This is a genomic window from Ruegeria sp. R13_0 (assembly GCF_017743995.1).
Lineage (GTDB): Bacteria > Pseudomonadota > Alphaproteobacteria > Rhodobacterales > Rhodobacteraceae > Ruegeria.
In genome coordinates this window covers 57253-114923 of record NZ_JAGHRB010000001.1, presented here as the reverse complement: position 1 = coordinate 114923, position 57671 = coordinate 57253, and the positions used below count along the sequence as shown (strand labels likewise).

The following is a 57671-nucleotide window of genomic DNA, read 5'->3' as shown; positions in this document are numbered from 1 at the left end:
TCCTGCGCCCAACGATGCACCATCTCGCGCAGCGCATTCACGTCTTCGCCCAGATCGAATTGCATACTCGCCATGAACATTGACGCTCTCCTCTCAGCATTAATGAACAAGTGTTCAATAACTGGATACCAGCGAATCTGCGGCGGGTCAATCATTCCGGGCACGCCGGTTCCAACACGCAAAACGCCGCCCGAACCAGGGCGGCGTTTTTCAAATAATCAAGCGTGCGCTGCAGGCGCACTCAATTGGATCACGATTGGTAGACGGCTCCGACTTCGGCCCTGATGATACGGGCGATCAGCTGGCAGTCTTCCAGCGAAAAGGTCAGGGGCACGCGCATATCCATGATCCCCGCCAGAACCCGGTCCGAGGCAGGCATCCGCTCACTCTCAGCATAGCGCCAACTGTCATAACGTGAGGTAAACCCGGTGGGTTCGGCACCGCCGAACCATTTCAACTCCACCCCGCGACTAGCGCAGCGGCTGATCACCTCGGCGATCCGTTCCGGCAGCCAGTCGAGCAGTAGGAACTGGATCGAGGATCCCACATAGGTCTCTGCCTCGGGACGCTCGACCATCGTCAGGCCAGGCGTTCCCCGCAGGCCGTCTTCAATGGCCTGATACCGTTCGTTCCAGCGGCCAACCTGCCGATCCAGATCCCGTAGCTGAGGGCGCAAGATCGCCGCACGCAAGTTGTCCATACGGCCCGACACGTTCGGCGTGGTGTATTTGATCCGCTCAAACACCTCTGGCCCCGGTGCAGCCAGATGCCGCTCGTAGAGCATGTAGGACCCCGACAGCATCGTGGCTTTAGCCGCAAGTTCCTCATCATCGGTAACCAGCAGACCGCCCTCGCCCGAGTTCACATGTTTGTAGGTCTGGCACGAATAACACCCGATGGCCCCTTGCCGACCCGAGAGCTGCCCGCGCCACGCGGCCCCCATCGTATGGGCGCAATCCTCGATCACGACAACACCTGCCGCATCGCAAAGCTGCATCAACCGGTCCATGTCGCACAGATGACCACGCATATGACTGAGCATCAGAACTCGCGCCTTACCCAGCTTGGCCTCCAGATCCTCCAGATCAATGGTCAGGTTTTCGGTCACACCGACAAAAACCGGCCTGGCCCCGACCGAAGCAATCGCCCCCGGTACAGGGGCCAGTGTGAACGCGTTGGTCAAAACCGGCTCGCCGGGCTGCACACCCACGGCCCGCAAGGCAGTCGCCAAAGCATAGCCACCCGACGATACGGCAAGACAATATTTTGCCCCCATCTGGGCCGCGAATTCCTGCTCCAGCAGCGCGGTCTCGCCCAATTCGCCAGGCACGACGTTATAGCGATGAAGACGCCCGTGCCGGAGAACGGCCAGAGCGGCCTCGACCGCCTCGTCCGGGATAGGTTCTTGCTGGGTGAAACTACCAGTGAATGTCTCAGTCATAGGCTAGTTCTGGGGCTCCATCCGGTCCGGGTCAAGGGATCAAGCCGCCGCACCGATCAACTCAGTAACAAGATCGGGCAGATCGTCGAAATGATGCAGCAAGGCCTCAGGTTCCAAAGCGGCCATATCGTCGCCAAAGGGCCCGAAAGTAACCAGAACCGAAGGCACCCCGGCCGCTTTCGCGGTGTTGCGGTCGGTATCGGAATCCCCGATCAGAACGCACAGATCCGGATGCCCACCCGCACGCCGCGCTGCCTCGCGCAGAGGCTCGGGGTCAGGTTTCCGCACCGGTAGAGTGTCTGCGCCGACCAAGGAGGCGAAGTGATCCAGCACACCCATCTGGCTGAGCAATTGATGTGCCAGACGCTCAGGCTTGTTGGTGCAGATGCCAACGCCATAGCCTGCGGTTTTCAGGGCCTCGACCGCCTCCAAAGCACCGGGGTAGAACTGCGTGTGGGTGTCGATGTCCTGCGCGTAGGCTTCAAGCAAAACCGGATAAAACGCATCGACCGTGCCTTCATCATAGGCCCCGACACGCTTCAATCCGTGCGTCAACATCATACGCCCGCCACGTACGGCGATGCCCGCATCCTGCCCGTGAACCAGAACATCTCCATGCCCCATCTCGCGAAAACAATGGTTTGCAGCGGCCAGCAAATCGCCCGACGTATCCGCCAAAGTGCCGTCCAGATCGAAGATGACCGTGCGCATTGCGCCTCCTTGCTCGGCAGGTTTCCGCCATGTCCTGTTGCAATCGGCAATCTTGTTTGATGGCCGAACGGCTTGCGCCTTTGCCCTCAGCGGATAAAACGGACGGCAACAAAACACAAAGAGAAATCGATTTCATGACCACTGCCCTTGTCATCCTTGCCGCCGGGAAAGGCACCAGGATGAATTCGGACATCCCCAAAGTCCTGCACCCGATCGCTCAGGTTCCGATGCTGGTTCACGCCATGCGCACCGGTTCGGTGCTGTCGCCTGAGCGAACCGTGATTGTCACAGGCCACGGGGCCGAAGCCGTCGCCAAGGTCGCGCAGGCCGAGGATGAGACCGCGCAAATCGCCGTGCAAGAGGAACAACTGGGCACCGCCCATGCCGTCGCGCAGGCCCGCGATGCGCTGGAGGGGTTCGATGGCGATGTCGTGGTCCTTTACGGCGACACGCCCTTCCTTCAACCCGACACACTCGAGCGGATGATCGAAGCGCGCGCGCAGAATGATCTGGTCATTCTGGGTTTTGAAGCCGCCGACCCCGCCCGCTATGGCCGCCTGGTGATGAACGGCAACACGTTGGAGCGGATCGTCGAGTTCAAAGATGCCTCGGACAAAGAACGCGCGATCACCTTCTGCAATTCGGGCCTGCTGGCCTGCAACGCGGCAACGCTGATGTCCCTGATTGACGCGGTCGGCAACGACAATGCTTCGGGCGAATACTACCTGACGGATGTGGTCGAAATCGCCCGCTCCCGCGATCTGAGCGTGACCGCGGTTGCCTGTGACGAGGCGCAGACTTTGGGCGTGAACTCGCGCGCAGATCTGGCAGCGGCGGATGCGGTGTTTCAGACCCAAGCACGGGCAGAGTTGCTGGATTTGGGCGTCACACTGATGGCCCCGGAAACGGTCTATCTTGCCGCCGATACGGTGATCGGGCGCGATACGGTGATCGAGCCGAATGTGGTCTTCGGCCCCGGCGTGACCGTCGAAAGCGGCGCAACGATCCGGGCGTTTTCGCATCTGGAAGGCTGCCATGTCAGCCGAGGGGCCATCATAGGCCCCTACGCCCGCTTGCGCCCCGGCGCGGAATTGGCGGAAAACGCGCGCATCGGCAATTTCGTCGAGATCAAGAATGCCGAGATCGCCGAAGGCGCGAAGGTCAATCACCTCAGCTATATCGGAGATGCCGCGGTCGGGGCGGGTTCGAATATCGGGGCAGGCACGATCACCTGCAACTATGACGGCGTGATGAAGCACAGAACCACGATTGGTGAGGGTGTCTTCATCGGCTCCAACACCATGCTGGTGGCCCCGGTGACCGTGGGCGATGGCGCAATGACGGCAACCGGTACAGTCGTGACGAAAAACGTGGAATCCGAGGCGCTGGCTGTCGCGCGCGCCAAGCAGGAGAACAAGCCCGGCTATGCGCGCAAATTGTTTGATATGTTGAAGGCGAAGAAGGCTCGCCGCGATAAAGAGGCCTGAGTTTATGTGTGGAATTGTAGGTGTATTGGGACAGCATGAGGCTGCCCCCATTCTGGTCGAAGCTCTGAAACGGTTGGAATATCGCGGCTATGACAGCGCCGGGATTGCGACCGTCAACGATGGCGCTTTGGGGCGCCGTCGGGCCGTGGGCAAGCTGGTGAACTTGAGCGACCTTCTGGTTCACGATCCCCTGCCCGGCAAATCTGGGATTGGGCACACCCGCTGGGCGACGCATGGCGCGCCCTCGGTCACCAATGCGCACCCGCACAAAGCCGGGCCTGTCGCCGTCGTCCACAACGGCATCGTCGAGAACTACCGCGAGTTGCGCGCCGAACTGGCCGAACACGGCTTGGATTTCGTGACTGAGACCGACACCGAAACCGTTGCCCTGATGGCCGCACATTACCTGGATACCGGCCTGTCCCCAGTCGAGGCGGCTTTCAAGACCATCGACCGGCTAGAGGGCGCATTTGCGCTGGCCTTCCTGTTCGACGGTCAGGACGACCTGATCGTGGCCGCGCGCAAGGGTTCTCCGCTGGCGATCGGTCATGGAGAGGGTGAGATGTATGTGGGTTCGGACGCGATTGCCCTGGCTCCGCTGACCAACAAGATCACCTATCTTGAAGAAGGCGACCGCGCCGTTCTGACCCGCACCTCGCTGGAAATCCGCACCGAAGCCGGTGAACTGGCCAATCGCGAGATGCGCAAGATCAAGCTGGACACGGCCCGAGCCGACAAGGGCGAACACAAGCACTTCATGGCCAAGGAAATCGCCGAGCAACCGGTGGTCGTGGCCGAGGCGATCCGCTCCTACCTGCCCACCGGCGGAGACCGCGTGGTTCTGCCCGAGACCGATCTAGATTTCACCAAGCTTGACCGCCTGACCATGGTCGCCTGTGGCACGGCCTTCTATGCCTGCCTGACAGCGAAGTATTGGTTCGAGCAGCTGGCGAAAATGCCGGTCGAGGTCGATATCGCCAGTGAATTCCGCTATCGCGAACCTCCGATCACTGACCGCACGCTGGCCTTGTTCGTCAGCCAGTCGGGCGAAACCGCCGATACGCTGGCTGCGCTGCGCTATTGCGAGGGTAAGGCGGACAAGATCGTGTCGGTCGTCAATGTTCCCGAAAGCTCGATTGCGCGGGAAAGCGATATCGCTCTGCCCATCCATGCAGGGGTTGAGATCGGTGTTGCCTCGACCAAGGCCTTTACTTGCCAGCTGAGCGTGTTGCTGATGCTGGCGCTGAAAGCTGCGGCAGATCGTGGAACCATGAGTGATGAGGAACTGGCCGATCACGCCGCCGCTCTGCGCGGCTTGCCCTCGGTTCTGAACGCCGCTTTGGATCAGAACCGCGCCATCCGCAAGTCCGCCCAGCGCCTGTCCGAAGCGCGCGACGTGCTGTTCCTGGGCCGTGGTCTGATGTATCCGCTGGCGATGGAAGGCGCGCTAAAATTGAAGGAAATCAGCTATATACACGCCGAAGGTTATGCGTCGGGTGAGTTGAAACACGGCCCCATCGCGCTGATCGACAAGCATATGCCCGTGGTGGTCATGGCCCCGCGCGACGCTGTTTTCGACAAGACCGTCTCGAACATGCAAGAGGTCATGGCGCGCAAGGGCAAGGTGATCCTTGTGTCGGACGATGACGGCATCGTTGAGGCTGGCGATGACGTCTGGAGCACAATCCGCATGCCCCATGTTCACACGAACCTGACCCCAATCCTCTACTCGGTTCCGGCGCAGTTGCTGGCCTATCACACGGCCGTCGCCAAAGGGACGGATGTGGACCAGCCGCGCAACCTCGCGAAATCTGTGACTGTGGAGTAAGACATGGCCAAGCAATTCCCTCATCTGGACGATGCGCATCAGAAATTCATCAATGAGCAGCACATGTTCTTCGTGGGCAGCGCAGGGGTTGAAGGGAGGGTCAATATCTCACCCAAGGGTATGGATTCACTGCGTATTCTGGGGCCAAACCGGATTGTTTGGATGAACCTGACCGGCAGCGGGAATGAGACCGCCGGGCATCTGCTTGAGGTCAACCGCATGACCCTGATGTGGTGTTCCTTCACCACCCGCCCGCTGATCCTGCGCACCTTTGGCGCCGCAAAGACGCTACATGCAGGGGATGACGGATGGGACGAACTGGCAGGTCACTTCCCCAACCACCGCAGCGCGCGGCAGATCTACGACCTCAGCATTGATCTGGTGCAGACCTCATGCGGTTATGCGGTCCCGTTCATGGAGTTCCAGTCAGACCGCGACACAATGCAAAAATGGGTCGACGGCAAATCGGACGGTGATATCCGCGCCTATTGGGTCGAGAAGAACCAGCAGACGATTGACGGCAAACCCACCGGCGTTCCGGTCTAGACCATGCTTGCCCCCTATCTGGATCAGATCAAGGCGCATGCCGATGCCGAGCGCGCGGAACAAGTCGCAGCCTATCACAAGGCCGAGCGCCCCTATCTGGGCGTCGCGGTCCCGGTTCTCAACGATCTGACCAAATCCTGGCGCAAGGAATTGTCGGTTGCTGAGCGCGTCACCCTCGCGGATGCGCTCTGGCAGACCAACATCCATGAGGCGCGCGTCGCGGCCTCCAAACTGCTGACACAAGCGCGGATTCGCCCGGATGAAGATGTCTGGGCCTTGTTGCAAAGCTGGGTGCCCGATTTCGACGCATGGGCCATCGCCGACCACGCCTGCACCGCCATCCAGAAACGCCTGAGCGCCGATCCAGCGCGTCTGGATCAGGTCGAAACATGGACCGGGTCAGACCACATGTGGACCCGCCGCGCCGCTCTGGTCTCGACCCTGCCCTGGACCAAACAGAACCACCCCAAACCTGAAGATCTGGCACGCCGAGATTGCATCCTCGGATGGGCTGCAGGCTATGTGCCCGATCGGAACTGGTTCATTCAGAAATCCATTGCGTGGTGGCTACGGGAACTCTCCAAACATGATCCCAACCGGGTCGTGGCTTTTCTGGAAACGCATGGCGACGCGATGAAACCCTTTGCCCGGCGCGAGGCCGGAAAATACCTGAAGGGTTAGAGCGTTTCGGGTTAGCCTTGTGACACGAATACCCTGCCACGCTTTCAGCGTTCTCGGGACATTCGTGTCACTTGATCATTCAGGTAAAACCCGAAAACGCCTTAGTTCGCGTAGACCTCGACCTCGACCAACTGATCAAACGGCACCAGCAACGCCCGCATGGCATCTAGTGACAAACGGCTGCCACCCGTCTCGGGCCCCGAGGCCGGAACCAGAGTGATGTAAGCCTGCGCCCCGGTTTTCGGCACAACCACCCGCGCGGTCACCTCGGAATCGACCAAGGGTGTCTGCATCCAGCGGCCCGGAGTCGACGGATCGCCCAACCCGGCAATGGTGGTCTTGGCGCCGGTCCAATTCGCCGTCGCAGTTGCAGGCTGGATATAGGCTGAGCTTTCCGCCTCCGCAGGTGCGGTCTCTACAGCAGCAGGCGCTGCCTCGGCCACTTCATCGCGCCCCAACAAACGATCCGTTGTCGAACGTACGGTATCGCACCCGACCAGCAAAACGCAGGATATCACAAGCAGTTCTCTCATACCCCGAACCTACTACCCCTCAGGCAGCTGCACCAGACCAAAGCACAGTTCACCCTTGTCGTGGGCCTGTTCCAGCTTTACCTATACCGCATGACTGCTCCGCTGATTGATCCTTTCGCCCGTGCCATCACGTATCTTCGCGTCTCGGTAACCGACCGCTGCGACTTTCGCTGCGTCTATTGCATGTCCGAGAACATGACCTTTCTGCCCAAGAAAGAGCTGCTGACGCTGGAAGAGCTAGACCGCATGTGTTCCACCTTCGTGAATATGGGCGTTGAGAAACTGCGCATCACCGGTGGTGAGCCGCTCGTGCGTCGCAATATCATGACGTTCTTCAACTCGATGACCCGTCATCTGGAAAGCGGCGCGCTGAAAGAACTGACGCTTACAACCAATGGCTCGCAGCTTGCGCGATTTGCCGATGACCTCTACGCGGCGGGTGTGCGACGGGTGAATATCTCGCTGGACACGCTGGATGAGGATAAATTCGCAGCCGTTACGCGATGGGGACGTCTGAAACAGGTTCTGAACGGGATTGATGCGGCACAAAAGGCGGGCCTGCGGGTCAAGATCAACGCTGTGGCTCTGAAGGGCTTCAACGAACCCGAATTACCCCAGATCACAGAATGGTGCGCCGAGCGCGACATGGACCTGACCTGGATCGAGGTCATGCCAATGGGCGATATCGGCAATGAGGACCGGTTGGACCAGTACTGGTCGCTTAAGGATGTGCGCAAGGAATACGAAAACCACTACAGCGTGACCGATCTGGCCGAACGCTCTGGCGGACCCGCGCGCTATGTAAGGCTTGAGGAAACGGGCCAGAAGATCGGCTTTATCACCCCGCTGTCCCATAATTTCTGCGAAAGCTGCAACCGCGTGCGCCTGACTTGCACCGGTGAGCTTTACATGTGCCTCGGTCAGGAGGACATGGCCGACCTGCGCGCGCCGCTGCGCGATCATCCGGACACGGAAAAACCGCTGGAAGAGGCGATCCGCGCCGCGATCAACCTCAAGCCCAAAGGCCATGACTTCGACTATTCCCGTCAGGCCGTCGATGGCCAGATGAGCCGCCACATGAGCCACACAGGCGGCTGACATGCCCGGCTCTGACGTTCGTCCGACGCTGCTGTACAAGCTGTACTGCGGCGTCACCTCTCTCGCGCAGCCCTTGGCTTGGCGCACCGTGCGCAAAAAGCTGCAGACGGCCGAGGTCCCAAACCAGCGCCAGCAGGAGCGACTGGGCTATGCCAGCCTCGACCGCCCCGCGGGACAATTGATCTGGTTTCACGCCGCCAGCGTCGGCGAAAGCCTTTCGGTTCTCAGCCTGATCCACCGGCTTGGCGAGCGCCTGCCGCAAACCGAGTTCCTGATCACCTCCGGCACGCCCACCTCAGCCGCGCTGATTGCCAAGCGACTGCCCCCTCGCACCCGACATCAGTTTCCTCCCCTGGACAGCGCCGGGCCTGTGCGACGGTTTCTCGACCGTTGGGCCCCAGATGCCGCCATATTCGTAGAAAGCGAGATCTGGCCCCGACTGATCGTTGAAACGGCAAATCGCGGCGCACCTTTGTGCCTTCTGAACGCGCGTTTGTCTGACAAGTCCGTGGCAGGTTGGCAAAAGCGCCCCGATACGGCGCGCTTCATCCTGGACCACTTCGCGCTGTTTCTGACGCAGAACGACAAAACGGCCAAGAACCTGATCGCCATCGGAGCGGACCCACAGCGCGTCCAACCCGGCACCAACCTCAAGGCGATGTCCGACCCGCTGCCGGTGGATCACACCACACTGGCGGATGTACAAGGCCAGATCGGCCGTCGACCCGTCTGGATCGCCAGCTCGACCCATGCAGGCGAAGAGGAAACGGTTCTGGCCGCCCATACCGCATTGCTAAAGCACTACCCAGACTTGCTGTTGCTACTTATACCGCGACACCCCGAACGGCGCGAGGAGGTGGCGGCCCTCCTGACCAAAGCCAAACTCACATCGGTCTTCCGAACCAAAAGCGACCCGATCACCCATGAGACTCAGGTCTACGTGGCCGATACCCTCGGCGAAACCGGCACATGGTACGCGCTTTGCCCGATTGTCTTTCTCGGCGGGTCTCTGAAAGAGATCGGCGGCCACAACCCGTTCGAACCCGCGCAAGCCGGTGCTGCCGTCATAACCGGTCCGGGCTACTTCAATTTTGCCGAAACTTTCGCACCCCTGATCGAAACCGGCGGGGCCGTTCAGGTTGAAACGGCCGAAGATCTGGAGAAAGCCGTCAACACCTGGCTATCCAACGACGCGGCCCTGACCCAAGCCCGCAACTCCACCCGCGCCTGCGTCACAACCCAAAAAGACGCGCTGCAAAACGTGATCGAAACGCTCTGCACCACACTCGGCCTAGAGCCGAAGGATCCTTCTTCATCTGGCTGAAAACATCCCGGGGGTGTGGGGGCAGAGCCCCCACCCTCTCCATCAGGCCGCAGGCATCCGCTGTTCGACAATCTCGGCCCACCAGCTGCACCCGGCTGGAATGGCCTCATCGTTGAAATTGTACTCGGGGTGATGGACCATGGCCGTGTCGCCATTGCCCACCAGTATATAGGCCCCAGGACGTTCCTCCAACATAAAGGCAAAATCCTCTCCGCCCATGACCAGAGGGGCCTCTTCGCAACCACCCGACACCGATCGCGCGACGTCGGCCGCAAACTCGGTCTGCTCGTCGCTGTTCACCATCACCGGATAGCCTCGAATGTAGGTCACGTCAGCAGTGCCGCCAAAGGTCGCCGCTACGCCGCTGCAGATCTCGTTGATCCGCTTCTCGGCCAGATCACGCATGTCCTTGCTCATGGTGCGCACGGTGCCTTTGATCTGAACTGATTGCGGGATCACGTTGAAGGCCTTCGACGAGGTCTCGAACGAGGTAACCGACACAACCACCTGATCAACCGGGTCCGCATTGCGGGACGCTATCGTTTGCAGCGCCAGCACCGCCTGCGCCGTCATCACGGTGGTATCGACCGTCTCCTGCGGTTTGGCGGCATGACCGCCGCGCCCCTCAAACGTGATGTCAAACTGGTCGGTCGCCGCAAAGAACGACCCCGGACGGATCGAGAAACTCCCGACCGGTTTACCCGGCCAGTTGTGCATCCCGTAGACCTCCTGAATATTCCAGCGGTCCATCATGCCGTCTTCACACATTTCGCGACCGCCGCCGCCACCTTCTTCGGCGGGCTGGAAGATCACTACGACCGTGCCGTCGAAATTGCGGGTTTCCGACAGGTACTTTGCCGCCCCAAGCAGCATCGCGGTATGACCATCATGGCCGCAAGCGTGCATCGCGCCCGGCGTTTTCGAGGCATAGTCCAGCCCCGTCGCCTCAAGGATCGGCAGAGCGTCCATGTCCGCACGCAGACCGATCACCTTGCCTTTGCTGTCCGACTTGCCCTTGATCACACCGACAACGCCTGTGCGGCCAATACCGGTGACGACCTCATCGCAGCCGAACTCTTTCAGCTTTTCGGCCACCAGAGCGCTGGTGCGGTGGGTTTCAAACAGGATTTCGGGGTTCTCGTGCAGGTCGCGTCGCCAAGTTGTGATCTCGTCCTGCAGTTCCGCAAAGCGGTTTTTGACTGGCATATCTTGTCTCTCCTAAATCATTCGGCCGGCATCCGGCGTTCGACCATCTCAGCGAACCAGCTGCAGCCGGCAGGTATGGCGTCATCATCGAAATTGTATTCCGGGTGGTGACACATGGCGGTGTCTCCGTTCCCTAGAAAGATGTAGGCTCCGGGCCGTTCTTCAAGCATGTAGGCGAAATCTTCCGACGGCATGATCGGATCGGTGCCATCGTTCACCTTTCCGGCCACGGCTGCGGCGGCCTCCGCGGCATAGCTGGTCTCGGCTTCTGAGTTTACCGTCACCGGATAGCCCGGCGTCCATTCTACCTTCGCGGACGCGTCAAAGGCCGAGGCCGTATCTTCGGCAATCCGGCGAACACGCTGTTCCGCGATCGCGCGGTACTCGGGGTCAAGCGTTCGAACTGTTCCTTTCAGACGGACCGTATGCGCAATCACGTTTGAGGCCACGCTGTCCGTCTCGAACGTACCCACGGTCAGAACAACCCGTTTGATCGGATCGACGGTGCGGGCCACAACGGATTGCAAGGACACAACAATATGCGAGGCTACAAGCGTTGTATCCACGGCCTCATGCGGGGCTGCCGCGTGGCCACCCTTGCCGGTGACGGTAATCTCGAACTCATCCGACGAGGCTAGCAGGGCTCCGGGCCGGATCGCAAATTCACCAACCGGCAGGCCGGGCATGTTGTGCATGCCGTAGACTTCCTGAATGCCCCAGCGCTCCATCAACCCGTCCTGACACATGGCGAGACCTCCGGCGCCGCCCTCCTCGGCCGGTTGAAAGATCAGCACGGCGGTGCCATCGAAATTCCGCGTCTCGGCCAGATACTGCGCAGCCCCAAGCAGCATCGAGGTATGCCCGTCATGCCCACAAGCATGCATCTTACCCGGAACGGTCGAGGCATAGTCCAGCCCCGTCGCCTCTTCGATCGGCAGGGCGTCCATATCTGCCCGCAATCCAATCACCCGACCCTTGGTATCCGAGCGGCCCTTGATTACGGCCACAACGCCTGTCTTGCCGACACCCTCGGTGATTTCATCGACACCGAAGGCCTTCAAACGCTCCACAACAAAACCGGCGGTCTCGTGAACGTCATACATCAGCTCAGGATGCGCATGCAGATGGCGGCGCCACTTTGTGATCTCTGCCTGCATTTCGGCAAGTCTGTTTTTCACCGGCATTTTGGACCTCCTCGGGATCAGGTAGACAGTTTCTCGACCAGCCGCTGCATGAATGCATGGCCCGCTTCGAACTGCGCGACCGAGATGAACTCGTTCGGTTGATGTGCCTGCGCAATGTTACCGGGGCCGCAAATGACTGCGGAATAACCTGCTTCCTGAAACTGCCCCGCCTCGGTGCCATAGCTGACCACGTGGCTAGCATTGTCGCCGGTCAGGGCGCGTACCAGAGCTTCGGCCTCACCATCCTTTTCGGGAACCAAACCGGGGATCGAGAAATTCTCGGAGATTTCGATCCGCGCTTCGGGGTGGACGGCCTGCATCCGCGCCTCGACCGCGCGCACCTGTTCGAAATAGGCATCGCGCCATGCGGCTTTGCTTTCATCCGGAACGGTGCGGAAATCCAGCATGAAGTGGCAATCCTTGGCCGTGATGTTATGCGCAGTGCCGCCTTCGATCATGCCTACATGGACAGTAGTCCAAGGCGGATCGAACACCGCAGCGGTTCCGCTGGGCGTGGCCGCCTGATTGCGGGTGTTCTGTTCATTCGCCCAATTGATCAGCGGCGCGGCCTCCATGATGGCATTCACGCCTGTGTGCATGATCGAGCTATGAACCTCGAACCCGACCATATGCGTGTCATAGCCGAAACCGCCCTTGTGGCCGGTGACGGCCTGCATTGTCGAAGGCTCGCCCACGATTACGGCCGAGCCTTTTGGCAGCACTTTGTTCATCGCCTCGATCATTGGCGGAGCGCCCGTGCATCCAACCTCTTCATCGAAGCTCAGCGCCAGTTGCAAGGGGCGCTTGAGGCCTGCATCGCGCGCCTCGACCAGTGCCCAGATCGCGAGCGCGTCAAAACCCTTCATGTCGCAGGTGCCGCGTCCGTAATACTTGCCGTCCTTCTCAGTGACATTGAACGGATCCGTGTCCCAAGGCTGACCGTCAACCGGAACGACATCGGTGTGACCCGAGAGGACAACGCCCCCCTCTTCCCACGGGCCGACATGAGCAAAGATCGCCGCCTTGTGCGGCTGATCCGGGTCCGGCCAGCGATGGGCCTCGATACCGTGTTCGTTCAGGTAACCTTCGACCCAGTCCACCAACGGCAAGTTTGTGTCACGGCTTACAGTCGGGAATGAGATCAACTTGGTCATGATCTCAAGCGGCGTCAGACGCTGTGGCATATGTGTTAGTACCCGCTATCCGTAGTCAGGATGAAATGGCCCGGCTCAACCTCTTTGTAGTTAGACGGTTCTGGCGCGTATCCAATTGGATGAATGGGCGACGGTATCGGCTTGAAATTCAAATCTTTTTCCGATTTCCGCTTGTTCGGGTCCGCGATTGGAACGGCCTTCATCAGCGCCTGCGTATACGGGTGCTGCGGGTTCTCGAACACCCGCGCGCGCGGTCCAAGTTCGACAATCCGGCCCAGATACATCACGCCCACATGGTGGCTGACCCGCTCCACAACGGCCATATCGTGACTGATGAACAGGTAAGACAGGCTCAGTTCGGATTGCAGCTCCATCATTAGGTTCAGAACCTGCGCCTGCACCGACACGTCCAGCGCCGAGACGGCCTCATCCGCGATGATCAGTTTCGGGTTCAAGGCCAAGGCGCGGGCGATTGCGATACGCTGGCGCTGACCGCCGGACATCTCATGTGGGAAACGGCGCATGAAGCTGCGCGGCAGTTGCACCTTGTCGAACAGCTGCGCAACGCGATCTTGCAGTTCCGACCCCGAGGCCACGCCATAGTTGCGCATCGGTTCGGCCACTTGGTCGATCAACTGCATCTGCGGATTTAGCGAAGCGAACGGGTCCTGAAAGATCATCTGCATATCCAGCCGCGCTTTGCGCAGACCGGATTGGTCCAGCTTCATGATATCGACGCCGTCCAGATTGACCTCACCCGCCATCGGCTCGACCAATCTAAGGATCGAGCGCCCGGCCGAGGACTTGCCGCACCCCGATTCGCCCACGAGGCTGAGCGTCTGCCCTTTGTTCAGCGTGAACGAGACATCCTCAACAGCATGAACATTCGAGATCGTCCGGCGCAGCAAGCCGCCTTTGACCGGGAAGCGCGTGGTCAGGTTCTTGACCGTCAGTAGTGTTTCTTCCGTGCCGGGAATCGGAGCGATATTTTGCCCTTCAACACCCAATAGCTTCATCGGTTCCGGCGCGGCCTTTCCCTGCATCTCACCCAGTTTCGGCACCGCGGCCAGCAGCGCCTTGGTGTAATCATGCTGCGGGTTCTCGAAAATTTCAGTGACCGGGCCTTCTTCGACCTTATTGCCGCGGAACATGACCACAACGCGGTCGGCCATCTGTGCCACCACAGCCATGTCATGGGTGATGAACATCACCGCAGTACCCGTTTCGCGTTTCAAACGGTCCATCAGGGCCAGAATCTCAGCCTGAATGGTCACATCCAATGCTGTCGTCGGCTCGTCCGCGATCAACAGACGCGGCTCGCACGCCATAGCCATGGCGATCACCACGCGCTGTCGCATCCCCCCTGACAACTCGTGCGGGTATTGCTTGAGACGGCGCTCGGGTTCGGGGATTCGCACCTGCCGCAGCAGCTCCAAAGCGCGCTCTTCGGCCTGCGTCTTGGACATGTCCTTGTGAATGCGCAGCCCTTCGGTCAGTTGCCGACCAACGGTGAAAACCGGGTTCAGGGCGGTCATTGGCTCCTGAAAGATCATCCCGATCTCATTGCCGCGAATCTGTTTCATCAGATCCTGATCGGCATCGGCCAGGTCAATCTCGGCCCCGTCGCGGCGATCAAACAGCAGCTCGCCACCGGCGATTTCGCCTCCGCCGAACTCGACAAGACGCATCAGAGACAGCGACGAAACCGATTTGCCCGAGCCCGATTCGCCAACAATACAAACCGTTTCGCCCGGGTTTACCTCGAACGAGACATCCTCAACGCCCACGACCGGGCCGTCTTTCGTCTGAAACTCCACCCTCAGTTTTTTGATCTGGGCAATTGGTTGATCCAGCACGCGCGCGCTCCCTTTTGGGTCGTTTTGTTTTTATGGATGCCGAACGCTAAGGCGGTGAGCCAGGAAAAGTCAAACGCAATGCACGATTTCGTGACGGCAAGGCTTGCAATTTTCCCAAGTTCTGTTTCGATACCGGCGTAACCGACAATCAGCGAAGGCAAAAATCGCGTTGCGCGAAATGCAATTGATATTTTTATCAAAGTCTTAGCCACAAGTCGGCAACGCCAAATCCGCAGGCATTGCGGAGATAATCGAGACACGCAAGTGTCCAATTCGGGAGTGACTTATGAAGATCAAAACCCTTTTGCTTGGTGCGATTGCAAGCACGGCGATGGCCCCTGCGGCCTTTGCTGAGCGCGGATCGGACGGCAATGTCAGCATCATTTATTGGCAGGCTCCGTCAATTATGAACCCGTTTCTGTCGGGTGGCACAAAAGATGTTGAGGCAGCCTCGCTGGTTATCGAACCACTTGCACGCTACGACCAAGACGGGAACATGGTGCCGTATCTGGCCGCTGAAATCCCGACCGTTGAAAATGGCGGCGTCAGCGAAGACCTGACCACCATTACCTGGAAGATTGCGCCGGGCCTGACATGGTCGGACGGTACACCGTTCACCTCGGCCGACGTGGTGTTTACCGCAAACTACTGCATGGACCCCGAAGGCGGTTGTGCACAGGTGACCAAGTTTGAAGGCGTCACCGATGTCGAAGCTGTCGATGACCTAACCGTTAAGGTAACGTTCGACGCTCCGACCCCCTTCCCCTACGGACCGTTTGTGGGTGGTGAAAGCCCGATCATTCAGGCCGCTCAGTTCGCTGACTGCATGGGCGCAAAAGCCCCTGAATGCACCGACCAGAACTTCAACCCGATCGGCACCGGCCCGTTTGTCGTCACCGAGTTCAAGCCGAACGACGTGATCACATTTGCCGCCAACGAAAACTATCGTGACCCGGCCAAGCCGGCATTTGCCAGCGTAACCTTCAAAGGTGGCGGCGACGCAACTGCTGCTGGCCGTGCGGTTATGGAAACCGGCGAGTTTGACTATGCCTGGAACCTGCAGTTGGCCCCTGAAGTCATCGCGCAGATGCAGGAAGGTGGCAAAGGTACTCCGGTCGCAGGCTTTGGCCCGCTGGTCGAGCGTATCATGCTGAACCAGACCAACCCGTCGCCCGACCTGCCGGAAGGTGAGCGCTCGACGGCGGCGCATCCGCACCCATTCCTGCAGGATCCCGCCGTTTACAAAGCCATGTCCATGGCCATCGACCGCCCGCTGCTGGTTGAGATCGGCTACGGTCAGGCTGGCAAAGTGACCTGTAACTGGGTTCCGGCCCCGGCTGCGTTCAACTCGACTTCGATGAGCTGTGACACGCAGGATATCGAAGGTGCCAAGAAACTGCTCGACGACGCAGGCATCGTTGATACCGATGGCGACGGCATTCGTGAAAAAGACGGTGTGCCGCTGAAAATCGTCTACCAGACCTCGACCAACGCTGTGCGTCAGGACTTCCAGGCGCTGATCAAGGAATGGTGGAGCCAGATCGGCATCGAATCCGAACTGCGCAATATCAACGCATCGGTCTTCTTCGGTGGTGACCCGGGTTCGCCTGACACCTTCCAGAAGTTCTATGCAGACGTTGAGATGTACGCCAACACCTTCAACGGCACCGACCCGCAGTCCTATCTGGGCAACGGTCTGTGCGACAAGGCACCGAAGCCTGAGTCGCAGTGGCAGGGTGAGAACATCAGCCGCTTCTGCAACGAAGAGTTTGACGCCTTGCACGCCAAACTGGCGGAAACTGCAGGTCTGGAGGCTCGTGCGGAGATCGCCAAGCAGCTGAACGACATCATGGTTCAAAATGGCGGCATGATCCCGCTGGTGCACCGTGGCCGTCTGTCGGCGCATGCAAACACCCTGGGTGGTGTTGTCCTGAACGTTTGGGACAGCGAGCTGTGGAACATTGCGGACTGGTACCGCAAAACCGGTTCCTAAGCGTTAGTCTTGCAATATCGCGCCCCGATCTTTATCGGGGCGCGGTCATTTGCAGACCACTCCAACAAAAAGACGCATCAACAAAGGCGCCTTTGAATGCTCAACTTTACCATCAGACGACTGGTGCTGGCCGTACCCACGCTGCTGTTCATCAGCCTCGTCATCTTCCTGCTGCTCGAGCTTGCCCCAGGCGACCCGATGGCACAGGTTCCCCTCACCGTCCCCCCCGAAGTCAAAGAGAAGATGCGCGAGGCGCTTGGCCTTGGCCAGCCGATGCATATCCGGTTCTGGAAATGGATCGTGCAGTTCTTCTGGATCGAGCCGCAGGTTCTGATCGACCATATGTTTGGCACCACTTTCTCCGAAGGTGACCTGCGTGTGATTTCGTGGCAGACCCGCTCGCCCGTTATGGACATCGTCGTTCAGCGTATCCCGCAGACCCTGTGGGTGGTTGGCACCGCCTATGTGGTCGCCATCCTGATCGCGCTGCCCATCGGCATCTATTCCGCATACCGCCAGTATTCCTGGTTCGACCAGATGGGTACCTTCGTGTCGATGGTCGGCTTCTCAGTCCCGCCCTTCTTCTCGGGCGTGCTGGTGATCGTGATCTTCTCGGTCCAGCTGGGCTGGTTCCCATCGATCTATGACACGACTCACGTGGTGAATAGCTGGGATAGCTTCGTCGTACAGCTGAAACAGATGATCATGCCGGTCATGGTGCTGGCGCTGCAGATCACGGCGCAGTTGAGCCGCTTCATGCGCGCTTCAATGCTGGACAACCTCAACCAAGATTACGTTCGTACCGCCCGCGCCAAAGGGCTGAGCGAATACACGGTTGTGATGGTCCATGTCCTACGCAACTCGATGATCCCGGTGGTTACCGTTATTGCGCTGGGTATTCCGGCCATCTTCGGCGGCGCAATCATCACCGAGCAGGTTTTCAAGGTGAACGGTATCGGCCAGTTGCTGATCGGCGCGATTCAAGCCAACGACCTGCCGATGGTGCAGACGCTGACCTTCATCTTTGCCGTGTTGATCGTTCTGTTCAACCTGATCGCTGACGTTCTGTACGGCATTCTGGACCCGAGGATTCGCTATGACTGATACAGACAAATCAGACACGCTGGTCCCCGACGAAGGACTGGCCCCCGCCTCAACCGCGCTGCCAACTGCAGGCGTGATGGACGACCTGGCCACCCCGCCCCGCAGCCAGTGGCGCGATGTGTGGGATCAGTTCAAAACGCACAAAGGCGCGATGATCGGAGCGATCCTGTTCATCTTCATCGTCGCCGGTGTGTATCTGGGGCCCTACCTCTGGAGCATCGATCCAACCCAGATCGACATCCGGTCGCGCAATCAGGGCCCCAGCTGGGCGCATCCGTTCGGCACCGATCAGCTGGGCCGGGATATTCTGGCGCGGATGATGTCGGGTGGTCAGACCTCGGTCTCGGTTGGCATCACCGCTATGTTGCTGGCGCTGTTTCTGGGATCGTTCATTGGTGTGATCGCAGGCTTCTTCAAACGCCTCGACGGGCCGTTGATGCGACTGACCGACCTGTTCCTCGCACTCCCCCTGCTACCGCTGCTGCTGGTCATGATGCTGCTGTTCCGCGAGCCTCTGTCCGCCGCATTCGGGCTGGAGCGTGGGATTTTCATCCTGATTGTCTGCGCCATTGGCATCACCTCATGGATGCCCACGGCGAGGATCGTACGCGGCGACGTGCTGGCCATCAAAGAGCGTGAGTTCGTTCTGGCTGCACGCTCCATCGGCACCAGCAACCGGCAGATCATCACGCGGCACATCCTGCCGAACGTACTGTCTCCGATCATGGTGTCGGCAACGCTGGGGATTGCGACGGCGATCATCACCGAAAGTGCGCTGTCCTTCCTCGGGCTCGGCTTCCCGCCGGACTTCCCGACCTGGGGCCGCCTGCTGTTTGATGGTGTCGACTATTTGCAGCAATACCCCGAGCGTGTGTTCTGGCCCGGCCTAGCGATCTCGCTGACTGTTCTCAGCGTGAACTATCTGGGCGATGGCTTGCGTGATGCGCTGGATCCGCGCATTCGCGGCCGGTAATAAACCTCAGTCGGCGCGCTTTAGCGCGCCGGCACAGACCACGATCAGCACCGCCAGCGGCAGCAAGACACCAAACGCCATCCGTAGCGACAGCAATTCGGCCAGAAACCCAATCAGCGGCGGTCCGATCAATAGCCCCCCATATCCGAGCGTTGCGACACTGGCGATGGCCTGCCCCGGTGGGGTGTTTGGATCGTTGGCTGCGCGGCTGAACGCCAAGGGCATGATCACCGCATAACCGACCCCCATCAGCGTGAACCCGACCAATGCCAATGGCGCAGCACCAGCGGACACCACGCAGAACACCCCTATCGCAGCAAAGACACCGCCGCCCCTCGCTGCTGCGACCGGGCCGACGCGCGCGATGAGGAAGCCGCCAGCCAAACGACACACCACCATCGCGACCGAAAAAACCGCATAGCCCAAGGCTGCCACGCTCTCGGCGGCCCCAGTGACGTCGCGCAGGAATAGCGCGCTCCAATCTGCGACGGCACCTTCTCCTAACGCACCGCATAGCGCCGTGAAGCCAACGAGGATCAACACCCCGGACGGGAATGCAAACACGGCGCCTTGAGACTGCTCCGCGCGGCGGGACGTCCACTGCACCCAGGACATCGCCAAGGCCAGTGCCACCACAACGCCTCCCGCAACCAGGAAATGCTGCAGAACGGTCGCATCCCACTGAACCGCTGCAAATCCACTTATCGCCCCGAGGCCGGCACCCAGGCTCCACATCGCATGAAACGAGGACATGAGCGGTTTGTCGTAAGCCTGCTCGACCTCGGCGGCCCATGCGTTCATCGCCACATCCATCGAGCCATGAAAGGCACCGAACAGAAACAGGAAGGCCGCAAGCAGGGTGAAGCTGTCGGCCAGCGCCAGCAAAACCAGCGAAAAGGTGTACAGAACCGCGATGATCCGCGTGATCGACACGGCCCCGAACCGGTCGGTCAATCGCCCGGTCACCGGAAAGGAACAGACAGCACCCGCTGCCATGAATAGCAGGCCATAGCCAAGCTCTTCATGGCTGAGGGTCAGGTGATCGCGCACCGCCGGAATGCGGGAGGCCCAGATACCGAACAGGGCACCGTTCAGCGCGAACATCGCGGTGACGGCGCGCCATGCAGCAGCGACACTGATCATACTAAAGCTCCGCTTGTTTGATGCGCTTCGCCGGCTACTAGTACAAAGCTACCAAACAGAGGCAAGCGCCGCTCACTCCAGCCGACGCCGAATTCTGCGGACGCCCACCCAAACGGCCAGAATGACCGGAACCGTGACCAAAGCCGTCAACATTCCCTTACTGATCCCCGTCGACGTCAGAGGATACAGCAGATAGCTAACCAGCGAGACGGCATAGTAGCTGATGGCAACCACCGACAGCCCCTCGACAGTGTGCTGCAGGCGCAGGGCCTGATCGGCGCGGCGGTCCATGCTCTCCAGCAAGGCCTGATTCTGCGCGCTGCGTTCCACGTCCACACGTGTTCGCAGCAGATCTCCGGCGCGGATGGCCCGGTCTGACAGGGCCTGTAGGCGCAATTCAGTCGACTTAACAGTCCGCATCGCAGGGTCATAGCGGCGCATCATGAAATCGGCAAAGCTCTGCCCCCCCATGAACCGCTCTTCCCGCAAGACTTTGACGCGCTGGTTAACGATGGCCTCATAGGCGCCCGTGGCCCCAAACCGAAAGGAACAGCGTGCCGAGATCGTCTCCAACTCGGTCGAGGTTTTCAGCAGTTGCGGTAGCATATCATCGGGATGTTTGCCGCCATCGGTCATCTCGCCCATCAGCGCGGTCAGCTTCTGATCCAATTCGCCGATGCGCGGGGTCAGCGATTTGACCCGTGCAAACCCCAGCATGGACATGGCCTTGTAGGTCTCGATCTCGCATAGACGCTGGATGATCCGTCCAACCCGGCGCTCTCCGGTTCCATCCGAAACGAACAGCGCGAACCGCATATGCCCTGCCGGGTCGATACGAAAATCGCTGGCGCAGATCGCGGCATCGTCCAAAACGCGGGACACAGCAAGGCTTTCGGGTTCGAACCAATCCGGTAGCAGGTTCCGGACGACATCATCCTCTGGACGCGGAACGACCCGCAGCAACGCCGACGTGATCCTTTGGCCGGGACTGGCCATCATCCAATCCGGCGGGAAGACTTCGAAATCGGCGGGGTTGAACGCCCGCTCACTCACGTTCTGAGAGATCGCAGTAAAGGTTACGAACTCAGTGTGTTGCTCCCACTTGAGCCAATGGCGTCCGATCTGCCCCGCATAGTGGGTCGCGTCGGGCTGAGGGTGCGGCGCGCCGTGGCGATCCAGCAGATTGATCAAATGCGCAATGTCGTCCTGCCGGTCCCCACCTTGCGACGTGCCGGGCTTCTTGATCGCCAGAAAGGCAACCGTGCATGGAACCTGCGCCACCGGAAAAGGTCGGGCGTGCAGTTCATTGGCAAGCCGATAGCGTAAAGGGTGGTCATCGATTGGCGTCATGCGGGGCTCCGATTCATCCGACACACTATACGGCACACCCAAAATACATCAATTCCCATTTTATTTCAGATACTTACAAGAATGCGACGGTATACATTCCAGCCAATTCATTGATTTGGTTGCCATAGCTCGATGGGATTGCCCTCGGGATCGTGAATACGGGCGAATTTGCCTACCTCGCTGTCCCAATCCGGATTGGTTTCGACGGTTATCCCTGCGTCCTGCAACTGAAGTGTCAAAGCGGCCAGATCATCAACCCTGAAATTGACCATCCACTGCTGCTCGCTTCGGCCAAAATACGCGGTATCCTGCGCGAAGGGTGCGAAAACGGTATAGCCCTCAGCCTGCTTCCAAGGGACCGGATCGTAGTGATTTACCCCCAGGTGTCTTTCATACCATTCACTCAGGGCCTTGGGGTTCTTGGCGCGAAAAAAGACCCCGCCGATTCCGTTTACTTTCTCCATGACCTTGCTCCCACATAGTGCCCGTCAGACGTAAAGTAACACATCACGCCTGCTACATCTGGCTGCAATACTCTGGAGGCGAGAAGGCCAAGCCCTCTTCAAAGTAGGAAAGAAAAGGGCGCCCGCAGGCGCCCTTTGCAATTGAATTGTGCGTTTTGATCACTCGATCATCGGCAACAGCTTGTCCAGCGACTGCTTGGCATCGCCATAGAACATGCGCGTGTTCTCTTTGAAGAACAGCGGGTTCTCGATGCCCGAATAGCCAGTGCCCTGACCGCGTTTTGAGACAAAGACCTGCTTGGCCTTCCAGCACTCCAGAACCGGCATACCGGCGATGGGACTGTTGGGATCTTCCTGCGCCGCAGGGTTCACGATGTCGTTCGAGCCGATGACGATGGCCACATCGGTGTCCGCGAAATCGTCGTTGATCTCATCCATCTCCAGCACGATGTCATATGGCACTTTCGCCTCGGCCAGCAGAACATTCATGTGGCCCGGCAGACGTCCGGCAACGGGGTGGATCGCAAAGCGCACCTCTTTGCCCTTGGCGCGCAGCTTGCGGACCAACTCGGACACCGACTGCTGTGCCTGAGCAACAGCCATGCCGTAACCCGGGATGATGACAATGCTGTCCGCATCGTTCAGCGCGGCGGCCACGCCGTCCGCCTCAATCGCGATCTGTTCGCCTTCGACAGCCATCTGCTCGCCCTGCGGGCCACCGAAGCCGCCTAGGATCACACTGACAAAGTGACGGTTCATCGCCTTGCACATGATATAAGACAGGATCGCACCCGACGATCCGACCAGAGCGCCGACCACAATCAGCAGGTCGTTGCCAAGGCTGAAGCCAATCGCCGCAGCCGCCCAACCCGAATACGAGTTCAGCATCGACACAACCACCGGCATGTCGGCACCGCCGATGCCCATGATCAGGTGATAACCAATGAACAGCGCCGCCAGCGTCATCAGGATCAACGGGAACAGACCGCCCGAGCTGGTGTACCAGATCAGACAGATCAGCGAGAGACCCGCAGCCGCCGCGTTCAGCATGTGACCACCGGGCAGTTTGGTCGCGGCGCTCGTCACTTTGCCCGCCAGTTTGCCATAGGCCACGACCGAGCCAGTAAAGGTGATCGCACCGATGAAGATGCCCAGGAACAGCTCAACATGCAGGATCGCCAGTTCCGCAGGGGTCTTCTTGGCGATCAGCTTTGCGAATGCACCAAGGTCGGACAGGTCCGCCTGACCCGCGCTATCTTTGATCGCCATGACCTGAGCCACGTTTCCGATCTCGAAATGCGCGTTGAAGCCGACGAACACAGCCGCCAGACCAACCAGCGAGTGCATTGCGGCCACCAGCTGCGGCATCTCGGTCATCTGGACGCGCTGCGCCACGTATTGACCGATCAGACCACCCCCGATGATCAGCAGAATGGACAGCAGCCACAGGCCCGAACCCGGGCCGACCAGCGTGGCAAAGACCGCCAGCGCCATACCGACGATACCGTACCAGACTGCACGTTTGGCGCTTTCCTGGTTCGACAACCCGCCGAGCGACAGGATGAAAAGGACAGCCGCAACAACATAAGCGGCAGAAGTGAAGCCAATCATATGCCCGACCTCCTTAGGATTTCTGGAACATGGCGAGCATGCGCCGGGTGACGAGGAAGCCGCCGAAGATATTGATCCCGGCCATGAACACGGACAGCGCCGCCAGCAGAATAACCAGGAACGACCCGGACCCGATCTGCATCAAAGCCCCGACGATAATGATCGACGAGATCGCGTTGGTGATCGCCATAAGCGGTGTGTGCAAGCTGTGCGCGACGCCCCAGATCACCTGGAAGCCCACAAAGATCGCCAACACAAATACGATGAAGTGCTGCATGAAGCTGGCCGGAGCGATCAGCCCCACCAGCAGCATCAACGCACCACCAACACCCAGCAAGGTGAACTGCTGCTTGGTCTGCGCCTTGAAGGCTGCGATTTCCTGCGCCTTTTTTTCTTCCGGGGTCAGTTCCTTGACCTCGGGTTTCTTCTGCGCCGCAATCGCCTGTACCTTGGGCGGAGGCGGCGGGAAGGTGATCTCGCCCTCATGGGTCACGGTTGCACCGCGGATCACGTCATCTTCCATGTCGTGATTGATCTGACCGTCCTTGTCGGGCGTCAGGTCAGACATCATGTGACGGATGTTGGTCGCGTAGAGAGACGATGCCTGCGCCGCCATTCGGCTGGGGAAGTCGGTATAACCGATGATGGTCACGCCATTGTCGGTCACGATCTTCTCATCCGCGACGGTCAGCTTGCAGTTGCCGCCTTTTTCCGCCGCAAGGTCCACAATGACCGAGCCCGGCTTCATCGCCTCGACCATATCCTTGGTCCAAAGCTCAGGAGCTTCGCGGTTCGGGATCAGCGCGGTGGTGATCACGATGTCCATCTCGGGCGCCAGCTCACGGAACTTGGCCAGCTGCGCATTGCGGAACTCTTCGGACTGGACCGACGCATAGCCGCCGGTGGCCGCGCCATCCTGCTGCTGCTCTTCAAAGTCCAGATAGACGAACTCGGCACCCATCGACTCAACCTGCTCGGCCACTTCGGGGCGCACGTCGAACGCATAAGTGATCGCACCCAGCGATGTGGACGTACCAATCGCCGCCAGACCGGCAACACCAGCACCCACGATAAGCACCTTCGCAGGCGGTACCTTTCCGGCCGCGGTCACCTGACCGGTGAAGAAACGGCCAAAATTGTTGCCCGCCTCAATTACCGCACGATAACCGGCGATGTTAGCCATCGAGGACAGCGCGTCCATTTTCTGCGCACGGGAAATACGCGGAACCATCTCCATCGCAATTACATTCGCGCCTTTGGACTTGGCTACCTTCATCCCCTCTTCGTTCCCCGCCGGGTTGAAGAATGAGATCAGCGTCTTGCCTTTGGTCAGACGCTTCAGCTCGGTCTCATTCGGCTGGCGCACCTTGGCGACGATATCCGCAGCTTTCCAAAGCGACGCCGCGGTTTTCATAACCTCGACACCGGCCTCTTCGTAAGCCGCATCAGAAAAGCCCGCCGCAGCACCGGCACCCTTTTCGATCAGGCAGTCATAGCCCAGTTTTTGCAGTTGGCGCGCCGAGTCCGGCGTCATCGCCACCCGGTTCTCACCGTCAAAAACTTCTTTTGGCGTTCCTATCTTCAACGGAGAGCCTCCTTTACTTTCGATATGTTCGCGCGAGTTCTTTGCATCTTTCGTTCAATCCCCACCTACATTGCGAAAGATTATTTCGCAACTGCAGCATTCGTTACGTTGTGTCATTGGCAGCACACCTTCAAATCCAGCGTCGCGTCTTTTGCGCATAACGGGCGAAGTCAGCGCGAAATTTGCGTCGCAAGCGATCCTCTTCCGGCTCGATAAAGCGGCGCTCCAGAATCCAGACGAAAATCGGCACCAGAACCAGCGACAGCACCGCATCGAAACGCAGGATCAAACCGGTCAGGATAAGGACGTCTCCCAGATAGATTGGGTTCCGGCTGCGTTTGAAAATTCCGCTTTGCACCATGCTGGATGGGGTCTGGTGTGGCATTACCGTCGTCTGATGGCGGCGGAATTCGACAACTGCCAGAACCACCAGAACAATACCGCCCCCGATGAGCACGCCGCTGGCAAGATCAGTCAACCACCCTTGAAGGGACAGCCCAAAGGACAGGTGTTGCGCTTGAAACCACACGAGGCAAGCCGCCCCCAGCAACCAGATCGGAGGGATGTCGATTTTCTGCATTCGCGCTGATTACCTGTCGATATCTCTCAAAGAAAGTGTCGTTTTCGACAGTTTGTCTACCGCTTTCCGACCTTAAGATCAAAACATCAAAAGGTCGCGGCGATTTATTTCGAAGATATGCATCGGTGGACAGCGCTTAGTGCATCCGATAGCCAACGGATGTAACCAAAATAATCAACAGGGCCCAGCCGGAATGACCGACTTCAAAGCAACCAAAGCCATGTTCGAACTGCCCGAAGGCATTCTCTATCTTGACGGCAACTCTCTGGGTCCGTTGCCAAAGGCGGTTGATGCGCGTCTGCACCAGACGGCGACGCAGGAATGGGGGCAGATGCTGATTACCGGTTGGAACAAGGCCGGATGGATGGGATTGCCCACGGGCTTGGGGGATCGGATCGGACGTCTGATCGGGGCCGAGGCAGGCAGCGTTGTGGTCGGCGACACTCTGTCGATCAAGGTTTATCAGGCCGTGGCATCGGCCTTGGAGTTGAACCCGAACCGCAAGGTTGTGCTGTCGGACAACGGCAATTTCCCATCCGATTTGTATATGGCTGACGGGTTGCTGCGCTCGCTAGGCGCGGAATACGAATTGCGGGTCGTCGCCCCGGAAGAGGTCGCCGAAAACATCACCGAAGACATCGCCGTTCTGATGCTGACCGAGGTCGACTATCGCACCGGTCGTATGCACGACATGAAAGCTCTGACCGAGTTGGCCCATTCCAACGGTGTGGTAACGGTCTGGGATCTGGCCCATTCCGCAGGCGCAATTCCGGTCGATCTGGCCGGGTGCAACGCCGATTTTGCGGTCGGTTGTACCTACAAATACCTCAATGGCGGCCCCGGCGCGCCTGCGTTCATCTACGTCGCTCCACGCCTGTCCGACCGTGTGCGCCCGGCGCTTTCAGGATGGTTGGGGCACGAAGCCCCCTTTGCCTTCGATCTCGACTATCGCCCCGGTTCGGGGATTGAGAGGATGCGGGTCGGCACCCCTCCGGTCCTGCAAATGGCCGCGCTGTCTGCGGCGATGGATGTCTGGGACATGGCCGAGATGGCCGATGTCCGGGCGAAGTCCATCGAACTGACCGAGTTGTTCATTGCAAAGGTCGAGGCCACCTGCCCCGGCCTGACCCTCGCCAGCCCACGCGATCCGGCGCTGCGCGGCAGTCAGGTCTCATTCCACTTTGCCGAAGGCTACGCCGCCATGCAGGCGCTGATTGCCCGCGGCGTGATCGGAGATTTCCGCGCACCGGACATCATGCGCTTTGGCTTCACGCCTCTCTATGTTGATGAGAACGACGTGGAAGAGGCCGCAGAGATTTTGGCGGACATCATAACCAATAGCCTGTGGGACCAGCCGGAATACAAAATCCGCCAGCGGGTTACCTGACCTCAAGCCCGGCACCCAGCAATTCAGCCAATTGCGCGATGCGTTTCTCGAACTCATCAGCGCTGGTTGCGGTCATCTTGACGCCCATCAGGGTCGCGGTGATGGTCTTCGCCGTCTCGTCCGGGCCGTTGGGCAGGCGGACGCGTCCGGCGCTGTCTTCGCGGCGCAACCAATCGGCATAAAGCGCGATCATCTCCTCCTCGCCCTCGGTCAGAATGTCCGAGGCGGTGGACGTGCTGGTATCCAGCATCTCTCGCCCGTGCGGAGAGGTGAGCATCGCGGCAACCCCCTTGATCTGCCCGTCAATCGCACGCGCCAACCGCTGGGACACACTGCCATCGCTGGACAAGGCCTGCGATACGGTTGCGGTTTTCTCGGCGTAATGCGCACGCACAAGGCTGCGCACGATCGCCTCTTTGTTCTTGTAATGCAGATACACAGCAGGGCGCGACATGCCCGCCCCTTTGGCGATGTCGTCCATCGAGGTTTTGCGAAAGCCATAGGCCGCGAACGCCTCAAGCGCCGACGCAAGAATGGCCTGTTGCCGCGGATCGTCTTGCGTTTCAATCATGAAACCGATCTGACAGTTTTCGTTTTATTTGTCAATTGACACCCTGACACTTTCCGGCAATTATGTCAGCAATAGCCACAGCTACGAGAGGTGTGCCATGGCAACCGCGCTGAAGATCAACGGGAAGCAACATCAGGTTGACCTGCCGGACGACGTCCCCCTGCTTTGGGTCCTGCGGGATGAGGTCGGCCTGACCGGAACCAAATTCGGCTGCGGCGTGGCCGCCTGCGGCGCCTGCACAGTGCATATCGACGGAGAGGCGGTGCGTTCGTGCCAGGTGTCGCTGTCCGATGTCTGGGGCGATGTAACTACAATCGAAGGCATCGGCTCGCCCGAGGCGATGGCCGTGATCCAGCAGGCTTGGGTGGATCATCAGGTGGCGCAATGCGGCTACTGCCAGTCTGGTCAGATCATGCAGGCGGCGGCTTTGCTCGCTGAAAACTCCATCCCAACGGACGCGGACATAGATGACGCGATGCAGGGCAATCTGTGCCGCTGTGGCACCTACCCCCGCATCCGCGCTGCAATCCAAGACGCCGCTGGCAAGTTGCAGGAGGCTTAAGGCATGGGCAAAGTTGGAAAAATTCTGCGCCGCACCTTTCTGATCGGATCGGCCGCCATCGTCGGCGGTGTGGCTTTTGGCGGTTATTACGTCACCCGCCCCGCCCCGAACCCGCTGAAACCTGGCGAGGGTGAGGCCGCGCTGAACCCATTCATTCTGATCGACCAGAATGGCGTCACCCTGTTCGCCCCGCGTGCCGAAATGGGACAGGGCGTAAAGACGACCTGGGCTGCTTTGATCGCGGAAGAACTGGATGTCGATCTTGACCAGATCAACGTGCTGCATGGCCCTGCTGCGGCGGCGTATTACAACTCCGCGCTAGTGGGCGAAGGGCTGCCGAACAAAGGGTACGACATCTCGAACTTCCAGCACAATCTGGGTGAGGCGCTGGGTGTCCTCGGCAAAGCGCTGAGCCTTCAGGTCACCGGTGGCTCGACCTCGATGAAGGACGGGTTCGAGCGGATGCGGCAGGCCGGCGCGTCGGCCCGCGAGACACTGAAACGGGCAGCTGCCAACCGTCTGGGGGTTGACCCGTCGCAACTACAGACGGCCTCGGGGCGTGTCATCGCGCCCAATGGCGACAAGATCGCCTATACCGACCTCGCGATGGATGCGGCCGGTCTTGAGCCGGTCGAGGTGCCTCTGCGTGACCCGTCCGAATGGCGGTATCTGGGCCAGAACCAACCGCGTCTGGACATGGTTGGCAAAGCCACAGGCACCGCTGAATTCGGCGTCGATGTCCGGCTGCCCGGTATGAAATTTGCAGCCGTGCGCATGAACCCCAAGCTGGGCGGTGCGATGAACGGCTATGACGACAGCGCCGCAAAAGACATGCCGGGGGTCGAACAGATCGTCGATCTGGGCACTGGCGTTGCGGTCATCGCAAACAACACATGGCTTGCCAACCAAGCGGTGGAGGTGATCGACGTGGATTGGGGGGATGCCCCCTACCCGCCGGAAACCGACGGCATCTTCGCCAAAATCGCCGAAGCGTTTGACGATGCACCGAACTCGACCATGCGCGACGACGGCGACGTCAGCGTCACACCCGAGGGCGCAACCGAAATCACCGCCGAATACCGCCTGCCCTATCTGGCCCACGCCACGATGGAGCCGATGAACGCCACCGCGCTTTTCACCGGCGACGCGCTGGAACTGTGGTGCGGCAATCAGGCCCCCACTCTGATCCAATTCCGCGTGGCCAATACCGCTCGTCTGGATACGGATGCGGTGCAGATCCACACCACCTATCTGGGCGGTGGGTTTGGTCGCCGTGGGGAACTGGATTTCGGCGAGATCGCCACCAAGGTCGCCATGGCGATGCCCGGCACTCCGGTCCAAACGACGTGGAGCCGAGAAGAAGACATGCGTCACGACTACTACCGCCCTGGCGCGATCGCTCGGTTGCGCGGCGCTGTGAAGGATGGCAAAGCGGTGCTGATCGACGGCGCGGTTGCCGCACAATCCTGCACGCAGCAAGCGGTTGAACGCTATACCGGCATGCCCGGTGCAGGCCCCGACAAGGTTCTGGTCGAGGGCTTCTTCAACCAACCCTATGCGGTTCCGAACTACCGGATGAGCGGCCATATCGCGAAGCTCGACGTGCCCGTTGGCTTCTGGCGCTCGGTCGGCAACAGCCATAACGGCTTTTTCCACGAAACCTTCATGGATGAGATGGCCCATGCCGCAGGCCGTGACCCGCTGGAATTCCGGCTGGAGTTGACTAAGACCGAACACGCCCCTTCAGCAGGTTGCCTTGAGGCCGTGAAAGAGATGTCAGGCTGGACCGGCCAAACCCCGGCTGGCGTCGGTCGGGGGGTCGCCTTCACCTACAGCTTTGGCACTCCGGTCGCGCAGGTGATCGAGGTTGTCGACGAAGACGGCACCATCCGCATCAACAAGGCGTGGATCGCCTGTGACATGGGTCTCGCGTTGGACCCTGAAAACGTCAAGGCGCAGATGTTCGGTGGGATGATGTACGGCCTGAGTGCCGCTTGCTACGGCGAGATCACCTTTGCCGAGGGCGAAGTCGAGCAGTTCAACTTCCCCGACTATGACGCACTTCGCATGCACACGGCTCCGCAGGTCGAAGTGCGCGTTCTCGAGACCAACCGCCATATGGGCGGCGCAGGTGAGCCCGGTACACCCCCCTCAATGCCGGCCTTAGGTAATGCGCTGTTTGATCTGACCGGAGAACGCGCGCGAACCCTGCCGCTGATCAATCAGTTCGACCTACTGATTTGATCGCGACGCACCGGTCCGGCATCCCCTCCCGGCCGGACCGGTGCCAAAACTTATGCTGTTTGCTGCAGGAACCGCGTGCTTGATCCTGCAGACCAGGCTTTGACGGCCGCGCCAAACGCCTCAAACAACGGGCGCGAGACCGGGTCATTTGCAGCATCCCATTCCGGGTGCCATTGGACCGAGAGGGTAAAGCCCGGCGCATCTTTGACATAAATCGCCTCGGGCGTGCCATCTGGTGCGTGGCCGTCGATCACGACATTCTGGCCTACGGCCTTGATCCCCTGACCGTGCAGCGTATTGGTCATCACTTCGCGCGCACCGAACAGCCGGTGGAACACGCCGCCTTCGTTCAGAGTCACGACATGGCGCAGGGCGAACTTCTCCTCTAGCGTTCCATCAGGAGGCATCCGGTGGTTCTGCCGCCCCGGAAGGTCGCGAATCTCGGGATAGAGCGTCCCGCCCATCGCAACGTTAACTTCTTGAAAACCTCTGCAAATTCCAAAGAACGGCTGGCCCCGCTCAACACAGGCGCGCACCAGCGGCAAGGTGATCGCATCGCGCGCCCGGTCGAAATCGCCATGCGCTTCAGTCGGCGGCTCACCGTATTCCTCGGGGTGAACATTGGGGCGACCGCCCGTCAGAAGAAACCCGTCGCACGCGTCCAGCAATTCCTCGACCGAGACGTAACGCGGATCAGCCGGGATCAGCAGCGGCAAACACCCTGAAACATTCGCAACGGCATCCGAGTTCATCGTGCCACCGGCATGCGTCGGGTAGTTGTCATTCATCAAGTAAGAGTTGCCGATGATACCGACGACGGGTCGAGACATTCTGCTTTCCCAATTTATTTCCTAAACGTGTGGAAAAGCTATCGGCAGGGGCAACAGCGCGCAATAGCACAGGCCCTGTGTGTCAGCGCAAGTACATGTTCAATGCCGCACATCTATGCATCCGACGGGGGCATTGTCACAATCGGGCTCCCATTGCCCGCTAAACGTGCAATGCAAAAAGTCCAATTTGGGCGAGAGAGCCAGCGCAGGCTCTCTCCATCTTCAAGGAAATCAGCTTTCGCCAATAAGGTTCGCGGCTTCGATCCCTGCCATCGCCGCAAGCACGTCATTGTCGGAGGTGTCGCCCGTCACGCCAACGGCGCCAATCACGGCCCCTTTCTTGTCGCGCAACAGCACGCCACCCGGCACCGGAACAACCTGTCCACCGTAGACGCCGTTCACTGCAGCCATAAAATAAGCCTGCGCTTCGGCCCGCTGCATCTGCGCCGTCCCGGCCATGCCCAGCATGACCGAGCCATAGGCCTTGCCCTGCGCAATTCCAAACCGACCTGGGGCTGCGCCATCTTCGCGCTCGAACGCAATGACATGACCGCCTGCATCCAGCACAACGACCGAAAGCGGTTTCAATTCCAACCGGCGCCCCTCTTCCAGAGCTTTACGAATGATGGTGCGCGCCTTGCGCAAGGAAATTGCCATCCCTGATCCCCTTCATCTGGCTAAAAATATCCTCGGGGGAGCGCGAGGGGGCAGACAGCCCCCTCGGTCCCGTCCTATCCACTTAACCCAAGCTGGCTTTCAACTCCAAACGGCGGGCATGCAGGACCGGCTCGGTATAGCCCGACGGTTGCACACGACCCTTGAACACAAGATCGCAGGCCGCTTGGAACGCAATGCCATCAAAACCGGGTGCCATCGGATGATAGGCTGCGTCACCTTCGTTCTGACGGTCCACAACGGCAGCCATCTTCTGCATCGCCGCCATCACCTGTTCTTCGCTGACAACACCGTGGTGCAACCAGTTGGCCAGCGCTTGGCTGGAAATCCGGCAGGTCGCACGGTCTTCCATCAAGCCAATGTCGTTCAGGTCCGGCACTTTCGAGCATCCGACGCCCTGATCGACCCAACGCACGACATAGCCGAGAATACCCTGGGCGTTATTCTCGACCTCACGGGTGATCTCATCATCACTGAGGTTGCGGCCACCCAGCAGCGGAACGGTCAGCAAATCCTCCAACGTACCGCGTGCGCCACCGGCGGCCAGCTCATCCTGACGGGCCAGAACGTCGACCTTGTGATAGTGCGTGGCATGCAAAGTCGCAGCGGTTGGCGAGGGAACCCACGCGCAAGTTGCACCGGATTGCGGATGGCCGATCTTTGCCTCCAGCATATCGCCCATGCGATCGGGCATCGCCCACATGCCTTTGCCTATCTGCGCCTTGCCTTTCAGGCCGCAGGCCAGACCGATATCGACGTTTCGATCCTCGTAGGACGCAATCCAAGGCGTGTTCTTGATGTCGCCCTTGGGCAACATCGGGCCTGCCTCCATCGAGGTGTGAATCTCGTCTCCGGTCCGGTCAAGGAAGCCGGTGTTGATAAAGGCCACGCGCGATTTCGCGGCCCGGATACATTCCTTGAGATTGGCCGAGGTGCGGCGTTCCTCATCCATGATACCCAGCTTCACGGTGTTGCGCGGCAGGCCGAGGATGTCTTCGACCATGTCGAAAATCTCGACCGAGAAGGCGACCTCTTCGGGTCCATGCATCTTTGGCTTCACCACATAGACCGACCCGGTGACTGAGTTGCCGCCGTCGCGCGCCAGATCATGCATGGCGATCAACGTCGTGCAGAGCGCATCCATGAGGCCCTCGCCGATCTCTTTGCCCTCGGCATCCAGCACGGCCGGGTTGGTCATCAGATGGCCCACGTTGCGCACCAGCATCAACGAGCGGCCTTTGAGACGCGCCTCAGCTCCATTCACATCTGTAAAGTCCAGATCAGCCGCCAAACGCCGGGTAAATGTCTTGCCGGATTTGCTGACCTCTTCGGTCAGGTCACCCTTCATCAGGCCCAGCCAGTTGCCATAGGCAACAACCTTATCGGCGGCGTCCACGCAGGCCACGGAATCCTCGCAATCCATGATCGTCGACAACGCAGACTCGAGCCGCAGGTCCGAGATGTTGGCCGGATCAGCAGCGCCAATCGCGCTGATTGGGTCGATCATGATCTGAATGTGAAGGCCGTTGTTTTTCAATAGGACGAACTCGGGCCTATCAGCCGCGCCGCCATGACCCACAAAGCTCGAGGCATCCGCCAGCGCGGGAACCAAAGCGCCGGCCTCAACGCTCAGCTTGGTGACATCCGCCCAGGATCCGCTGGCCAATGGCACAGCATCGTCGAGAAACGCCTTGGCCCACGCAATGACACGCGCGCCGCGCGCAGCATCGTAGCCTCCACCCCCAGGCAGATCACCCATCGCATCCGTGCCATAGAGCGCGTCGTACAAGCTGCCCCAACGGGCATTGGCGGCGTTCAGAGCAAAGCGCGCATTGGTGATTGGCACAACCAGCTGAGGGCCGGGCGTTGTGGCGATCTCGGGGTCGACATTGGCGGTTTCGATCTGGAAGTCTTCACCCTCGTCGACCAGATACCCGATCTCGTGCAGGAACGCTTTATAAGCCTCAGCGTCGTGGTCCTCACCTTTGCGATCCAGGTGCCATGCATCCAATTGGTCCTGAATCTCTTTGCGTTTGGCAAGGAAGGCGCGGTTCTTGGGCCCCAGTTCGGATACCATGCGCGACAGGCCATTCCAGAAGGTCTCGGTGGTGACACCGGTTCCGGGCAAAGCCTGACCTTCGATGAATGCGACCAGAACCGGATCGACCTGAAGTCCGCTGCGTGTCTGTCTGCTGGCCATTTTCTTCCTCTCCCACGAATGTACGCCACTGTATGCCGCCAGCATTTAGAGCGAAAGTTTCCGATAGGCAACGTATGTCGCTACGTTCTGGTAAGAAAATCTTACCAAAACGGCAAATCACCGCCGCAAACAGCGGATACAGGCGGCTTGCAGCCCTGCCGCGATGCCCCTAACGTCGCCCTCGACCCAAGTTTTGCGAGGCCCCCGATGCGCGACGCCGCTCCCACCACGATCTACCTGAAAGACTACACCCCGTTCGGGTACCAGGTGGACAATGTGCATCTGACCTTTGATCTGGCAGCAAACGCCACCCGCGTCACATCCCGCATCGCCTTTCGTCCGAATCCAGAGGCCAGAGATCGCACCTTTTTCCTGCATGGCGAGCAACTGAAGCTGATCCGCGCCTCCATCGACGGTGCCGAAGTGTCCCCTACCCTCACGCCCGAGGGGCTGACGGTTACCGCCCCCGACGCCCCCTTTGTCTGGGAGGCCGAGGTCGAGATCGACCCCGGCAACAACACCGCGCTTGAAGGGCTTTATATGTCGAACGGCATGTATTGCACCCAGTGCGAGGCCGAAGGGTTCCGCAAGATCACCTACTATCCGGACCGCCCCGACGTGATGTCGACCTTCACGGTGCGTATCAATGGCGACCTTCCGGTGCTGCTGTCCAACGGCAACCCGTCCGGCAAGGGCGAAGGCTGGGCCGAATGGACGGATCCGTGGCCGAAACCCGCCTATCTGTTTGCTCTGGTCGCCGGAGACCTGATCGCGCATCCGGGTCAGTTCACTACCATGTCCGGTCGCGATGTCGAACTGAACCTATGGGTTCGCCCCGGCGATGAAGGCAAATGTGCCTTCGGGATGGAGGCCCTAACAAAGTCCATGAAATGGGATGAGGACGTCTACGGCCGCGAATACGATCTGGACGTATTCAACATCGTCGCCGTGGACGATTTCAACATGGGCGCGATGGAGAACAAGGGGCTGAACATCTTCAACTCTTCAGCCGTTCTGGCCAGCCCTGAAACCTCGACCGATGTGAATTTCGAACGGATCGAGGCGATCATCGCACATGAGTATTTCCACAACTGGACCGGCAACCGCATCACCTGTCGCGACTGGTTCCAGCTATGCCTCAAAGAGGGCCTGACTGTGTTCCGCGATGCGCAGTTCACCTCGGACATGCGCTCGGCGCCAGTCAAACGCATCCACGACGCCATCGACCTGCGCGCACGGCAGTTCCCCGAGGACAATGGTCCGCTATCGCACCCCGTCCGGCCCGAGAGTTTTCAGGAAATCAACAACTTCTACACCTCAACCGTCTATGAGAAAGGTGCCGAGGTCATCGGCATGCTGAAACGCTTGGTCGGGGATGAGGCCTATAGCAAGGCGCTGGATCTCTATTTCGACCGCCATGACGGGCAGGCCTGTACGATCGAGGATTGGCTGCGAGTCTTCGAGGACACAACAGGCCGCGACCTGAGTCAGTTCAAACGCTGGTACAGCCAGTCCGGTACTCCGCGCGTATCCGTGGCCGAGGATTGGGCGGATGGTACCTACACGCTGACGCTGAGCCAACGCACCGAGCCGACACCGGGACAAGAGGATAAGCAGCCTCAGGTCATTCCCCTCGCTGTCGGCTTACTGGGTCCGAACGGCGACGAGGTTCACGCAACCGAAGTGCTGGAACTGACCGAGGCCGAGCAGAGCTTTTCCTTCACCGGGCTTGCGGCCAAACCCGTGCCCTCGATCCTGCGCGATTTCTCGGCCCCTGTGATCCTTGAACATGACACTTCGAATGCTGAGCGCGCCTTTCTGCTGGCCCATGACACCGATCCGTTCAACCGCTGGCAGGCCGGGCGCTCGCTGGCCGAGGACACTCTGCTGCGCATGATCACCGATGAGGCGACGCCGGATTCCGACTATCTGGATGGCCTGCTGGCCGTGCTGCGGGACGAAACACTGGACCCGGCCTATCGGGCCCTGATGCTGGGCCTTCCGACCCAATCCGAACTCGCCGCCGCCCTGCATGACAAGGGCGTCACACCCGACCCGATGGCCATTTGGACCGCTGTCGAGGCTCTCCGTCAAGCCACTGCGCAACACGTACAGGATCTTCTGCCCAAGCTGCACAGCGAAACACTTGTGGACGCCCCTTATCAACCGGACGCGGCGCAATCCGGCAAGCGTGCATTGGGCGGAGCAGCGCTGGCTCTTACCTCTCGTCTCGACGGCGGCAGCAAGGCGGCAGACGCGTACCAATCGGCCGACAATATGACCCTACAACTGACCGCACTGTCCTGCCTGCTGCGCGCGGGCAAAGGTGAGACGGAACTGAGCGCCTTCTACGACCAGTGGCAGCACGACCGGCTGGTGGTCGACAAATGGTTTGGTTTGCAGGTCTCGATGGCCGCCCCTCAGTCCACGGTCGAGACCGCGCGGAACCTGACAGAGCATCCTGATTTCAATTGGAAAAACCCCAACCGGTTCCGTGCCTTGATGGGATCGCTGGCCATGAACCATGCGGGCTTCCATCAGGCAGACGGAGCGGGCTATGCCCTACTCGCCGACTGGCTGATCCGGTTGGACCCGGTGAACCCGCAGACAACGGCGCGTATGTGTTCAGCGTTCCAGACGTGGAAACGCTATGACGCCGACCGTCAGGCGCTGATGCGCGCCCAGCTGCGCCGGATCGCAGATACGTCCGAGCTGTCACGCGACACGACCGAGATGGTCTCGCGCATCCTCGGCGCATGACCTCTTTCAGCTTTACAAGGCAAAACCGGAACCCGCGTGTGGTGGTCTTGCTGATCTGCATATACGCGGTGCTAATCGGCCTGGTCCTTTTCGTAGAAGCGGCCTGGTGGTTGATGGCGTTGCTGGCGCTGGCAACGCTGCCGGCCGTCTGGGATATCGTAAAAGACACCAGTGCCGGGGTCGAACTGACCGACGAGAAACTACGCTGGTTCACCGGCCAACGCAGCGGTGAACTGGACCTGTCCGAGGTGGACCGGTTCCGGTTTGACACCCGCTGGGATTTCTCGGTTCGCATCTCGGCAGTGCTGAAATCGGACAAGCGCGTCCGCCTACCCGATGAGTCGCTGCCCCCTCACAAACAACTCGAAGACGTGTTGCAGCAGGCGGGATTTACCGTTGAGCGTCATCATTTTAGGGTTTTTTGAAACAATCCAAGGCCCAAGGGCCAATTGATCACACCCCGGGCTTACGCGCGCAGTGACTCCTTGAAATAGGTGCAATTTTCGGCAAACTGGACGGGTTACACGTTTGTTCCAGTTCGAGTTTTGCCATGTTTCGGTCTTTTAGGGCGGCTGCCGCCCGTATTTTCGGCTCTTCCAGTCCCATTTCTACGCCTTTGCCTGCGTCTGTTGCGGATGCAACCGCGTGGCTTGTCGCCTCGGGGCAGTTGAACATCCCGATTGCGGAAACGGATGACACCGCCGGTCATCAGGTGATCGAGCGCGGACGCCATCTGGCGCGTCAGGATATGTGGGCCGAACTCTCGCAAGAGATGCGCGCCGCGGATGAAGCACGTGAAACCACGCCCTGCGGTCAGCCGGTTGCCGACTTGTTGGGGTTCGGGGCCCGGGCAGATGTTGTGCTGGCGGCGGAACATGCCTTGTCGGATGGCAGAACTCAGTCAGACTATGACTTTCTGGCGGGTATCTCTGAACTGGAAGGTGAGATTCAGAGCCACCCCGATGACCCGATGATCGCCCTTGTGGTGGCATTGGCTCATATTGATTTGGCTTGGGCATGGCGCGGGACAGCAGACCCCAAAGACCTGCCCGCACTGCATCAATCTCGTTGCGCCGCGCATTTCGACCGCGCTGCCGATTTGCTGAAGGACTGCCGCTCTGCCATGCCGAACAGCCCAGCGATTGCCGCTGCGGATTGTGCCCTTTTGGCGGGCCATGTCAGCCCACGCACCCGTGTGGCAGACAAATACGAAGAGCTGATCACGCTTGACCCGCAAAACCATCGCCACATGCGCGCAATGGGCAGCCATCTATTGCCACGCAGGTTCGGGACCTACGACCAGCTGGAAGTTCAGGCCCTGCGCAACGCCGCGCGCACTCAAAAGACATGGGGCGCTGGCGGCTATACTTGGGTCCAGTTCGATGCCATCGCACTGGATGACGAAGCCTGCGCGCGCGTGGATGTCGAGTATTTTCTGGAAGGTCTGCACGACATCGTTGAACGCCGTCCCGATCAACAGACGATCAATCTGTTGGCGGCCTATTGTTCGGTCACGTTGCTAAACGGGATGGGCCGCAACCCAAAGGCCGACATCGCCCGCAAACAGATTTGCGAGGCCGCAAACTGGTTGATCCGCGATCACCTGACCGAGCTGCACCCCCTGATCTGGGCCCATGCGGCGAACGGGTTCAGCAACAGCCTTCGCGTCAACTCGACCGAGCGCTTTGCCGCTCGTGGCCGCCGAGATGCGCTGCGCGCGATCGCTGATCAACTGCGCGAGGAACTGCGCGATGGTCAAAGCGTGACCTTCACGCCGACGGGGTTGCAAGTCTCAGGGAACTAACCCCTTGCCCCTTTGGCGCGCCGGGCCTAATACGCAAGCCTAGACTTCTGCGGAAATTAGAGGCGCGCCATGCTCGACCTGACATACGAAATGCCGAAAATCAAAACCATTGCCGGGGCCAAGCACGATTGGGAACTGGTGATCGGGATGGAGGTGCACGCTCAGGTCTCGTCCAATGCCAAGCTGTTTTCCGGCGCGTCGACCCAATTCGGGGCCGAGCCGAACTCGAACGTGGCCTTCGTGGACGCGGCGATGCCGGGCATGCTGCCGGTGATCAACGAATATTGTGTGGAACAGGCCGTGCGCACGGGTCTGGGTCTGAAGGCGGATATAAACCTGAAATCGGCCTTTGACCGAAAGAATTATTTCTACCCCGACCTGCCGCAGGGCTACCAGATTTCCCAGCTCTACCACCCCATCGTGGGCGAAGGTGAAGTGCTGGTTGAGATGGGCGACGGCACCGCGCGCATGGTTCGGATCGAACGCATCCATATGGAGCAGGACGCGGGCAAATCGATCCACGACATGGACCCGCATATGTCCTTCGTAGACCTCAACCGGACCGGCGTCTGCCTGATGGAGATCGTCTCGCGCCCCGACATCCGTGGCCCCGAAGAAGCCGCCGCCTATATCGCCAAGCTGCGCCAGATCATGCGCTATCTGGGCACCTGTGATGGCAACATGCAGAACGGCAACCTGCGGGCGGACGTGAACGTCTCGATCTGTTTGCCGGGCGCTTATGAGAAGTATCAGGAAACGCAGGACTTCTCGCATCTGGGTACGCGCTGCGAGATCAAGAACATGAACTCGATGCGCTTTATCCAGCAGGCGATTGAGGTCGAAGCCCGCCGTCAGATCGCCATCGTCGAAGGCGGTGGTAAAGTCGATCAGGAAACCCGCCTGTACGATCCTGACAAGGGTGAGACCCGCTCGATGCGGTCCAAGGAAGAAGCGCATGACTACCGCTATTTCCCAGACCCCGACCTGCTGCCTTTGGAGATCGAACAGGCATGGGTTGATGACATCGCCGCCAAGCTGCCTGAGCTGCCCGACGAGAAAAAAGCGCGGTTCATCGAAGCGTTCGGCCTGACCGACTATGACGCCTCAGTCCTGACCGCCGAGGTCGAAAGCGCCGCGTATTTCGAAGAGGTCGCAAAAGGCCGCAACGGCAAGCTGGCCGCGAACTGGGTCATAAACGAGCTGTTTGGCCGCCTCAAGAAAGAAGACCACGACATCACCGACTCGCCCGTTTCTCCGGCGCAGTTGGGGGGGATTATTGATCTGATTTCCTCAGATGCCATCTCGGGCAAAATCGCCAAGGACCTGTTTGAGATCGTCTATACCGAAGGTGGTGACCCGGCGCAGATCGTCGAAGAGCGCGGCATGAAACAGGTCACCGATACCGGCGCCATCGAGGCCGCTTTGGACGAGATCATCGCCGCCAACCCGGCGCAGGTCGAAAAGGCCAAGGTGAACCCGAAGCTGGCAGGCTGGTTTGTCGGTCAAGTGATGAAAGCCACCGGCGGCAAAGCCAACCCCAAGGCCGTGAACGAGCTGGTTGCCCAAAAGCTGGGTTCGTAAGCCCGTTTTCACAGTTAAGCGACGGAGTCAGGCCACCCGCTTGACTCCGTTTTCTTTTACGCCCTTTCTTCCGCGCAGGAGAGGTGCCATGACCAGAAAATTCGATCAGGAACTTGAAGACCGTCTGATGCGCTACGCGGCTATCGACAGCCAAAGCGATGAGACTTCGCCTTCGACCCCCAGCACGCCCATTCAGTTCGACATGCTGAACCTGTTGCAGCAGGAGCTGACGGAAATCGGCGCGCAGGATGTTGAGATGACCGGCGACAGCGTCGTTGTGGCGACCATTCCCGGCACCGCCGAAGGGCCGACCGTGGGTTTCCTCGCCCATGTCGACACTGCCCCTCAATTCAACGCAACCGGTGTCAAACCGCGCGTCATCAAGGGCTATAACGGCGGTGAGATCACCTTTCCCGATGATCCCGATTTGGCTCTGTCCCCGGACGAACACCCTTATCTGGCCGAAAAGATCGGCCATGATCTGATCACCGCGTCGGGCACCACTCTGTTGGGCGCTGATGACAAGGCCGGCGTGTCGATTCTGATGACCATGGCGCGGCATCTGATTGAAAATCCAGACATTCCGCACGGGCCCATCCGCATTGCTTTCACTCCGGACGAAGAAATCGGGCGCGGCGTGACCGAGCAACTGCCCAAGGATCTCAAGGCCGATTTCGCCTATACACTCGACGGGCAGGAAGTGGGAGAGATCGAATTTGAAAGCTTCTCGGCCGACCGAGCAGTGATCAAGATCACCGGCGTGTCGATCCATCCCGGTCTGGCCAAGGAAAAGATGGTCAATGCCACCCATCTGGCCGCGAAGATCGTGCAAACCCTGCCGCAGGCCACACTGACCCCCGAAGTCACCGACGGGCGCGAAGGCTTCATCCACGTCACCGATATGAACGGCGGCTCGTCCGAGATGGAAATCAAGCTGATCCTTCGGGATTTCGAGATGGAGAGGCTTGAGGCCCAGCGCGATCTGGTGCGCAAGGTCTGTGACGCCGTTCAGGCCTCTGAACCGCGTGCGACCATCACCTGCGACATCAGCCATCAATACCGCAACATGCGCTATTGGCTCGAAAATGACATGACCCCCGTCGATCTGGCGCGCGAAGCCTGTCAGGAACTGGGGATCGAGCCGCTCTCGGTTCCGATCCGCGGCGGCACCGATGGCTCTCGCCTGACCGAGTTTGGCACACCCTGCCCCAACCTGTTCACCGGCATGCAGTGCATTCACGGACCGTTGGAGTGGATTTCGGTGCAGGACATGGCGCTGGCGACCGAGCTTTGCCTCTCGATTGTGGCCAAGGCGGCGCAGAAAACCGGCTGATTTGCGCCATTCGCGCAACGTCTCTTTCACCCGGCGACCTGCGTGATAAGTTGACGGCCAAAGGTACAAGGGAACAGTCGATGCCGCGCTACGAATACAAAGTCATTCCGGCCCCGCAAAAGGGCGCGAAGGCCAAAGGCGTCAAAACGCCCGAGGGCCGCTTTGCCACCTCGGTCGAGCAAGTGCTGAACGAGATGGGTCAACAGGGATGGGAATACCAGCGCGCCGAGTTGCTGCCCAGCGAGGAACGCTCGGGTCTGACCGGATCAACCACGAACTGGCGCAATGTGCTGGTGTTTCGTCGGGTGATTGAGGCCGACGCCACCGAGGTCGTGGCGCCCGTCGCACCACCATCGCCAACCGAAACGCCCGATGGGGTGCCCTTGGCTCAGCCCGTGCCCGGGCCAGATGTGGTTCAAGCCCCGGAACCGATTTCAGCCGAGGTGGATGAGCCGCCGTTGACGTTGAAACCGAGCGAAGAGGCCAAATAAAACGCATCCGAACCGCACGGCGCAAAGGGTGTGGTTTAGATAACACGAATTGAGCCAACGAAACTCAGGCGGTCATCCGTTACTGGGTTTTGCTCGTATCGCTACAAAATATCCTTCGCCACAGTACAGGGCCCCGGCCGCGATGAAACCTTGCTCCGCTTTTCTTTGTTTGTTCTCCGCAATCGCCTGCCAGATCGCGTTGCCTGCCAACGCGCAACAACGGCTGGGATGGGTCAGCCAGATCGACGGGCTCGCCGCTTATCAGGGCAGCGCTGATCTGGATCAAGGCGGAGACTTCAGCGCGACGCGATCGTTCCTGCGGGCCACCGGGCTGTACCGATTTGATAGCGAAACGTCACTTGGTATTTCAGTCAGCTACGGGCAGCTGGACTACGACTTCAGCGCGGCAGACAACCAGCCTTGGAACGACATTCGTGACATCCGAATATCGGCTCCTCTGCGGTTTCAGGCTGGACAGCGGGCCAGTGTGTTCGTGTCGCCTCAGGTCAGGTGGGACTATCAGAAAGGCGCCGCATCTTCGGATGGTCGTACCTATGGTGTTTTTGCGGGCGTCGCGTGGCAGGTCAGCGATAGCCTGACCATAGGACCGGTTTTTGGCGCCTTCACGCAGTTGGAAGATAGCGGTGTCGATCTCTTTCCGGCGCTTTTGGTGGATTGGGACATCAATGATCGCTGGAACCTGAACACCGGCTCCGGAATCGGTGCGACTCGCGGGCCGGGTCTGACCCTCAGCTACGAGTTGAATGACGATTTCAGCCTCTCGCTGTCGGCCCGGTCCGAGAAAATTCGCTTCCGGCTGGACGACGCGGGGCTGGCTCCGAACGGGATCGGTGAAGACAAGAGCCTCCCTGTGGTTGCGTCGCTCAGCTACACTCCGAATCCCGGTGTTTCTTTGACTGTCTTTGCCGGGGCCGAATTCGATGGTCGACTGAAACTGGAGGACGAAAACGGCGCCGAAATCAGCCGCCAGAGCTATGATACAGCACCTTTGGTCGGCCTCGCCTTTCGACTCCGGTTTTGATCGAGATTAAACGCCAATATCCAACGCCAAGGCATGGATACGCGGCACAACGTCGCCCAGTGCCTTGTGAACCGCACGATGTCGGGCCACGCGAGATTGGCCCTCAAATGCGGCGGCGCGGATGCGGACGTTGAAATGGCTCTCGCCACCTTCCTGAAACCCGGCATGGCCCCGGTGGCTTTCGCTGTCATCCACCACCTCAAGCTCACGCGGATCAAAGGCGGCCTGCAGTCGGGTTCGGATTTCGTCAGTCACAGTCATTTTTACGCTCAACGGCAAAAAACTTGCCGCCCCCCTCTTCTACTTTCGGCTGCTTAGACTAAACTGCTGCCTCCGAGTCGAGAAGATGCGTTCTTAAGGATCACAGCATGACGAAATCAGACCCTTTCGGATTCGATATGTCCGTCTCCAGCGCCAAGAAAAAGAACCCGCGCGGGCGTCGGGGCATGTCGGGCGCATCTGAGACCTCGGTGCGAATCTGTGATCATCCGGGCTGTGAAGAGGCGGGCAAGTACCGCGCGCCCAAGGCCCCGGACGTTCTGGATGACTTCTACTGGTTCTGCCAGCAGCATGTGCGCGAGTACAATCAGAAGTGGAACTTCTTCGATGGCACGACCGAGGCCGAACTGAACGCACAACGCACCAAGGACAAAGTCTGGGAGCGTGAAACCAAGCCCATGGGCGACCCCGAGGCCCGAGCCTGGGCGCGTCTTGGCATCGAAGACCCGCATCAAGTTCTGGGGGCAAACAGCACCCAGAACAAAGGCCGCACCTCGGGTGGCGGTGGCCGTCGCCTGCCCCCCACCGAACGCCGTGCCATCGAGATTCTGGAGGCCAATGATAGCTGGTCCAAGGCCGAGGTTCGCAAGGCCTACAAGAAGCTGATCAAGGTGCTGCACCCGGATATGAACGGCGGCGACCGGTCTCAGGAAGAACAGCTGCAAGAGGTCGTCTGGGCCTGGGATCAGATCAAGGACAGCCGGAACTTTAAATAGTTTTCGAGGCGCAGTTTCGAGGATGTCGAAAAATGCCGCGCAAACACCAGAAACCTCTTAGAGCAAAGCTGCAGCCCGACGATCCGTTCTTTCAGATCATCAGTGATGCCTACGCGGTTTTTGACTACGCAAAGCCGTCCAGCACGGATGTTTGCCAAAAGTGTTGTATGGATGCGGATATCGAAGCCGACTTTTTCTCGGCTCCCATCGCGGAGTTGCCTCTACACTATCTTCGGGACTGGTTTTTTGCGGCATACGACTCAAACGGAATCTCCAAGGGAACCTGGGGCTATTTGCTGCCTCGCGTATTGGAAGTCCTTGCTGCTGACGAAGAGGCTGCGAGTGTTGGGCTAGAAGTCAGCCTGAACAGGTTCGCAACCGGCAATCCGAACAATTGGTCTGCCGAAGAATGGCGCGTCTTGGATCGGTTTCAACGCGCATATCTTGAACGCGAAATCTCGCGAGACACCGGGTATCTCGATGACACTCTTTGTATGTTCGCTCTTGCCGGGTGGAACCTAGACAGCTTGTTTGCACAAGTCGCTGCGTCGCCCGACACGAAATTGGTTGAACGGCTTTGGAATGACTGGTGCAGGAATTGCATCCCTGGGCGAGAATCTGTTTGGATCACGGCGTTCTGGGAAAGCCCAGGCTACTCTAAAGCGTTTGAATTCTATACCTCCAAACTCCTCTATGACCGGTTCACTGAACTGGCGCTGGACGACGGGACCGAGAAACGACTGGCAGAGAAAGCCTTTGCGGTAGCCAGCGTTATTGAGCAAAACGGGTACTGGAATGCCATGGAATAGGTGCTGCATTGATGCATCACGCGTATTCAGCCGCCTACAAAACCAGCATCTGGCTTGATCGATCCACGGTTAGGCAATGCGTCAGAAAAAACCTGATGCATGCCTATGTTGAGGTCACACTTGCGCGGAATCTAGTTCTGATCGCAAGCGCACGTCATATCGTCGTAGGGCCAGTTTGAAAGAAACATCCGCTCAGCCCGACCCCGGCTCCTCTTCCCCTTGCCCTTGGTCGGAATATGTTGCACCACACACGGGTTCAAACCCGGCAAGACGGGCCTAAGGATAAGGACAAGGCGAATGGCTGACGGATCGATTGATATCAACGCAAAACCCACCGAAGAGATCTCGGTCCGTGACGTGTTCGGCATTGATACCGACATGGCGGTCAAAGGTTTTGCGGAACGCAGCGACCGGGTGCCTGCGATTGACCCGACCTACAAGTTCGACCCAGAGACGACTTTGGCGATTCTGGCGGGGTTTGCGCATAACCGTCGGGTGATGATCCAGGGCTATCACGGTACAGGTAAGTCGACCCACATCGAACAGGTTGCCGCCCGCCTGAACTGGCCCGCCGTGCGTGTGAACCTGGATAGCCATATCAGCCGGATTGACCTGATCGGTAAGGATGCGATCAAGCTGCGCGATGGCAAGCAGGTGACCGAGTTCCACGAAGGCATCCTGCCCTGGGCCCTGCGCAACCCCGTGGCCATTGTGTTCGACGAATACGATGCAGGCCGTGCGGACGTGATGTTTGTGATCCAGCGCGTGCTGGAGCATGACGGCAAGCTGACCCTGCTGGACCAGAACGAGATCATCACTCCGAACCCAAATTTCCGCCTGTTTGCAACGGCAAACACCGTGGGTCTGGGCGATACGACCGGCCTCTATCACGGTACGCAGCAGATCAACCAAGCACAGATGGACCGCTGGTCGCTGGTTTCAACGCTGAACTACCTCAGCCACGATGCCGAGACGATGATCGTTCTTTCAAAAGCGCCGCTGTATAACACGGCTGAGGGCCGCAAGACCGTCAGCCAGATGGTCACCGTTGCCGACCTCACCCGCACCGCCTTCATGAATGGCGACCTGTCGACCGTGATGAGCCCACGGACTGTGATCAACTGGGCCCAAAACGCCGAGATTTTCCGCAATGTTGGCTATGCGTTCCGCCTGTCCTTCCTGAATAAGTGCGATGAGCTTGAGCGCCAGACCGTGGCCGAGTTCTATCAGCGTTGCTTTGACGAAGAACTGCCGGAAAGCGCGGCAAGCGTGAGCTTGGGCTGACGCCGAATTGCACCCGGTTTCGGGCGCAATGCCTCCGGCGGAGGTATTTTTAGCCAGATGAAGGCGGATCCGGATTCCTGTTTGGTGGAAATCGGGACGGCAATGTGAAAGGCTTGGGGACATGGCACAAAAGAACGACAACCCTGCTGATCCGTTCAAGAAGGCTCTAGCCGAGGCTACAAAGGTCATGGCCGACGATCCGGAGCTTTCCGTAAGCTATACCGTCGATCCCTCAGGCCTTTCGGGTGAGGCAATGCGGTTGCCTCAGGTGTCGCGCCGGATGACGCGCGAAGAGGTTTTGCTGGCACGCGGAACGGCCGATGCCTTGGCCTTGCAGCGCCGCTATCACGATGACGCGACCCATATGCGCTATGCCCCGCCCGGAGATATGGCGCGGGACCTCTATGAAGCGATGGAAACCGCCCGGTGCGAGGCGATGGGTGCGCGGGATATGCCCGGCACGGCCTCAAACATTGATGTCAAGATCAGCCATGAGGCCTTGCGGCGCGGCTACGACCAGTGCAAGCAGCCCGCCGATGCGCCTTTGTCGGTTGCTGCGGGCTATCTGATCCGGCACCTAGCCACCGGGCGTGATCTGCCGCCGGCGGCCAATAATGTCATGAACCTCTGGCGTGGATACATCGAGGAACAGGCCGGCGGCACGCTTGAGAAGCTCGACGAAATCCTCTCGGATCAGGCAGAGTTTGCCAAGTTCACCCGTCAGGTGATCAAGGATTTGGGCTATGGCGACCAGCTGGGTGATGATCCTGATGAGCTGGACGAACAACAGGAAGATCAGGCTGAAGAAAACGCAGAAGAGCAGCCCGATCCCGACAGCACCGGGCAGGATGATCAGGAGGAACAGGATCCTGACGCCACGCCCGAGCAGTCGCAGGAAGAACAGCAGGATCAATCTCAGGCCCAAGTCTCGGTGGACGAGATGGCCGAGGATGAGATGGGCGATGAGGCCGAGATGCCAGAGGGCGAGGCTCCGCTGGAGCCACCTGCCCCTCCGCCTGCGTCCGAGGCTGATCCGGAATACAAGGTCTACCTGAACACCCATGACGAGGAGATCGCTGCCGAGGATTTGGCAGAGCCTGCTGAACTGGAACGGTTGCGGGCCTATCTGGATCAGCAACTTGAGCCGTTGAAGGGTGCGGTCAGCCGCTTGGCCAACAAGTTGCAGCGCCGTTTGCAGGCACAGCAGAACCGGTCGTGGGAGTTCGATCGCGAGGAAGGTATTCTGGACGCCGGTCGTCTGGCACGCGTGGTTGCCAACCCGACCACACCGCTGAGCTTCAAGGTCGAAAAGGACACCGAATTCCGCGATACCGTGGTGACCCTGCTTCTGGACAACTCTGGCTCGATGCGCGGGCGTCCGATTTCGATTGCGGCCATCTGCGCGGATGTTCTGGCCCGGACGCTGGAACGTTGCAACGTGAAGGTCGAAATCCTTGGCTTTACGACCCGCGCCTGGAAAGGCGGTCAGGCCCGTGAGGCTTGGTTGAATGCAGGTCGCCCTCAGCAACCAGGACGTCTGAACGATCTGCGTCACATCATCTACAAAGGTGCCGATGCCCCATGGCGGCGGGCGCGGCCCAATTTGGGTCTGATGATGAAAGAAGGGCTGCTGAAGGAAAACATCGACGGTGAGGCTCTGGAATGGGCTCATCGCCGGATGCTGGCGCGGCGCGAGGCGCGTAAGATCCTGATGGTGATTTCCGATGGCGCTCCGGTCGATGATTCCACGCTCAGTGTGAACCCGGCGAACTATCTGGAGAAACACCTGCGCGACGTGATCGCCATGGTCGAAAAACGCAAGATGGTGGAATTGCTGGCCATCGGGATCGGGCATGATGTGACCCGGTATTATGATCGTGCGGTTACGATCACCGATGTGGAACAGCTGGCTGGCGCCATGACCGAACAGTTGGCGGCATTGTTCGACAGCGACCCGCGTGCGCGGGCCCGAGTGATGGGGATGAAAAAGGCCAGCTGAGGCTGGCCTTGCCTCCGGCGGGAGTATTTTCAAAAAAGATGAAGAGGTGGTTTGAAACCACACTTTGGCTTGAGGGAGGCAGGTATGTTTCAGTCTTTTGAGGTGACAGCGCGGCCCGAACAGGGACCTCCGCGATTGGCAGCTTTGCGGCAGGAATTGAAGCGCGAAGGGTTGGACGGGTTTCTGGTGCCGCGCGCGGATGCGCATCAGGGTGAGTATGTGGCCCCTCGGGACGAACGGCTGGCGTGGCTGACCGGATTCACCGGCTCAGCCGGGTTTTGCGCCGCGTTGCAGGACGTGGCCGGGGTGTTCATTGACGGGCGCTACCGGACGCAGGTCAAGGCGCAGGTGGCGGAGGACTACACTCCGGTGCCTTGGCCCGATGTGAGCCTGAGCAGCTGGTTGAAACAGCAGTTGCCGAACGGGGGATCGGTCGGATTTGACCCTTGGCTGCATGCCACCGGTCAGATCAAAGCCGCGCAAAAGGACCTTGAGGGAAGCGGGATTGAGTTGGTGCGCTGTGCCAATCTGGTGGACCGGATATGGCAGGATCAGCCCGCCCCACCGATGAACCCGGTCAAGGTACATCCGATTGAGTTTGCAGGGGAAACCGCTGAGAGCAAAATCACCCGACTAGCCGAAGGGCTGCGCGACGGTGGGCGTAGCGCTGCGGTGATCACCCTGCCCGACTCGATCATGTGGTTGTTGAACATTCGCGGCTCGGACATTGCTTACAACCCGGTCGCCCATGGCTTTGCCATTCTACATGCGGACGGGCGTGTTGATCTGTTCATGGCTGCTGCAAAACTAGGCGAAGTGGGGGAGCATCTGGGCCCTCAGGTTTCGGTTCATGAGCCTGATGGCTTTCTGGACGCTGTTGCTGCGCTGGAAGGTAAGGTTCAGGTCGATCCGGGCACAATGCCTCAGATCGTGGCGGATGCGCTTGGGGACCGAATGGTTGATGGTGGCGACCCCTGCGCCCTGCCCAAAGCACGCAAGAACCCAGCCGAGATCGCAGGCAGTGCCGAAGCCCATTTGCGCGACGCTGTTGCCGTCGTCGAAACGCTGTACTGGCTGGATCAGCAGACGCCGGGGCAGATCAGAGAAACGCAGGTCGTAACCCGTTTGGAAGAGGCCCGGCGGCGGGACAACGCGCTGCAGGATATCTCATTCGACACCATCGCCGGAACCGGTCCAAACGGGGCGATCATGCACTACCGCGTGACGGAAGAGACCGACAGCACCCTGCAGGACGGTCATCTGTTGGTGCTGGACAGCGGCGGGCAGTATCTGGACGGCACCACCGACATCACGCGCACCATCGCAATAGGTGAGGTCGGAGAGACCGAGAAGGCCTGCTTTACCCGCGTGCTGAAAGGCATGATCGCCATGTCGATGCTGCGCTGGCCAATTGGACTGGCTGGGCGCGATATCGAATGCGTGGCGCGCGCGCCGCTTTGGCAGGCGGGGCAGGACTTCAACCATGGCGTCGGTCACGGGGTCGGCGCGTATCTGAGCGTGCATGAAGGCCCGCAACGCCTGTCGCGTGTCAGCCATGTACCCTTCGAGCCCGGCATGATCCTGTCGAACGAACCTGGCTATTACCGCGAGGGTGCGTTTGGCATCCGGATCGAAAACCTGATTGTCGTCGAGGAAGCACCATCGCTGCCCGACGGCGATGCGGAACGGGCCATGTTGCAGTGGCGCACGCTGACCTATGTGCCCATCGACCGCCGCCTGATCCTGGTCGACATGCTGACCGCGCAGGAACGGGATTGGCTGAACAGCTATCACCGCGACGTTGCGGAAAAAATCAGGCCAAGGCTGGGCGAGGACGCTCAACTGTGGTTGGATGCCGCAACTGCGCCAGTCTGACATCAGACTGTCACATAAAATGGGCAAAGGAGAGGCCCTGACAAGAACGAGGGAAAAGACATGGTTGAAATCACGATCACCGAAGCACCCGGCAAATGGAGCGTCCGCTCGGGTGGGGCAATTCTGGGCGAAAGCTCGAACGCGCTTGAACTGCGCGAAGGTGATCTGGACCCCGTGATCTACTTCCCCCGTTCTGATATTGCGATGGCCTTTCTGGATCGTACGGACAAGGTGATTCACTGCCCGCACAAAGGCGATGCCACGCATTTCTCGATCGTGAACAAATCCTCGGTCACCGAAAACGCGGCCTGGAGCTTTGAGGCCCCCGGCAAGGATACGGCCGGACTCAAAGACTATCTGGCTTTCTACCCGGTCGACTCGGTCAAGGTCGAACAGATCTAGGGCCTGAGTTGCCTAGTTTCATCTGTCAGAAACTGTAGCTGTACCCAAGAATGAGCGAATGCGACGAGTAGCGGCCATCCGTGAAATCTGTCGGGATGAACACTTGGGTCGTGGCGAAATCAAGATCGCCGGTCGTCTTGTAGCGATACCCGATGTCGATGTTTCCGCGTTCCCCGACTTGGAAGCGGCCGCCAAACCCCAATTGCCCCGCGATAGCGGTGTCACTGTCATCGACCAAAGTGCTGCCAGCACCGGATTGACCGTCGTGGGACACCCGCGCAAACCCGATCCCCCCGCCAACATAGGGCTTGAACCTGCCCTGAACCGGGACGTCATACCAAAGGTTTACCATCCCGAATGTCGCATCAAAGCTTCCGTCGTACTGGGTGAACGGGCGGCCGATTTCCTTTGTATCATTCGAGGCGTGTGAAAGCTCGAATTCGGCCCTCAGATTTGGCGCGACTCTCATTCCGACGGCCAGTCCGTAGGAGATTCCAGTGTCGATTGTGATGGTGCCTTGACCGACCACGACTGAAGGAATCGTTTGGAAGAAATCAAAATCATAGTCGCCCATATCGGTAACACCGAGAAAGCCAGTGACATACGGCGCCTCCTGCGCGCGAGATGGGGCAGCTCCAATCACCGAGATCGCAACCGCCGCTGTCAGCCAAGAAAATCGTTCGTAAGACATGCCCAAACCTCAATCAGAGTGACTTTCATGAAAATTTCGTCAATCAGGCTAGGAGACACCGCACTTTCAGACAATGTGTTCAATTCAAAGAGAAGCCCGTAGTGGCCCGCCCGCCACCAAAACCTCATGAGTGTTCCTCAGCCGCTGTCCCCGCCAGCAAAGAGGTCGCGATCAAGATCGAGCGCATAACAGGGAAGTCCGACCTATCGCACATAGAAAATGGGCAAAGCGGTGAAGGCAAGGCAATGCGCGAAGGCAGGAAAAACACAAAACCCGCCGCCGGCCAGAGCGCGCGGGATGCGGCTGACCACCCAGCATCGCATTGGTCATGGGAAATCTGCTCTGAAAATACCCTCTCTGTTTTCCAGACCTCGCCCCTCAAATCAACGATCGCGGGTGATCACGCGCCAATCACGCAGCTGTTTCATGCAAGTCGGTGCGTTTGCCCTCATACTAAGCGCGAAAAAGGATCGGAGGGTGCCATGTCTGTTTCTCGTCGCCAATTTGTTGGAATGGTCGGAGCCAGCGTGCTTGCACCCACCGCGAGCTGGGCGCAGGAAGACCCTGTGCTGGACGCGCTGCACAGCACGTTGCGCGGCGGTCGCACGGATTTCGAAGCCAAGATGGCCTTTCTGGTAAAGCGTGGGAACCCGGATGTGGTCCCTGCCCTGATATCCGCGATGCGCTTCACCGACCGGCGGCGGGACGATATCGTCGAGGTGATGGAGACTCTGACCGGAGAGCAACGCGGCACCGACTGGTTCGACTGGATGCTGTGGCAAGAGCAGAACCCTCAGATCGTCCCCCACCCCTCGTTGATCCCGTTCAAACGAGAGGTCCTGCTGCGGATCGACGACAATTTCGACCTGTTCCTGCGTCCCGAATACCTGCAGCGCGAGCGGATGAAGATCCGGCTGGAGGAGATCACCTGGGGCGGCGTGCGCAAGGATGGCATCCCTTCGCTGGACAATCCGACGCTGATCTCGGCCTCAGGCGCCGACTATCTGAAAGGTGATGATCTGGTCTTTGGGGTCTCGATCAACGGTGACGTACGCGCCTACCCGCTGCGGATCATGGGCTGGCACGAGATGTTCAACGAGGTGATCGGCGGCGTGCCGGTGGCGCTGGCCTATTGCACCCTGTGCGGGTCGGGCATCTTGTTTGAGACGCGAGTGCCGGGGCGGCGGAAACCGTTTGTCTTCGGTTCCTCGGGGTTCCTGTATCGCTCGAACAAGCTGATGTTCGACAGGGAGACGCATTCGCTGTGGAACCAGTATACCGGCAAGCCCGTGGTCGGCCCGTTGGTCGACAGCGGGATCGAGCTGAAGCAGCGCCCCGTGGTGATCACGACCTGGGACAGCTGGAAAACCTCTCACCCGGACACGCGCGTCTTGTCGCTCAGCACCGGGCATCGTCGCAACTATGGCTCGGGCGTGGTGTATCGCGAGTATTTCGCCTCGCCCGAATTAATGTTCCCGGCTTTGGTGGATCAGTCCGAGCATCGCCAGAAGGACTACATCTTCACCATCCGCCAATTCGGCGCCGCGCGGGCCTGGCCGCTGGACGCCTTCGACCGGACCCGAGTGATCAACGATGCAATCGCGGACCGACCCTTGGTTTTGATCGGCAACTCAGACCGTCGGACAGTGCGCGCCTATGAGCGTGCGGGCCACCGGTTCAAAGCATCAGGCGGAGGTCTGGTCGATGAGAGTGGCCGCAAATGGACCTTGTCCGAAGAGATGCTGATCGGGCCGGATGGCACGCAATTGCCGCGCGTGGCCGGGCATATCTCTTATTGGTTCGCGTGGGACAACTATCTGGGCGACGCGGCCAGCGTGTATAACGGCTAGGAGTGTTCCTCGGCCGCTGTCGCAGCCAGCGCCCGGTTGTAGGCCTTCAAAACGTCGATGTGATAGAGCGCACCAACCGGCGTCTCTGTCCCGTTTTCGTCCATGACGATCACGGGGATACAAGGAATATCATCGCGGTCGAAATAGGGCATCGCCGCCTCAAGTGTCGCGCTTGCCTTGACGCAGAGGCCTTTTTCGATCAGCTCCCGCGCTTCCTCCTTGGTGATCGAGCGCGCGTCGCCAATGGGTCGCATTACTGCCCCTGCGCGCAGCATCGCCAGAAGATAGGCCTGTGGTCCCGCCGCCAGATGCACATTGCGACGCTCGAGCTGAGTCAGGAAGAACGACCGGTCCACAAGGCGTGAGGCCAAGGCGGTAGACATCGACACAGATACCATCACCGCCAGACCGATCTGCCAGTCTCCGGTCAGCTCGAACACAATCAAAGTGGTCGAGATCGGCGCGCCCAGAACCGCTGCAGCGACGGCGCCCATTCCAGCAAAAGCGTAGAGGGTATGGGTACCGGATACGTCCGGCAGCAATCCGGTGGCGATCAGCCCAAAGGCCAGCCCGGTCAGCGCTCCGATCATCAGGGAAGGCGAAAACACGCCTCCGCCCATGCGCCCGCCCATGGTGATTGCCACGGCCACTGTCTTGATGACCGCAAACAGGATCGCTGTGGTCAGCACCAGATCACCGGTCAGGGCGCGGATCGTCGTTTCATACCCAACGCCAATGATATGCGGGAACCAGATGGCCAAAAGGCCCAGCATCGCACCCGAAACCGCCGGGCGCAGCCACCCGGGCAGGGACAATCGGGCTTGAACATGATTGCCGAAATCCTCTGCGAAAAAGATCGAGCGCATCAGAAGCAAGGACACCAACCCGCAGATCAGCCCGAGGATTAGGAAGGCAGGCAGTTCGACGTAGAATTGCAATGACCCGGGCGTATCCAACGTGAACTCGGTAACGTCGCCATATTCCAGCCGGTTGATCACCGTCCCCGCGACCGAGGCAATGACGATGGGTGCAAAGGCGTGGACCGCGAAATGGCGCAAAACGACCTCAAGCGCAAACAGCGCGCCTGCGATGGGGGCATTGAAGCTGGCCGAAACCGCAGCGGCCACAGCGCATCCCAGCAGGTCGCGCCCGGTGATTCCGTCCGCATGGATGCGGTCGCTGACCCAGGTCGAGATGACCCCGGCCATATGCACCACAGGCCCTTCCCGCCCTGTGGAGCCGCCGGTGCTGAGCGTAATCAGCGAGGCAAAGAACGAGGCGATGCCCGCCTTGGTCTCGACCCGCCCATCGCTGACCGCCGCCCCTTCGATCACATCCGCGACCGAGCGGACACGGCCATCGTCGGTAAAACGCGTGAGGATCAGGCCCACGATCACCCCACCTATGATCGGTATGATCAGCACGATGAACCAAGGCAGCTTCTCGGCGTGGCTGTGCAGCAGCAGGATATCCTCGGTATCGTAGATATAGGCCTGCAGGCTGCGGATCGCCTTGCGGAACCCAAGCGCCATGAACCCTGCTGCAATCCCGATCGCCAGAGCGATAAACCAGAACTGAATCTGACTTGGCCCCCGGCGACGCATCACCCGCAACGCATCCTTGATCGCGGCCAGAGCCTGATTGAGCTGGTTGCGCAGAACGGTGCGGGTTGATTGGGTCATTGGCTCTCGGGGATCATAACTTAACCCTTAGTAAGCCACGGCGGGGTCTGAGAAAAGTAAGTTAGCGACGGTCAGGCCAGCAGAGTGCGCCAAAGACGCATTAAGCCTCCAACAAAGCGCGAGCGGCCGCGCGCGCTTCTTCCGTGATCGTATCGCCTGAGACCATGCGGGCAATTTCATCCACGCGATCTATTTCGGCCAGGGGAACTACGGTCGAAAGGGTCTGGACATCTGTGACCTGCTTCTGCACGCGCCAGTGATGGGCCGCGCGCGCGGCGACCTGAGGGGAATGCGTGACGACCAGAACCTGCCCGCCTTGTGCAAGAGAGGCCAGCCTGCGGCCCACTGCATCGGCTGTCGCGCCGCCCACACCCCGGTCGATCTCGTCAAAAATCATGGTCCGGGCACTGTCATCGCCGGACAGGCAAACCTTCAACGCCAGCAGAAAGCGGCTGAGTTCCCCGCCTGAGGCGATTTTGTTCAGCGGTCCCGATGGTGCGCCTGGATTGGTGGCAACCGTAAAGGCCACCGCGTCGGTGCCCTCGGGTCCGGGATCGGACTCGGTAAGTTCTGTCCGAAACACCGCGCGTTCCATTTTTAGCGGTGCCAGCTCACCCATGACGGCCTGATCCAATTGTACAGCCGCCGCTTGACGCGCAGCGCTGAGATCTGCCGCAGCCGTATCATAGCTCGCCTGTGCCGCCTCGACCGAAGCGCGTTGGTCGGCCAGATCGGCGTCACCTGCATCCAGCTTACCCAAGCGTTCACGCAGAGTATCGGCAAAGGTGCCCAAATCATCCGGGGCCACATCATGTTTACGCGCCAGTGCTCGGATGGCGAACAAACGCTCCTCGGCGGCTTCCAGTTCGGCGGGGTCGAAGTCCAGCGCTTGAAGGCAGGCGTTCACACCATCCTGCGCCTCGCCCAATTCGATCATGGCCCGGCCAAGCGCTGCAATCGGCTCCTCCAACTGACCACCTGCAGAGTCCGACACGCCCTCGAGCCAGCGTGTCGCATCCGACATCGCGCCTTCGGCCCCGTCACCTCCCAGCAGGTCAAATGCGCGAGCAACGTCGTCGCGGATACGCTCCGCCCCTTGCATCATGCGGCGGCGGGCATCGAGATCAGCGTCTTCTCCGGGTTGCGGATCGAGCTTGTCCAACTCAGCCACGGAATGGCGCAGGAATTCCTCTTCAGCGCGCATGGCTGCCAAAGCGGTCTCGGTCTCGGCCAGTGCTTTGCGGCTGCGCGACATCTCCGACCAAGCCTGACGGACCTTGGCCAATAGTTCCGAGACCTGAGCGTAGTCATCCAGCAGAACACGGTGCCCACGAGGGTTCAGCAATCCCCGGTCATCATGCTGCCCATGCAATTCGATCAGTGTTTCCGACAAAGCCCGCAGAACCTCACCTGAACAGCGGCGATCATTGACCCAAGCGGTTTTTCGGCCCTCTGCCGTGTTGACGCGGCGCAGGATCAATTCTTCACCACCCGGCAAACCAGCCTCAGACAGAACAGCATGGGCAGGGTGGCCCTCGGGCAATTCGAACTCGGCTACGACCTCGCCCTGCGCAGCGCCTTGGCGAACCAGTTCAGCCCGTCCGCGCCATCCAAGAACGAAGCCCAGCGAGTCCAGAAGGATCGACTTGCCCGCGCCGGTTTCACCGGTCAACGCGTTTAAGCCCGGCTGAAAACTCAGTTCCAGCCGGTCAATGATCAGCATGTCGCGAATATCAAGGGCGCGCAGCATCGGGTCTTTAGCGTCCCAAGCCTGATGACATGGCGATTACAACCACTCACCTTTGATCGTCTGGCGATAGATCGTGCTGAGCCAGTTGTTACCACGGCTCTTCAGATCCAACCCACGCGAGGTCAGAAGCTTGTACCCATCATCATACCATTCCGAGGACTGGTAGTTGTAGCCGAGGATCGCACCTGCCGTCTGCACCTCATCAAACAAGCCGAGCGACAGATACGCCTCGATCAGGCGATAGAGCGCCTCGGCCGTGTGAGAGGTGGTCTGGAAGTCCTCAACCACGACGCGGAACCGGTTGATGGCCGCGACGTAGTGATCCTGACGCAGGTAGTAACGCCCGATCTCCATCTCCTTACCCGCCAGATGGTCAAAGGCCAGATCGAATTTCAGCACGGCCGAGGTGGTGTATTCGCTGTCCGGATAAACCTCGATCACGGTGCGCAGCGCTTGCAGGGCCTGAAAGGTCAGTCCCTGATCGCGGCCGACTTCGTCAATCTGGTCATAATAGCTGAGCGCCAGAAGATACTGCGCATAAGCCGCATCTTCGTCGGTTGGGTAGAAGTCGATATAGCGCTGAGCCGCGGCACGGCTTTCTTCGTAATTCTTGTCGGCGTGGAACGAAAACGCCTGCATGATCAGCGCACGTTTGGCCCAATCGGAATATGGATACAGACGCTCAACTTCCGAGAAATACCACGCCGCGTCGTCCGAGCGATTCTGCGACAGCTCATATTCACCGCGTGTGTAGATCTGTTCCGGTGTGAACCCTTCAAGGTTCTGATCCCGATCCGCGCCTCTACTACTGAACAGGCCACCTGCGTCGCTGCAGGCGCTCAAAACTGCTGCCAGAAGAATCGCGCTTGCGAATCTGACTGCCGCTTTGCTGCCAACCATACCGCTCATCCTTAGTCGTCTTACTCACAGGATCCCAACCGGATCGAGCCTTGGTCTAGCACAGAAAATTCCGGTGCAAAACGCCTTATCCACCCGCTGGCG

General features: G+C 59.6%; 49 protein-coding genes (1 of these 49 running past the window's edge). 26 read left to right on the top strand and 23 right to left on the bottom strand.

Annotated elements, in window-relative coordinates; genetic code table 11:
* From J7394_RS00515 to J7394_RS00505, 3 genes are all read right to left on the bottom strand, one after another.
* Nucleotides 1-80, bottom strand: the start of a protein-coding gene (locus J7394_RS00515) for an isovaleryl-CoA dehydrogenase (protein WP_209250237.1). It extends 1087 nt beyond the left edge of the window; 80 of the gene's 1167 nt are visible here — the first part of the coding sequence; the start codon lies at nt 78-80; its stop codon lies beyond the left edge, outside the window.
* Nucleotides 81-250: 170 nt separating this feature from the next.
* The gene (locus J7394_RS00510; RefSeq protein WP_209250235.1) at nt 251-1441 is read right to left on the bottom strand and encodes a DegT/DnrJ/EryC1/StrS aminotransferase family protein; all 1191 of its coding nucleotides are present in this window, start codon (nt 1439-1441) and stop codon (nt 251-253) included.
* A gap of 39 nt (nt 1442-1480) precedes the next feature.
* Complete coding sequence (locus tag J7394_RS00505) at nt 1481-2152, bottom strand: HAD-IA family hydrolase (protein WP_209250233.1); 672 nt, start codon at nt 2150-2152, stop codon at nt 1481-1483.
* 134 nt (nt 2153-2286) lie between these two features.
* Here J7394_RS00505 and glmU point away from each other — a divergent pair, with 134 nt between their 5' ends.
* The 4 genes from glmU to J7394_RS00485 are packed head-to-tail and all read left to right on the top strand — an operon-like array spanning nt 2287 to nt 6694.
* Nucleotides 2287-3639, top strand: coding sequence for a bifunctional UDP-N-acetylglucosamine diphosphorylase/glucosamine-1-phosphate N-acetyltransferase GlmU (glmU, locus tag J7394_RS00500; RefSeq protein WP_209250231.1), 1353 nt, complete (start codon nt 2287-2289; stop codon nt 3637-3639).
* Nucleotides 3640-3643: 4 nt separating this feature from the next.
* On the top strand, nt 3644-5467 hold the full coding sequence (gene glmS / locus J7394_RS00495; RefSeq protein ID WP_209250229.1) for a glutamine--fructose-6-phosphate transaminase (isomerizing): 1824 nt from the start codon (nt 3644-3646) through the stop codon (nt 5465-5467).
* Between the two features lie 3 nt (nt 5468-5470).
* On the top strand, nt 5471-6013 hold the full coding sequence (locus tag J7394_RS00490; protein ID WP_209250227.1) for a pyridoxamine 5'-phosphate oxidase family protein: 543 nt from the start codon (nt 5471-5473) through the stop codon (nt 6011-6013).
* Nucleotides 6014-6016: 3 nt separating this feature from the next.
* Nucleotides 6017-6694, top strand: coding sequence for a DNA alkylation repair protein (locus J7394_RS00485; protein ID WP_209250226.1), 678 nt, complete (start codon nt 6017-6019; stop codon nt 6692-6694).
* A 101-nt stretch (nt 6695-6795) separates the two neighbouring features.
* Here J7394_RS00485 and J7394_RS00480 read toward each other — a convergent pair whose 3' ends face one another.
* Nucleotides 6796-7227 (bottom strand): hypothetical protein, encoded by a 432-nt coding sequence (locus tag J7394_RS00480; protein WP_209250225.1) that lies wholly within the window; start codon nt 7225-7227, stop codon nt 6796-6798.
* Nucleotides 7228-7317: 90 nt separating this feature from the next.
* Here J7394_RS00480 and moaA point away from each other — a divergent pair, with 90 nt between their 5' ends.
* Nucleotides 7318-8325 carry a GTP 3',8-cyclase MoaA gene (moaA, locus tag J7394_RS00475; RefSeq protein WP_170467931.1) on the top strand — a complete coding sequence of 336 codons (1008 nt, stop codon included), beginning with the start codon at nt 7318-7320 and terminating at the stop codon, nt 8323-8325.
* A gap of 1 nt (nt 8326) precedes the next feature.
* Nucleotides 8327-9649 carry a 3-deoxy-D-manno-octulosonic acid transferase gene (locus J7394_RS00470; protein ID WP_209250224.1) on the top strand — a complete coding sequence of 441 codons (1323 nt, stop codon included), beginning with the start codon at nt 8327-8329 and terminating at the stop codon, nt 9647-9649.
* Nucleotides 9650-9691: 42 nt separating this feature from the next.
* Here the strand turns inward: J7394_RS00470 and J7394_RS00465 are convergent, their stop codons facing one another.
* From J7394_RS00465 to J7394_RS00450, 4 genes are read right to left on the bottom strand one after another with little or no spacing between them, the layout of a single operon-like run.
* Nucleotides 9692-10855: a M20 aminoacylase family protein gene (locus tag J7394_RS00465; protein WP_209250223.1), complete on the bottom strand. Its 1164-nt coding sequence runs from the start codon at nt 10853-10855 to the stop codon at nt 9692-9694.
* A gap of 17 nt (nt 10856-10872) precedes the next feature.
* Complete coding sequence (locus J7394_RS00460; RefSeq protein WP_209250222.1) at nt 10873-12039, bottom strand: M20 aminoacylase family protein; 1167 nt, start codon at nt 12037-12039, stop codon at nt 10873-10875.
* A gap of 17 nt (nt 12040-12056) precedes the next feature.
* Complete coding sequence (argE, locus tag J7394_RS00455) at nt 12057-13223, bottom strand: acetylornithine deacetylase (RefSeq protein ID WP_209250221.1); 1167 nt, start codon at nt 13221-13223, stop codon at nt 12057-12059.
* 5 nt (nt 13224-13228) lie between these two features.
* Nucleotides 13229-15049 (bottom strand): ABC transporter ATP-binding protein, encoded by a 1821-nt coding sequence (locus J7394_RS00450; RefSeq protein WP_209250220.1) that lies wholly within the window; start codon nt 15047-15049, stop codon nt 13229-13231.
* Between the two features lie 286 nt (nt 15050-15335).
* Between J7394_RS00450 and J7394_RS00445 the strand changes: the two genes are divergently transcribed.
* The 3 genes from J7394_RS00445 to J7394_RS00435 all read left to right on the top strand — a co-directional run bounded on the left by J7394_RS00445 (nt 15336) and on the right by J7394_RS00435 (nt 19119).
* Complete coding sequence (locus tag J7394_RS00445) at nt 15336-17042, top strand: peptide ABC transporter substrate-binding protein (protein ID WP_209250219.1); 1707 nt, start codon at nt 15336-15338, stop codon at nt 17040-17042.
* 96 nt (nt 17043-17138) lie between these two features.
* Entirely contained in the window at nt 17139-18146 is a 1008-nt protein-coding gene (locus J7394_RS00440; protein WP_170375080.1) for an ABC transporter permease, read from the top strand.
* Nucleotides 18139-19119, top strand: coding sequence for an ABC transporter permease (locus tag J7394_RS00435; protein ID WP_170375078.1), 981 nt, complete (start codon nt 18139-18141; stop codon nt 19117-19119). Before J7394_RS00440 ends, J7394_RS00435 begins: the two co-directional genes overlap by 8 nt.
* Before the next feature lie 6 nt (nt 19120-19125).
* On the opposite strand, the gene J7394_RS00430 is transcribed toward J7394_RS00435, so the two are convergent.
* From J7394_RS00430 to J7394_RS00405, 6 genes are all read right to left on the bottom strand, one after another.
* Nucleotides 19126-20262 carry an MFS transporter gene (locus J7394_RS00430; protein WP_209250218.1) on the bottom strand — a complete coding sequence of 379 codons (1137 nt, stop codon included), beginning with the start codon at nt 20260-20262 and terminating at the stop codon, nt 19126-19128.
* A gap of 72 nt (nt 20263-20334) precedes the next feature.
* Entirely contained in the window at nt 20335-21612 is a 1278-nt protein-coding gene (locus J7394_RS00425) for a DUF3422 family protein (protein ID WP_209250216.1), read from the bottom strand.
* A gap of 107 nt (nt 21613-21719) precedes the next feature.
* On the bottom strand, nt 21720-22076 hold the full coding sequence (locus tag J7394_RS00420; protein ID WP_209250214.1) for a VOC family protein: 357 nt from the start codon (nt 22074-22076) through the stop codon (nt 21720-21722).
* Nucleotides 22077-22235: 159 nt separating this feature from the next.
* Nucleotides 22236-23687 (bottom strand): NAD(P)(+) transhydrogenase (Re/Si-specific) subunit beta, encoded by a 1452-nt coding sequence (locus tag J7394_RS00415; RefSeq protein ID WP_209250212.1) that lies wholly within the window; start codon nt 23685-23687, stop codon nt 22236-22238.
* A 13-nt stretch (nt 23688-23700) separates the two neighbouring features.
* The gene (locus J7394_RS00410; RefSeq protein WP_209250210.1) at nt 23701-25272 is read right to left on the bottom strand and encodes a Re/Si-specific NAD(P)(+) transhydrogenase subunit alpha; all 1572 of its coding nucleotides are present in this window, start codon (nt 25270-25272) and stop codon (nt 23701-23703) included.
* 130 nt (nt 25273-25402) lie between these two features.
* A complete protein-coding gene (locus J7394_RS00405) occupies nt 25403-25852 on the bottom strand; it encodes an isoprenylcysteine carboxylmethyltransferase family protein (protein WP_209250208.1) in 450 nt (149 codons plus the stop codon).
* Nucleotides 25853-26045: 193 nt separating this feature from the next.
* On the opposite strand from J7394_RS00405, the gene kynU reads away from it, so the two are divergent.
* Entirely contained in the window at nt 26046-27239 is a 1194-nt protein-coding gene (gene kynU / locus J7394_RS00400; RefSeq protein ID WP_209250206.1) for a kynureninase, read from the top strand.
* On the opposite strand, the gene J7394_RS00395 is transcribed toward kynU, so the two are convergent.
* Nucleotides 27232-27810, bottom strand: coding sequence for a TetR/AcrR family transcriptional regulator (locus J7394_RS00395; RefSeq protein WP_209250204.1), 579 nt, complete (start codon nt 27808-27810; stop codon nt 27232-27234). The genes kynU and J7394_RS00395 overlap by 8 nt on opposite strands.
* Before the next feature lie 97 nt (nt 27811-27907).
* On the opposite strand from J7394_RS00395, the gene J7394_RS00390 reads away from it, so the two are divergent.
* Both J7394_RS00390 and J7394_RS00385 read left to right on the top strand, forming a co-directional pair.
* Nucleotides 27908-28372, top strand: coding sequence for a (2Fe-2S)-binding protein (locus tag J7394_RS00390; RefSeq protein WP_209250202.1), 465 nt, complete (start codon nt 27908-27910; stop codon nt 28370-28372).
* Between the two features lie 3 nt (nt 28373-28375).
* A complete protein-coding gene (locus J7394_RS00385; RefSeq protein ID WP_209250200.1) occupies nt 28376-30616 on the top strand; it encodes a molybdopterin cofactor-binding domain-containing protein in 2241 nt (746 codons plus the stop codon).
* A 50-nt stretch (nt 30617-30666) separates the two neighbouring features.
* Here J7394_RS00385 and J7394_RS00380 read toward each other — a convergent pair whose 3' ends face one another.
* The 3 genes from J7394_RS00380 to J7394_RS00370 form a co-directional block, all read right to left on the bottom strand.
* Nucleotides 30667-31446 (bottom strand): gamma-glutamyl-gamma-aminobutyrate hydrolase family protein, encoded by a 780-nt coding sequence (locus J7394_RS00380; protein ID WP_170678481.1) that lies wholly within the window; start codon nt 31444-31446, stop codon nt 30667-30669.
* Nucleotides 31447-31677: 231 nt separating this feature from the next.
* Complete coding sequence (locus J7394_RS00375) at nt 31678-32103, bottom strand: heme-binding protein (RefSeq protein ID WP_209250198.1); 426 nt, start codon at nt 32101-32103, stop codon at nt 31678-31680.
* Nucleotides 32104-32185: 82 nt separating this feature from the next.
* A complete protein-coding gene (locus J7394_RS00370; RefSeq protein WP_209250197.1) occupies nt 32186-34321 on the bottom strand; it encodes a malate synthase G in 2136 nt (711 codons plus the stop codon).
* A 207-nt stretch (nt 34322-34528) separates the two neighbouring features.
* Here J7394_RS00370 and pepN point away from each other — a divergent pair, with 207 nt between their 5' ends.
* The 7 genes from pepN to J7394_RS00335 all read left to right on the top strand — a co-directional run bounded on the left by pepN (nt 34529) and on the right by J7394_RS00335 (nt 43332).
* A complete protein-coding gene (pepN, locus tag J7394_RS00365) occupies nt 34529-37081 on the top strand; it encodes an aminopeptidase N (RefSeq protein ID WP_209250196.1) in 2553 nt (850 codons plus the stop codon).
* Nucleotides 37078-37506, top strand: a complete 429-nt coding sequence (locus tag J7394_RS00360) for a hypothetical protein (protein ID WP_209250195.1) — start codon at nt 37078-37080, stop codon at nt 37504-37506. The genes pepN and J7394_RS00360 overlap by 4 nt, the downstream gene beginning before the upstream one ends.
* A 125-nt stretch (nt 37507-37631) precedes the next feature.
* The gene (locus tag J7394_RS00355; protein WP_209250194.1) at nt 37632-38885 is read left to right on the top strand and encodes a hypothetical protein; all 1254 of its coding nucleotides are present in this window, start codon (nt 37632-37634) and stop codon (nt 38883-38885) included.
* Between the two features lie 69 nt (nt 38886-38954).
* Complete coding sequence (gatB, locus tag J7394_RS00350) at nt 38955-40466, top strand: Asp-tRNA(Asn)/Glu-tRNA(Gln) amidotransferase subunit GatB (RefSeq protein ID WP_170678470.1); 1512 nt, start codon at nt 38955-38957, stop codon at nt 40464-40466.
* 88 nt (nt 40467-40554) lie between these two features.
* Entirely contained in the window at nt 40555-41799 is a 1245-nt protein-coding gene (gene pepT, locus J7394_RS00345) for a peptidase T (protein ID WP_209250193.1), read from the top strand.
* 80 nt (nt 41800-41879) lie between these two features.
* A complete protein-coding gene (locus tag J7394_RS00340; RefSeq protein WP_209250192.1) occupies nt 41880-42290 on the top strand; it encodes a DUF4177 domain-containing protein in 411 nt (136 codons plus the stop codon).
* Between the two features lie 199 nt (nt 42291-42489).
* Complete coding sequence (locus J7394_RS00335; RefSeq protein ID WP_247747981.1) at nt 42490-43332, top strand: hypothetical protein; 843 nt, start codon at nt 42490-42492, stop codon at nt 43330-43332.
* 6 nt (nt 43333-43338) lie between these two features.
* Here J7394_RS00335 and J7394_RS00330 read toward each other — a convergent pair whose 3' ends face one another.
* On the bottom strand, nt 43339-43593 hold the full coding sequence (locus J7394_RS00330; protein ID WP_170467973.1) for a BolA family transcriptional regulator: 255 nt from the start codon (nt 43591-43593) through the stop codon (nt 43339-43341).
* 107 nt (nt 43594-43700) lie between these two features.
* Between J7394_RS00330 and J7394_RS00325 the strand changes: the two genes are divergently transcribed.
* The 6 genes from J7394_RS00325 to J7394_RS00300 all read left to right on the top strand — a co-directional run bounded on the left by J7394_RS00325 (nt 43701) and on the right by J7394_RS00300 (nt 50696).
* Nucleotides 43701-44327, top strand: a complete 627-nt coding sequence (locus tag J7394_RS00325) for a J domain-containing protein (RefSeq protein WP_170375034.1) — start codon at nt 43701-43703, stop codon at nt 44325-44327.
* A 32-nt stretch (nt 44328-44359) separates the two neighbouring features.
* Nucleotides 44360-45136: a hypothetical protein gene (locus J7394_RS00320; protein WP_209250191.1), complete on the top strand. Its 777-nt coding sequence runs from the start codon at nt 44360-44362 to the stop codon at nt 45134-45136.
* Nucleotides 45137-45433: 297 nt separating this feature from the next.
* The gene (gene cobS / locus J7394_RS00315) at nt 45434-46420 is read left to right on the top strand and encodes a cobaltochelatase subunit CobS (protein ID WP_170375030.1); all 987 of its coding nucleotides are present in this window, start codon (nt 45434-45436) and stop codon (nt 46418-46420) included.
* A 121-nt stretch (nt 46421-46541) separates the two neighbouring features.
* Entirely contained in the window at nt 46542-48419 is a 1878-nt protein-coding gene (gene cobT, locus J7394_RS00310; RefSeq protein ID WP_209250190.1) for a cobaltochelatase subunit CobT, read from the top strand.
* 84 nt (nt 48420-48503) lie between these two features.
* Complete coding sequence (locus tag J7394_RS00305) at nt 48504-50294, top strand: aminopeptidase P family protein (RefSeq protein ID WP_209250189.1); 1791 nt, start codon at nt 48504-48506, stop codon at nt 50292-50294.
* Between the two features lie 60 nt (nt 50295-50354).
* A complete protein-coding gene (locus J7394_RS00300) occupies nt 50355-50696 on the top strand; it encodes a DUF427 domain-containing protein (RefSeq protein WP_209250188.1) in 342 nt (113 codons plus the stop codon).
* A gap of 25 nt (nt 50697-50721) precedes the next feature.
* Here the strand turns inward: J7394_RS00300 and J7394_RS00295 are convergent, their stop codons facing one another.
* Nucleotides 50722-51387: an outer membrane protein gene (locus J7394_RS00295; protein WP_209250187.1), complete on the bottom strand. Its 666-nt coding sequence runs from the start codon at nt 51385-51387 to the stop codon at nt 50722-50724.
* A 482-nt stretch (nt 51388-51869) separates the two neighbouring features.
* Between J7394_RS00295 and J7394_RS00290 the strand changes: the two genes are divergently transcribed.
* Nucleotides 51870-53237, top strand: coding sequence for a DUF3179 domain-containing protein (locus tag J7394_RS00290; protein WP_209250186.1), 1368 nt, complete (start codon nt 51870-51872; stop codon nt 53235-53237).
* On the opposite strand, the gene J7394_RS00285 is transcribed toward J7394_RS00290, so the two are convergent.
* From J7394_RS00285 to J7394_RS00275, 3 genes are all read right to left on the bottom strand, one after another.
* On the bottom strand, nt 53234-54919 hold the full coding sequence (locus J7394_RS00285) for a chloride channel protein (protein WP_209250185.1): 1686 nt from the start codon (nt 54917-54919) through the stop codon (nt 53234-53236). The two genes, J7394_RS00290 and J7394_RS00285, sit on opposite strands and share 4 nt — an antisense overlap.
* A gap of 100 nt (nt 54920-55019) precedes the next feature.
* On the bottom strand, nt 55020-56669 hold the full coding sequence (recN, locus tag J7394_RS00280; protein WP_209250183.1) for a DNA repair protein RecN: 1650 nt from the start codon (nt 56667-56669) through the stop codon (nt 55020-55022).
* A 36-nt stretch (nt 56670-56705) separates the two neighbouring features.
* On the bottom strand, nt 56706-57569 hold the full coding sequence (locus J7394_RS00275) for an outer membrane protein assembly factor BamD (protein WP_209250182.1): 864 nt from the start codon (nt 57567-57569) through the stop codon (nt 56706-56708).
* Nucleotides 57570-57671: the final 102 nt, after the last annotated feature.

Excerpts from the sequence above, each read along its gene's own strand:
- J7394_RS00490 (WP_209250227.1), top strand. The coding sequence starts at position 5,471 with ATGGCCAAGCAATTCCCTCATCTGGACGATGCGCATCAGAAATTCATC.
- pepT (WP_209250193.1), top strand. The coding sequence starts at position 40,555 with ATGACCAGAAAATTCGATCAGGAACTTGAAGACCGTCTGATGCGCTAC.
- gatB (WP_170678470.1), top strand. The coding sequence starts at position 38,955 with ATGCTCGACCTGACATACGAAATGCCGAAAATCAAAACCATTGCCGGG.
- J7394_RS00355 (WP_209250194.1), top strand. The coding sequence starts at position 37,632 with ATGTTTCGGTCTTTTAGGGCGGCTGCCGCCCGTATTTTCGGCTCTTCC.
- J7394_RS00395 (WP_209250204.1), bottom strand. The coding sequence starts at position 27,810 with ATGATTGAAACGCAAGACGATCCGCGGCAACAGGCCATTCTTGCGTCG.
- J7394_RS00295 (WP_209250187.1), bottom strand. The coding sequence starts at position 51,387 with ATGTCTTACGAACGATTTTCTTGGCTGACAGCGGCGGTTGCGATCTCG.
- J7394_RS00510 (WP_209250235.1), bottom strand. The coding sequence starts at position 1,441 with ATGACTGAGACATTCACTGGTAGTTTCACCCAGCAAGAACCTATCCCG.
- J7394_RS00375 (WP_209250198.1), bottom strand. The coding sequence starts at position 32,103 with ATGGCAATTTCCTTGCGCAAGGCGCGCACCATCATTCGTAAAGCTCTG.
- J7394_RS00435 (WP_170375078.1), top strand. The coding sequence starts at position 18,139 with ATGACTGATACAGACAAATCAGACACGCTGGTCCCCGACGAAGGACTG.
- glmU (WP_209250231.1), top strand. The coding sequence starts at position 2,287 with ATGACCACTGCCCTTGTCATCCTTGCCGCCGGGAAAGGCACCAGGATG.
- J7394_RS00505 (WP_209250233.1), bottom strand. The coding sequence starts at position 2,152 with ATGCGCACGGTCATCTTCGATCTGGACGGCACTTTGGCGGATACGTCG.
- J7394_RS00425 (WP_209250216.1), bottom strand. The coding sequence starts at position 21,612 with ATGACGCCAATCGATGACCACCCTTTACGCTATCGGCTTGCCAATGAA.
- J7394_RS00385 (WP_209250200.1), top strand. The coding sequence starts at position 28,376 with ATGGGCAAAGTTGGAAAAATTCTGCGCCGCACCTTTCTGATCGGATCG.
- J7394_RS00440 (WP_170375080.1), top strand. The coding sequence starts at position 17,139 with ATGCTCAACTTTACCATCAGACGACTGGTGCTGGCCGTACCCACGCTG.
- pepN (WP_209250196.1), top strand. The coding sequence starts at position 34,529 with ATGCGCGACGCCGCTCCCACCACGATCTACCTGAAAGACTACACCCCG.
- recN (WP_209250183.1), bottom strand. The coding sequence starts at position 56,669 with ATGCTGCGCGCCCTTGATATTCGCGACATGCTGATCATTGACCGGCTG.
- J7394_RS00370 (WP_209250197.1), bottom strand. The coding sequence starts at position 34,321 with ATGGCCAGCAGACAGACACGCAGCGGACTTCAGGTCGATCCGGTTCTG.
- J7394_RS00470 (WP_209250224.1), top strand. The coding sequence starts at position 8,327 with ATGCCCGGCTCTGACGTTCGTCCGACGCTGCTGTACAAGCTGTACTGC.
- J7394_RS00300 (WP_209250188.1), top strand. The coding sequence starts at position 50,355 with ATGGTTGAAATCACGATCACCGAAGCACCCGGCAAATGGAGCGTCCGC.
- J7394_RS00290 (WP_209250186.1), top strand. The coding sequence starts at position 51,870 with ATGTCTGTTTCTCGTCGCCAATTTGTTGGAATGGTCGGAGCCAGCGTG.
- J7394_RS00480 (WP_209250225.1), bottom strand. The coding sequence starts at position 7,227 with ATGAGAGAACTGCTTGTGATATCCTGCGTTTTGCTGGTCGGGTGCGAT.
- J7394_RS00390 (WP_209250202.1), top strand. The coding sequence starts at position 27,908 with ATGGCAACCGCGCTGAAGATCAACGGGAAGCAACATCAGGTTGACCTG.
- glmS (WP_209250229.1), top strand. The coding sequence starts at position 3,644 with ATGTGTGGAATTGTAGGTGTATTGGGACAGCATGAGGCTGCCCCCATT.
- J7394_RS00405 (WP_209250208.1), bottom strand. The coding sequence starts at position 25,852 with ATGCAGAAAATCGACATCCCTCCGATCTGGTTGCTGGGGGCGGCTTGC.
- J7394_RS00415 (WP_209250212.1), bottom strand. The coding sequence starts at position 23,687 with ATGATTGGCTTCACTTCTGCCGCTTATGTTGTTGCGGCTGTCCTTTTC.
- J7394_RS00325 (WP_170375034.1), top strand. The coding sequence starts at position 43,701 with ATGACGAAATCAGACCCTTTCGGATTCGATATGTCCGTCTCCAGCGCC.
- J7394_RS00380 (WP_170678481.1), bottom strand. The coding sequence starts at position 31,446 with ATGTCTCGACCCGTCGTCGGTATCATCGGCAACTCTTACTTGATGAAT.
- J7394_RS00320 (WP_209250191.1), top strand. The coding sequence starts at position 44,360 with ATGCCGCGCAAACACCAGAAACCTCTTAGAGCAAAGCTGCAGCCCGAC.
- kynU (WP_209250206.1), top strand. The coding sequence starts at position 26,046 with ATGACCGACTTCAAAGCAACCAAAGCCATGTTCGAACTGCCCGAAGGC.
- J7394_RS00445 (WP_209250219.1), top strand. The coding sequence starts at position 15,336 with ATGAAGATCAAAACCCTTTTGCTTGGTGCGATTGCAAGCACGGCGATG.
- J7394_RS00460 (WP_209250222.1), bottom strand. The coding sequence starts at position 12,039 with ATGCCGGTGAAAAACAGACTTGCCGAAATGCAGGCAGAGATCACAAAG.
- cobS (WP_170375030.1), top strand. The coding sequence starts at position 45,434 with ATGGCTGACGGATCGATTGATATCAACGCAAAACCCACCGAAGAGATC.
- J7394_RS00465 (WP_209250223.1), bottom strand. The coding sequence starts at position 10,855 with ATGCCAGTCAAAAACCGCTTTGCGGAACTGCAGGACGAGATCACAACT.
- J7394_RS00330 (WP_170467973.1), bottom strand. The coding sequence starts at position 43,593 with ATGACTGTGACTGACGAAATCCGAACCCGACTGCAGGCCGCCTTTGAT.
- J7394_RS00430 (WP_209250218.1), bottom strand. The coding sequence starts at position 20,262 with ATGATCAGTGTCGCTGCTGCATGGCGCGCCGTCACCGCGATGTTCGCG.
- J7394_RS00305 (WP_209250189.1), top strand. The coding sequence starts at position 48,504 with ATGTTTCAGTCTTTTGAGGTGACAGCGCGGCCCGAACAGGGACCTCCG.
- moaA (WP_170467931.1), top strand. The coding sequence starts at position 7,318 with ATGACTGCTCCGCTGATTGATCCTTTCGCCCGTGCCATCACGTATCTT.
- J7394_RS00340 (WP_209250192.1), top strand. The coding sequence starts at position 41,880 with ATGCCGCGCTACGAATACAAAGTCATTCCGGCCCCGCAAAAGGGCGCG.
- J7394_RS00285 (WP_209250185.1), bottom strand. The coding sequence starts at position 54,919 with ATGACCCAATCAACCCGCACCGTTCTGCGCAACCAGCTCAATCAGGCT.
- J7394_RS00485 (WP_209250226.1), top strand. The coding sequence starts at position 6,017 with ATGCTTGCCCCCTATCTGGATCAGATCAAGGCGCATGCCGATGCCGAG.
- J7394_RS00275 (WP_209250182.1), bottom strand. The coding sequence starts at position 57,569 with ATGGTTGGCAGCAAAGCGGCAGTCAGATTCGCAAGCGCGATTCTTCTG.
- argE (WP_209250221.1), bottom strand. The coding sequence starts at position 13,223 with ATGCCACAGCGTCTGACGCCGCTTGAGATCATGACCAAGTTGATCTCA.
- J7394_RS00360 (WP_209250195.1), top strand. The coding sequence starts at position 37,078 with ATGACCTCTTTCAGCTTTACAAGGCAAAACCGGAACCCGCGTGTGGTG.
- J7394_RS00420 (WP_209250214.1), bottom strand. The coding sequence starts at position 22,076 with ATGGAGAAAGTAAACGGAATCGGCGGGGTCTTTTTTCGCGCCAAGAAC.
- cobT (WP_209250190.1), top strand. The coding sequence starts at position 46,542 with ATGGCACAAAAGAACGACAACCCTGCTGATCCGTTCAAGAAGGCTCTA.